The organism is Rhodanobacter terrae (genome assembly GCF_042657005.1).
Taxonomy (GTDB): Bacteria; Pseudomonadota; Gammaproteobacteria; order Xanthomonadales; family Rhodanobacteraceae; genus Rhodanobacter; species Rhodanobacter terrae.
The window spans coordinates 224,629-277,481 of record NZ_JBHSNG010000002.1 but is presented as its reverse complement, the minus strand read 5'-3'; the positions used below and the strand labels follow the sequence as shown (position 1 = coordinate 277,481).

The 52,853-nt window shown below is 65.0% G+C and carries 60 protein-coding genes (2 of these 60 only partly in view); 23 read left to right on the top strand and 37 right to left on the bottom strand.

What is annotated here, in order from left to right; all coding sequences use genetic code 11:
• A protein-coding gene (gene surE, locus ACFPPB_RS03245; protein WP_377324348.1) for a 5'/3'-nucleotidase SurE crosses the window boundary here: on the bottom strand, positions 1–530 show its 5' portion. 283 nt of this gene lie to the left of the window's left edge; only the first 530 of its 813 coding nucleotides appear in the window; its start codon is at positions 528–530; its stop codon lies beyond the left edge, outside the window.
• A 141-nt stretch (positions 531–671) separates the two neighbouring features.
• Between surE and ACFPPB_RS03240 the strand changes: the two genes are divergently transcribed.
• Positions 672–1,217, top strand: coding sequence for a Smr/MutS family protein (locus ACFPPB_RS03240; protein WP_377324346.1), 546 nt, complete (start codon positions 672–674; stop codon positions 1,215–1,217).
• Between the two features lie 96 nt (positions 1,218–1,313).
• Here the strand turns inward: ACFPPB_RS03240 and truD are convergent, their stop codons facing one another.
• From truD to ACFPPB_RS03205, 7 genes are all read right to left on the bottom strand, one after another.
• On the bottom strand, positions 1,314–2,345 hold the full coding sequence (truD, locus tag ACFPPB_RS03235) for a tRNA pseudouridine(13) synthase TruD (protein WP_377324344.1): 1,032 nt from the start codon (positions 2,343–2,345) through the stop codon (positions 1,314–1,316).
• A 45-nt stretch (positions 2,346–2,390) separates the two neighbouring features.
• Positions 2,391–2,864, bottom strand: a complete 474-nt coding sequence (ispF, locus tag ACFPPB_RS03230; protein WP_377324500.1) for a 2-C-methyl-D-erythritol 2,4-cyclodiphosphate synthase — start codon at positions 2,862–2,864, stop codon at positions 2,391–2,393.
• On the bottom strand, positions 2,864–3,559 hold the full coding sequence (gene ispD / locus ACFPPB_RS03225; protein WP_377324342.1) for a 2-C-methyl-D-erythritol 4-phosphate cytidylyltransferase: 696 nt from the start codon (positions 3,557–3,559) through the stop codon (positions 2,864–2,866). Before ispD ends, ispF begins: the two co-directional genes overlap by 1 nt.
• A complete protein-coding gene (gene ftsB, locus ACFPPB_RS03220) occupies positions 3,556–3,882 on the bottom strand; it encodes a cell division protein FtsB (RefSeq protein ID WP_377324340.1) in 327 nt (108 codons plus the stop codon). The genes ispD and ftsB overlap by 4 nt, the downstream gene beginning before the upstream one ends.
• Before the next feature lie 18 nt (positions 3,883–3,900).
• Positions 3,901–5,199 (bottom strand): phosphopyruvate hydratase, encoded by a 1,299-nt coding sequence (eno, locus tag ACFPPB_RS03215; RefSeq protein WP_377324338.1) that lies wholly within the window; start codon positions 5,197–5,199, stop codon positions 3,901–3,903.
• A gap of 120 nt (positions 5,200–5,319) precedes the next feature.
• Positions 5,320–6,159: a 3-deoxy-8-phosphooctulonate synthase gene (gene kdsA, locus ACFPPB_RS03210; RefSeq protein ID WP_377324336.1), complete on the bottom strand. Its 840-nt coding sequence runs from the start codon at positions 6,157–6,159 to the stop codon at positions 5,320–5,322.
• Entirely contained in the window at positions 6,156–7,829 is a 1,674-nt protein-coding gene (locus ACFPPB_RS03205) for a CTP synthase (protein ID WP_377324335.1), read from the bottom strand. Before ACFPPB_RS03205 ends, kdsA begins: the two co-directional genes overlap by 4 nt.
• A 146-nt stretch (positions 7,830–7,975) precedes the next feature.
• Between ACFPPB_RS03205 and ACFPPB_RS03200 the strand changes: the two genes are divergently transcribed.
• Positions 7,976–9,775, top strand: a complete 1,800-nt coding sequence (locus ACFPPB_RS03200; RefSeq protein ID WP_377324333.1) for an aminopeptidase P family N-terminal domain-containing protein — start codon at positions 7,976–7,978, stop codon at positions 9,773–9,775.
• A 41-nt stretch (positions 9,776–9,816) separates the two neighbouring features.
• Here ACFPPB_RS03200 and ACFPPB_RS03195 read toward each other — a convergent pair whose 3' ends face one another.
• The 3 genes from ACFPPB_RS03195 to ACFPPB_RS03185 form a co-directional block, all read right to left on the bottom strand.
• Positions 9,817–12,525 carry a putative bifunctional diguanylate cyclase/phosphodiesterase gene (locus tag ACFPPB_RS03195; protein WP_377324331.1) on the bottom strand — a complete coding sequence of 903 codons (2,709 nt, stop codon included), beginning with the start codon at positions 12,523–12,525 and terminating at the stop codon, positions 9,817–9,819.
• A gap of 115 nt (positions 12,526–12,640) precedes the next feature.
• A complete protein-coding gene (locus tag ACFPPB_RS03190) occupies positions 12,641–13,417 on the bottom strand; it encodes a TenA family transcriptional regulator (RefSeq protein ID WP_377324329.1) in 777 nt (258 codons plus the stop codon).
• Between the two features lie 755 nt (positions 13,418–14,172).
• Positions 14,173–14,694 carry a DUF1697 domain-containing protein gene (locus ACFPPB_RS03185; RefSeq protein ID WP_377324327.1) on the bottom strand — a complete coding sequence of 174 codons (522 nt, stop codon included), beginning with the start codon at positions 14,692–14,694 and terminating at the stop codon, positions 14,173–14,175.
• A gap of 139 nt (positions 14,695–14,833) precedes the next feature.
• On the opposite strand from ACFPPB_RS03185, the gene ACFPPB_RS03180 reads away from it, so the two are divergent.
• Together ACFPPB_RS03180 and ACFPPB_RS03175 are read left to right on the top strand one after the other, a co-directional pair.
• The gene (locus tag ACFPPB_RS03180; protein WP_377324325.1) at positions 14,834–15,742 is read left to right on the top strand and encodes an alpha/beta hydrolase; all 909 of its coding nucleotides are present in this window, start codon (positions 14,834–14,836) and stop codon (positions 15,740–15,742) included.
• Between the two features lie 178 nt (positions 15,743–15,920).
• Entirely contained in the window at positions 15,921–18,149 is a 2,229-nt protein-coding gene (locus ACFPPB_RS03175; RefSeq protein ID WP_377324323.1) for a penicillin acylase family protein, read from the top strand.
• Between the two features lie 9 nt (positions 18,150–18,158).
• Here ACFPPB_RS03175 and ACFPPB_RS03170 read toward each other — a convergent pair whose 3' ends face one another.
• The 10 genes from ACFPPB_RS03170 to ACFPPB_RS03125 all read right to left on the bottom strand — a co-directional run bounded on the left by ACFPPB_RS03170 (position 18,159) and on the right by ACFPPB_RS03125 (position 26,088).
• On the bottom strand, positions 18,159–18,815 hold the full coding sequence (locus ACFPPB_RS03170; RefSeq protein WP_465269344.1) for a VIT1/CCC1 transporter family protein: 657 nt from the start codon (positions 18,813–18,815) through the stop codon (positions 18,159–18,161).
• A 102-nt stretch (positions 18,816–18,917) separates the two neighbouring features.
• Positions 18,918–19,460, bottom strand: coding sequence for a cytochrome b (locus tag ACFPPB_RS03165; protein ID WP_377324319.1), 543 nt, complete (start codon positions 19,458–19,460; stop codon positions 18,918–18,920).
• Positions 19,461–19,768: 308 nt separating this feature from the next.
• Entirely contained in the window at positions 19,769–19,945 is a 177-nt protein-coding gene (locus ACFPPB_RS03160) for a hypothetical protein (protein WP_377324317.1), read from the bottom strand.
• 266 nt (positions 19,946–20,211) lie between these two features.
• The gene (locus ACFPPB_RS03155; protein WP_377324315.1) at positions 20,212–20,916 is read right to left on the bottom strand and encodes a glutathione S-transferase N-terminal domain-containing protein; all 705 of its coding nucleotides are present in this window, start codon (positions 20,914–20,916) and stop codon (positions 20,212–20,214) included.
• Between the two features lie 127 nt (positions 20,917–21,043).
• The gene (locus ACFPPB_RS03150) at positions 21,044–21,709 is read right to left on the bottom strand and encodes a CPBP family intramembrane glutamic endopeptidase (protein ID WP_377324313.1); all 666 of its coding nucleotides are present in this window, start codon (positions 21,707–21,709) and stop codon (positions 21,044–21,046) included.
• A gap of 4 nt (positions 21,710–21,713) precedes the next feature.
• The gene (locus tag ACFPPB_RS03145) at positions 21,714–22,316 is read right to left on the bottom strand and encodes a TetR family transcriptional regulator (RefSeq protein WP_377324311.1); all 603 of its coding nucleotides are present in this window, start codon (positions 22,314–22,316) and stop codon (positions 21,714–21,716) included.
• A 63-nt stretch (positions 22,317–22,379) separates the two neighbouring features.
• Positions 22,380–23,147, bottom strand: coding sequence for a bestrophin-like domain (locus ACFPPB_RS03140; RefSeq protein ID WP_377324309.1), 768 nt, complete (start codon positions 23,145–23,147; stop codon positions 22,380–22,382).
• Between the two features lie 137 nt (positions 23,148–23,284).
• Positions 23,285–24,613 carry an amidohydrolase family protein gene (locus tag ACFPPB_RS03135; RefSeq protein WP_377324307.1) on the bottom strand — a complete coding sequence of 443 codons (1,329 nt, stop codon included), beginning with the start codon at positions 24,611–24,613 and terminating at the stop codon, positions 23,285–23,287.
• 506 nt (positions 24,614–25,119) lie between these two features.
• The gene (locus tag ACFPPB_RS03130; protein ID WP_377324305.1) at positions 25,120–25,269 is read right to left on the bottom strand and encodes a hypothetical protein; all 150 of its coding nucleotides are present in this window, start codon (positions 25,267–25,269) and stop codon (positions 25,120–25,122) included.
• A 342-nt stretch (positions 25,270–25,611) separates the two neighbouring features.
• Positions 25,612–26,088, bottom strand: a complete 477-nt coding sequence (locus ACFPPB_RS03125; protein ID WP_377324303.1) for a YybH family protein — start codon at positions 26,086–26,088, stop codon at positions 25,612–25,614.
• Positions 26,089–26,221: 133 nt separating this feature from the next.
• On the opposite strand from ACFPPB_RS03125, the gene ACFPPB_RS03120 reads away from it, so the two are divergent.
• From ACFPPB_RS03120 to ACFPPB_RS03105, 4 genes are all read left to right on the top strand, one after another.
• Entirely contained in the window at positions 26,222–26,692 is a 471-nt protein-coding gene (locus ACFPPB_RS03120) for a VOC family protein (RefSeq protein ID WP_377324301.1), read from the top strand.
• Between the two features lie 220 nt (positions 26,693–26,912).
• Complete coding sequence (locus ACFPPB_RS03115; RefSeq protein ID WP_377324299.1) at positions 26,913–27,371, top strand: SRPBCC family protein; 459 nt, start codon at positions 26,913–26,915, stop codon at positions 27,369–27,371.
• Positions 27,361–27,708, top strand: coding sequence for an ArsR/SmtB family transcription factor (locus ACFPPB_RS03110; protein WP_377324297.1), 348 nt, complete (start codon positions 27,361–27,363; stop codon positions 27,706–27,708). The genes ACFPPB_RS03115 and ACFPPB_RS03110 overlap by 11 nt, the downstream gene beginning before the upstream one ends.
• Before the next feature lie 129 nt (positions 27,709–27,837).
• Entirely contained in the window at positions 27,838–28,362 is a 525-nt protein-coding gene (locus ACFPPB_RS03105; RefSeq protein ID WP_377324295.1) for a gluconokinase, read from the top strand.
• A gap of 90 nt (positions 28,363–28,452) precedes the next feature.
• On the opposite strand, the gene ACFPPB_RS03100 is transcribed toward ACFPPB_RS03105, so the two are convergent.
• Positions 28,453–28,764, bottom strand: coding sequence for an antibiotic biosynthesis monooxygenase family protein (locus ACFPPB_RS03100; protein ID WP_377324293.1), 312 nt, complete (start codon positions 28,762–28,764; stop codon positions 28,453–28,455).
• Here ACFPPB_RS03100 and ACFPPB_RS03095 point away from each other — a divergent pair.
• Positions 28,748–29,236 (top strand): winged helix-turn-helix transcriptional regulator, encoded by a 489-nt coding sequence (locus ACFPPB_RS03095; protein WP_377324291.1) that lies wholly within the window; start codon positions 28,748–28,750, stop codon positions 29,234–29,236. The two genes, ACFPPB_RS03100 and ACFPPB_RS03095, sit on opposite strands and share 17 nt — an antisense overlap.
• Before the next feature lie 55 nt (positions 29,237–29,291).
• On the opposite strand, the gene ACFPPB_RS03090 is transcribed toward ACFPPB_RS03095, so the two are convergent.
• Positions 29,292–32,093 carry a serine/threonine-protein kinase gene (locus tag ACFPPB_RS03090; protein WP_377324289.1) on the bottom strand — a complete coding sequence of 934 codons (2,802 nt, stop codon included), beginning with the start codon at positions 32,091–32,093 and terminating at the stop codon, positions 29,292–29,294.
• 67 nt (positions 32,094–32,160) lie between these two features.
• Positions 32,161–32,697 carry an ECF-type sigma factor gene (locus tag ACFPPB_RS03085; RefSeq protein WP_377324287.1) on the bottom strand — a complete coding sequence of 179 codons (537 nt, stop codon included), beginning with the start codon at positions 32,695–32,697 and terminating at the stop codon, positions 32,161–32,163.
• A 171-nt stretch (positions 32,698–32,868) separates the two neighbouring features.
• On the opposite strand from ACFPPB_RS03085, the gene ACFPPB_RS03080 reads away from it, so the two are divergent.
• The 4 genes from ACFPPB_RS03080 to ACFPPB_RS03065 all read left to right on the top strand — a co-directional run bounded on the left by ACFPPB_RS03080 (position 32,869) and on the right by ACFPPB_RS03065 (position 37,203).
• Positions 32,869–33,855, top strand: a complete 987-nt coding sequence (locus ACFPPB_RS03080; protein ID WP_377324285.1) for a hypothetical protein — start codon at positions 32,869–32,871, stop codon at positions 33,853–33,855.
• Positions 33,856–34,085: 230 nt separating this feature from the next.
• Positions 34,086–35,030: a DUF2268 domain-containing putative Zn-dependent protease gene (locus ACFPPB_RS03075; protein WP_377324283.1), complete on the top strand. Its 945-nt coding sequence runs from the start codon at positions 34,086–34,088 to the stop codon at positions 35,028–35,030.
• Between the two features lie 237 nt (positions 35,031–35,267).
• On the top strand, positions 35,268–36,161 hold the full coding sequence (locus tag ACFPPB_RS03070) for a diguanylate cyclase domain-containing protein (protein WP_377324281.1): 894 nt from the start codon (positions 35,268–35,270) through the stop codon (positions 36,159–36,161).
• A gap of 160 nt (positions 36,162–36,321) precedes the next feature.
• Positions 36,322–37,203: a hypothetical protein gene (locus ACFPPB_RS03065; protein ID WP_377324279.1), complete on the top strand. Its 882-nt coding sequence runs from the start codon at positions 36,322–36,324 to the stop codon at positions 37,201–37,203.
• A 67-nt stretch (positions 37,204–37,270) separates the two neighbouring features.
• Here ACFPPB_RS03065 and ACFPPB_RS03060 read toward each other — a convergent pair whose 3' ends face one another.
• Together ACFPPB_RS03060 and ACFPPB_RS03055 are read right to left on the bottom strand one after the other, a co-directional pair.
• On the bottom strand, positions 37,271–37,822 hold the full coding sequence (locus tag ACFPPB_RS03060) for a hypothetical protein (RefSeq protein WP_377324277.1): 552 nt from the start codon (positions 37,820–37,822) through the stop codon (positions 37,271–37,273).
• 87 nt (positions 37,823–37,909) lie between these two features.
• Positions 37,910–38,269: a helix-turn-helix transcriptional regulator gene (locus ACFPPB_RS03055; protein ID WP_377324498.1), complete on the bottom strand. Its 360-nt coding sequence runs from the start codon at positions 38,267–38,269 to the stop codon at positions 37,910–37,912.
• Between the two features lie 25 nt (positions 38,270–38,294).
• On the opposite strand from ACFPPB_RS03055, the gene ACFPPB_RS03050 reads away from it, so the two are divergent.
• Positions 38,295–38,525 carry a hypothetical protein gene (locus ACFPPB_RS03050; RefSeq protein ID WP_377324506.1) on the top strand — a complete coding sequence of 77 codons (231 nt, stop codon included), beginning with the start codon at positions 38,295–38,297 and terminating at the stop codon, positions 38,523–38,525.
• 68 nt (positions 38,526–38,593) lie between these two features.
• On the opposite strand, the gene ACFPPB_RS03045 is transcribed toward ACFPPB_RS03050, so the two are convergent.
• Positions 38,594–39,064: a winged helix-turn-helix transcriptional regulator gene (locus ACFPPB_RS03045; protein WP_377324275.1), complete on the bottom strand. Its 471-nt coding sequence runs from the start codon at positions 39,062–39,064 to the stop codon at positions 38,594–38,596.
• Between ACFPPB_RS03045 and ACFPPB_RS03040 the strand changes: the two genes are divergently transcribed.
• Complete coding sequence (locus ACFPPB_RS03040; protein ID WP_377324273.1) at positions 39,051–39,695, top strand: hypothetical protein; 645 nt, start codon at positions 39,051–39,053, stop codon at positions 39,693–39,695. The two genes, ACFPPB_RS03045 and ACFPPB_RS03040, sit on opposite strands and share 14 nt — an antisense overlap.
• Here ACFPPB_RS03040 and ACFPPB_RS03035 read toward each other — a convergent pair.
• The 3 genes from ACFPPB_RS03035 to ACFPPB_RS03025 all read right to left on the bottom strand — a co-directional run bounded on the left by ACFPPB_RS03035 (position 39,661) and on the right by ACFPPB_RS03025 (position 42,250).
• Positions 39,661–40,023, bottom strand: a complete 363-nt coding sequence (locus ACFPPB_RS03035) for a hypothetical protein (RefSeq protein WP_377324271.1) — start codon at positions 40,021–40,023, stop codon at positions 39,661–39,663. The two genes, ACFPPB_RS03040 and ACFPPB_RS03035, sit on opposite strands and share 35 nt — an antisense overlap.
• Positions 40,024–40,110: 87 nt before the next feature.
• Complete coding sequence (locus tag ACFPPB_RS03030; RefSeq protein WP_377324269.1) at positions 40,111–40,665, bottom strand: DUF779 domain-containing protein; 555 nt, start codon at positions 40,663–40,665, stop codon at positions 40,111–40,113.
• Between the two features lie 61 nt (positions 40,666–40,726).
• Positions 40,727–42,250, bottom strand: coding sequence for an aldehyde dehydrogenase family protein (locus tag ACFPPB_RS03025; RefSeq protein ID WP_377324267.1), 1,524 nt, complete (start codon positions 42,248–42,250; stop codon positions 40,727–40,729).
• A gap of 292 nt (positions 42,251–42,542) precedes the next feature.
• Here ACFPPB_RS03025 and adhP point away from each other — a divergent pair, with 292 nt between their 5' ends.
• Positions 42,543–43,568 (top strand): alcohol dehydrogenase AdhP, encoded by a 1,026-nt coding sequence (gene adhP, locus ACFPPB_RS03020; RefSeq protein WP_377324265.1) that lies wholly within the window; start codon positions 42,543–42,545, stop codon positions 43,566–43,568.
• 166 nt (positions 43,569–43,734) lie between these two features.
• Positions 43,735–44,091 carry a DUF1428 domain-containing protein gene (locus ACFPPB_RS03015; RefSeq protein ID WP_377324263.1) on the top strand — a complete coding sequence of 119 codons (357 nt, stop codon included), beginning with the start codon at positions 43,735–43,737 and terminating at the stop codon, positions 44,089–44,091.
• Positions 44,092–44,249: 158 nt separating this feature from the next.
• Here ACFPPB_RS03015 and ACFPPB_RS03010 read toward each other — a convergent pair whose 3' ends face one another.
• From ACFPPB_RS03010 to soxR, 3 genes are all read right to left on the bottom strand, one after another.
• Positions 44,250–44,651, bottom strand: coding sequence for a group II intron maturase-specific domain-containing protein (locus tag ACFPPB_RS03010; RefSeq protein WP_377324261.1), 402 nt, complete (start codon positions 44,649–44,651; stop codon positions 44,250–44,252).
• Positions 44,623–44,862: a hypothetical protein gene (locus ACFPPB_RS03005; protein WP_377324259.1), complete on the bottom strand. Its 240-nt coding sequence runs from the start codon at positions 44,860–44,862 to the stop codon at positions 44,623–44,625. The genes ACFPPB_RS03010 and ACFPPB_RS03005 overlap by 29 nt, the downstream gene beginning before the upstream one ends.
• An 800-nt stretch (positions 44,863–45,662) precedes the next feature.
• Positions 45,663–46,148, bottom strand: coding sequence for a redox-sensitive transcriptional activator SoxR (gene soxR / locus ACFPPB_RS03000; RefSeq protein ID WP_377324496.1), 486 nt, complete (start codon positions 46,146–46,148; stop codon positions 45,663–45,665).
• Between the two features lie 40 nt (positions 46,149–46,188).
• Here soxR and ACFPPB_RS02995 point away from each other — a divergent pair, with 40 nt between their 5' ends.
• The 4 genes from ACFPPB_RS02995 (at position 46,189) to ACFPPB_RS02980 (ending at position 48,752) form a co-directional block, all read left to right on the top strand.
• Positions 46,189–47,634: an MFS transporter gene (locus ACFPPB_RS02995; RefSeq protein ID WP_377324257.1), complete on the top strand. Its 1,446-nt coding sequence runs from the start codon at positions 46,189–46,191 to the stop codon at positions 47,632–47,634.
• 62 nt (positions 47,635–47,696) lie between these two features.
• A complete protein-coding gene (locus ACFPPB_RS02990; protein ID WP_377324255.1) occupies positions 47,697–48,083 on the top strand; it encodes a MarR family winged helix-turn-helix transcriptional regulator in 387 nt (128 codons plus the stop codon).
• Positions 48,084–48,136: 53 nt separating this feature from the next.
• Positions 48,137–48,295 (top strand): DUF1428 family protein, encoded by a 159-nt coding sequence (locus ACFPPB_RS02985; protein ID WP_377324494.1) that lies wholly within the window; start codon positions 48,137–48,139, stop codon positions 48,293–48,295.
• Positions 48,288–48,752, top strand: a complete 465-nt coding sequence (locus ACFPPB_RS02980) for an NUDIX hydrolase (protein ID WP_377324253.1) — start codon at positions 48,288–48,290, stop codon at positions 48,750–48,752. Before ACFPPB_RS02985 ends, ACFPPB_RS02980 begins: the two co-directional genes overlap by 8 nt.
• A gap of 76 nt (positions 48,753–48,828) precedes the next feature.
• Here ACFPPB_RS02980 and ACFPPB_RS02975 read toward each other — a convergent pair whose 3' ends face one another.
• Positions 48,829–49,089: a helix-turn-helix domain-containing protein gene (locus tag ACFPPB_RS02975; RefSeq protein ID WP_377324251.1), complete on the bottom strand. Its 261-nt coding sequence runs from the start codon at positions 49,087–49,089 to the stop codon at positions 48,829–48,831.
• A gap of 159 nt (positions 49,090–49,248) precedes the next feature.
• A complete protein-coding gene (locus tag ACFPPB_RS02970; protein WP_377324249.1) occupies positions 49,249–49,929 on the bottom strand; it encodes a hypothetical protein in 681 nt (226 codons plus the stop codon).
• Positions 49,930–50,347: 418 nt separating this feature from the next.
• Here ACFPPB_RS02970 and ACFPPB_RS02965 point away from each other — a divergent pair, with 418 nt between their 5' ends.
• Together ACFPPB_RS02965 and ACFPPB_RS02960 are read left to right on the top strand one after the other, a co-directional pair.
• Complete coding sequence (locus ACFPPB_RS02965; protein ID WP_377324247.1) at positions 50,348–50,827, top strand: VOC family protein; 480 nt, start codon at positions 50,348–50,350, stop codon at positions 50,825–50,827.
• A gap of 175 nt (positions 50,828–51,002) precedes the next feature.
• Positions 51,003–51,656, top strand: coding sequence for a glutathione S-transferase family protein (locus ACFPPB_RS02960; RefSeq protein WP_377324245.1), 654 nt, complete (start codon positions 51,003–51,005; stop codon positions 51,654–51,656).
• A 162-nt stretch (positions 51,657–51,818) separates the two neighbouring features.
• Here ACFPPB_RS02960 and ACFPPB_RS02955 read toward each other — a convergent pair whose 3' ends face one another.
• Both ACFPPB_RS02955 and ACFPPB_RS02950 read right to left on the bottom strand, forming a co-directional pair.
• Positions 51,819–52,583, bottom strand: a complete 765-nt coding sequence (locus ACFPPB_RS02955) for a DoxX family membrane protein (RefSeq protein WP_377324243.1) — start codon at positions 52,581–52,583, stop codon at positions 51,819–51,821.
• Between the two features lie 164 nt (positions 52,584–52,747).
• On the bottom strand, positions 52,748–52,853 hold the 3' portion of the coding sequence (locus ACFPPB_RS02950) for a glutathione S-transferase family protein (protein WP_377324241.1). The gene runs 779 nt beyond the window's last position; only the last 106 of its 885 coding nucleotides appear in the window; the start codon falls outside the window, past its right edge; it ends in the stop codon at positions 52,748–52,750.

The following is a 52,853-nucleotide window of genomic DNA, read 5'->3' as shown; positions in this document are numbered from 1 at the left end:
GTCACCTCGAAACCCCCGATCTCCGCCCACGGCCGATCCGGCACGTTGACGTTGAGAATGGTGTCGGCCGGCAGCGGATCGACCAGCAGCCGCTGCATCAGCAGCAATACCGCCTGGGCAGCGGAGTCGTAGTGAATGCCCTTGTGGTCTAGCGTGACCAGCGACACCGCGATCGCCGGCAATCCGAGAAAACGCCCTTCCATCGCCGCCGAGACCGTGCCGGAATAAATCACGTCGTCGCCTAGATTCGCCGAGTTGTTGATGCCGGACACCACCATGTCGGGCTCTTCGTCCAGCATTCCAGCCAGTGCCAGATGCACGCAATCGGTCGGCGTGCCGGCCACCCGGTAATAACCGCCACCCATCGGCAACACGCGCAATGGCGCGTCGAGGGTGAGCGAATTGCTGGCGCCGGAGCGATCGCGATCGGGCGCCACCACGGTTACCTGAGCCACCGCGCCGAGGCGCTCGGCAAGCACGCGGATGCCCGGTGCATCCACGCCATCGTCGTTACTTACCAGAACTCGCATGATGCTCCGCCGAAAGCTGACCGCGGGCGCGCCGCCGATCACCTCGACGGCGCGCGCCTCATTCTCCGAAGTCTACCGGAGCATGCCGCCGGTTTCACACGAATCGGCCCCCGATTGCGCGGCGTTGGTTAGCATGTACGGATGAAGCGCCGCGCGCCCACCCCGATCCACGATGACGACAGCCGCCTGTTTCGCGAGTCGATCGGCGACGTGCGCCCGCTGGCCCCGGTGCCACCGCCACCGGCGACCGTCAAACCCGCACCGCATCCGCACATGCTGGAAGCGGACGAGGCCGCCGTGCCGGGCGAATTGCTGGACATGGCGTTCGATCCGGCCTTGCTCGAAGTCGGCGAGGAGCTGAGCTACCTGCGCGACGGCTATCCGCCGAAGCTGCTGCGCCAGCTCAAGCGTGGCCAGTTCAGCGTGCAGGACGATATCGACCTGCACCAGATGAATGCGGCCGCCGCGCAGGCCAGCATCGCGATGTTTCTGGCCGAGGCGAAACAGCTCGGCCTGCGCTGCGTGCGCATCGTGCACGGCAAGGGCCTGCGCTCGCGTTCCGCCGGACCGGTGCTGAAAGTTCTCACCGACCGCATGCTGCGCCGGCGCGACGACGTGATCGCCTTCGCCTCGGCGCGGCCCGCCATGGGCGGTACCGGCGCGGTGGTGGTGTTGCTGAAAAGCTGACTATCTCCGCTGTAGGAGCCCGCGTGCGGGCGATGCTGTTGCTTTGATGGTTGGGTAGGAAAAATCAAAACAAAAGCATCGCCCGCACGCGGGCTCCTACGACGACGATGCCAGTTCGCGTACCACCACGGTGGCGTAGGCGCCGGCCGGCAGCTCGAATGACAGTTCCAGCGCCGCGTCGTCCAGCCAGCGCCACTTCAGGTCCTTCGGCATCAACCGCAGCGGGCGGCGTTCCTGGTCCATCCGTGCCGACGCCAGCCCAGCGGCCAGGTCGCCGTTGGCTGCGCCGATCTCGCGCTCCAGGGCGCCGGCATCGCCCTGGGTGGGCGGCTCGCCCTGGCCCCACAACGGGCCGGACGGGTGGATGTCGGCGCGCGCCAGCCGTTCGGCCAGCGCCTCGCTGAACGGTTCGGGGCCGAACCACGAACGCGAGCCGGCCAGCGACCATACCTCGCCGTCCAGCGGCGAGTCCCAGACCGCCCGCTCGACCCGTACCGCCAGCACGCTGTTGAAGATCTGCGAACGCGCCGCCGACAGCAGGAACGAACGCTTGTCGCGCTCGACCCGGCGTCCGGCGAACATCGCCCGCGCCTGCGCCACGTTGCCGCCCTCACGGCCGAAGCGCTGTTCGCCGTAATAGTTCGGCACGCCGCGTGCGGCGATCTGCGCCAGCACCCGCTCGGCCGCCTCGCGATCGCCCTTCACCTCGCGCAACACCAGCACGAAGCGGTTGCCGCGCAGCGCGCCGCGCTTGAGCTTGCGCGAATGCCGCGTCGCCGCCAGCACTTTCACCTCCGCATGCGGAAACGCCGACCAGTCCGGATCGGGCTTGCCGGCCAACTGCACCGAGAACGTCTGCAGGGTCACCGCGTGGCGATCCTTCATGCCGGCGTAGCCGACCGCCACCTGCGACACGCCGGCGAATTTGGCCAGCTCGCGCGCGACCCAGTCGGTATTCGCGCCGCGTTTTTCCACCCACAGCAAGGCATGCTCGCCGGCACCTTCAGCGTCGTAGCCGAGGACCTCCTCGACCACGAAATCTTCCGGCGCGCTGCGCAATCGCGCCTCGAGCGGCGGTATGCCGTAGGCCCACGGCAACGGCGCCTGGGCAAGTTCGGATTCGGACATGGCACTCCGCCGGTCGTACCGGCATTCAGATCGAAACGGGGGCGCTCAGCGCCGTTGCAGCAACACGCAGGCCTGCGCCGCGATACCTTCGCCACGGCCGCAGAAGCCGAGCTTCTCGGTCGTCGTGGCCTTGACGCTGATGCGGCCGATCTCGCTGTCCAGGTCGGTCGCGAGGTTTTCGCGCATCGCCGACGCGTGCGGACCGACCTTCGGCAGCTCGCAGATCACGGTGATGTCGGCATTGCCCAGCGCATAACCATGCTGCGCCATCAGCATCGCCGCATGGCGCAGGAACCGGCGGCTGTCGGCATCGCGCCAGCGTTCGTCCGATGGCGGAAAGTGCTGGCCGATATCGCCCAGCGCCAGCGCGCCGAAGATCGCGTCGCACAGCGCATGGATCACCACGTCGCCGTCGGAGTGCGCCACCACGCCGCTGCGGTGCGGTACGCAAACGCCGCCGAGCGTGACGTGGTCGCCTTCGCCGAACGCGTGTACATCGAAACCCTGGCCTATGCGTATCATGCCGTCCTCGCGAGCAGGAACTCGGCCAGCGCGAAATCCGCCGCCGTGGTCACCTTGATATTGTCTTCGGCGCCTTCGACCAGCAGCGGCGCGAAGCCGGCCTGCTCCATCGCCATCGCCTCGTCGCTGACGTCCACGCCACGCCGCGCCGCTTCGCGCAGCGCCCTCGACAGTTGAGCACGCCGGAACATCTGTGGCGTGAAGGCGCGCCAGCGGTGGTCGCGCGGCTCGGTCAGTTCGCTGCGGCCGGCGGCGTCCGCACGCTTCAACGTATCGCGCAAAGGCGCGCCCATTAGGCCGCCATCGGCGGCGCCGGCCAGCTCGATCAGCTTGCCGATATCAGCCAGGCGGACACACGGACGCGCGGCATCGTGCACCAGCACGAAATCATCCGCGCCCACTACCTCGGGCAACGCATCGATTCCGGCCAGCACCGAATCGCTGCGTTGCGCGCCGCCGACAGCCGTGAGTACCTGCTTGCCATGAAGCATGCCGATCCCGGACCAGTGCGTATCCGCCGCCCCCAGCACCACCAGCAGACCGGCAATCCGCGGATGCGCGGCGAGCCGCTCCAGCGTGTGCTCGATCAACGGCCGTCCGGCCAGCGGCAAATACTGCTTGGGGCAGTCGCCGCCCACCCGCGTGCCGCGCCCTGCCGCCGGCACCACGCACCACATCCTCGGCGAATTCATGGCGAACCGGCGGATGAGGCTGGCGGCGGCGCGCTGCCGGCATGCGCCGGCTGCTCGACCACCTGGTAGAAAACCTCACCGGGCTTGATCAGTCCCAGTTCGGTGCGTGCCCGCGCCTCGACCGCCTGGTCGCCATGCTTGAGGTCGAGCACATCCGCGCCGACGGCCTGATTGCGCTGCTGCAGCCTGGCGTTGTCGTCGGTCTGCTTCTTTACCGAAACGCGCAGCGCATCCACTTCGCGCATGCCGCCGTTGCCGGACCACAGTTTCAGCTGCAGTCCGATCAGGAGCAGGATCAGTACCAGGGCGATCCAGCGCAACATGGGCGGCCGACTACCCGCTCAGCCAGGCAGGCGGGTCAGATTGGGGAACGCGTTGCGGCCGGCATAGCGCGCGGCGCTGCCGAGCTGCTCCTCGATGCGCAGCAGCTGGTTGTACTTCGCCACGCGGTCGCTGCGGCACAGCGAACCGGTCTTGATCTGGGTCGCCGTGGTGGCTACGGCGATATCGGCGATCGTGGTGTCCTCGGTCTCGCCGGAACGATGCGAGATCACCGCCGAATACTTCGCCGCATCCGCCATCGCGATCGCTTCCAGCGTCTCGGACAGCGTACCGATCTGGTTCACCTTGATCAGGATCGAGTTGGCGATCTTCTTCTCGATGCCCTCGCGGAAGATGGCCGGATTGGTCACGAACAAGTCGTCGCCAACCACCTGGATGCGATCGCCGATCGCGTCGGTGAGCAGCTTCCAGCCGTCCCAGTCGCCTTCGGCCATGCCGTCCTCGATGCTGATGATCGGATACTGCTTCGCCCAGCTGGCCAGCAGGTCGACGAACTCGACCGAACTGTACTGCTTGCCTTCGCCGGCCAGGTCGTACTTGCCGTTCTTGTAGAACTCCGAGCTGGCCGCATCCAGGCCGAGCAGGATCTCGCCGCCGATCTTGTAGCCGGTCTTGTTGATCGCCTCGAGAATGGTGTCGAGCGCTTCGATATTGGAGCGAAGGTTGGGCGCGAAGCCGCCTTCGTCTCCCACCGAGGTGCTCAGGCCACGGCCTTTGAGTACGCTTTTCAGCGCGTGGAAGATTTCGGCACCGGCGCGAAGCGCCTCGGAAAAGCTCGGCATGCCCACTGGCAGCACCATGAATTCCTGCACGTCGATATTGTTGTCGGCGTGTTCGCCGCCGTTGATGATGTTCATCATCGGCACCGGCAAAGCGCCCGGCTTGCCATTCGACAGGTACTGCCACAGCGGCTCGCCACGCGAGGCAGCGACGGCGTGAGCCGCCGCCATCGAGACACCGAGCAGCGCGTTCGCACCCAGCTTGCCCTTGTTCGGCGTGCCGTCCAGCGCGATGAGCCTGGCGTCCAGACCTTTCTGGTCGGCCGCGTCGAAACCCTTCAACGCGTCGGCAATCGTGGTATTGACGTTCACCACCGCGTTCTTCACACCCTTGCCGCCATAGCGCGACTTGTCACCGTCACGCAGCTCGACCGCCTCGCGCGAACCGGTGGAGGCGCCGCTGGGCACCGCGGCCCTGCCGAAGCCGCCATCGGCCAGGCTGACTTCGGCTTCCAGGGTGGGATTGCCGCGCGAATCGAGGATTTCACGGGCGTGGATGCGGGTGATCGATGTGGTCATGGTCGTCCGTCAGTCGAGTGTTGTCGTTCTTGTAGGAGCCCGCTGGCGGGCAATGCTTTTGTCTTGATGGTTGGTTGGATAGGGAGATTCAGGGCAGGAGCATCGCCCGCAAGCGGGCTCCTACAGCGGCAGATCCTGTTCGAGGAAGCCATGGCGCTTGGTCACGACGTCCAGCTCCATCAGCGTTTCCAGCAGCGCTTCCATCTTGTCCAGCGGCCACGCGTTCGGGCCGTCGGAAAGCGCCTTGCTCGGATCCGGATGCGTCTCGGCGAACAGGCCGGCCACGCCGACCGCGACCGCCGCCCGTGCCAATACCGGCACGAACTCGCGCTGCCCACCCGAAGTGGCGCCCTGGCCGCCCGGCAGCTGCACCGAATGGGTGGCGTCGAACACCACCGGGCAATTCGTATCGCGCATCACGCTGAGCGAGCGCATGTCCGAAACGAGATTGTTATAGCCGAAACTCGCGCCGCGTTCGCACACCATGATGTCGTCGTTGCCGACGGCCCTGGCCTTGGCGACCACGTGCTTCATGTCCCAGGGCGCCAGGAACTGGCCCTTCTTGATGTTCACCGGCTTGCCGGCGCGCGCGACCTTCTGGATGAAATCGGTCTGCCGGCACAGGAACGCCGGCGTCTGCAGCACGTCGATCACAGACGCCACCTCGTCCATCGGCGTGTATTCGTGCACGTCGGTGAGCAGCGGCACGCCGACCTGGCGCTTCACTTCGGCGAGGATGCGCAGCCCCTCCTCCATCCCCGGCCCGCGGAAGCTGTCGCCCGACGAGCGGTTCGCCTTGTCGAAGCTGGACTTGAAGATGAAGTGGATGCCGAGCCGATCGGTGATTTCCTTCAACGTGCCGGCAGTGTCGACCTGCAGCTGCTGCGACTCGACCACGCAGGGGCCGGCAATCAGGAACAGCGGCTGGTTCAGCCCGATCTCGAATCCACAGAGTTTCATGCAACCGACTCCGCGGCGGCGAGCCGCTGGCCATCGCGCACGGCCTTGTATTCGCGCGCCGCACGGATGAAGCCGCTGAACAGCGGATGCCCGTCGCGCGGCGTCGAGGTGAACTCCGGATGGGCCTGGCAGGCGAGGAACCACGGGTGCTTTTGCTGCGGCAGCTCGATCATTTCCACCAGCAGGTCGTCCATCGACTTGCCGGAGATCACCAGGCCCAGATCCTCGAACGACTGCCGGTAGCGGTTGTTGAATTCGTAGCGATGGCGATGACGCTCGCGCACCACGTCCTGGCCGTACAGCTCGCGCGCCAGCGTGCCGGCTTTCAGGCGGCATTCCTGCGCGCCCAGGCGCATGGTGCCGCCCATGTCCGAGCGATCGCTGCGCTGTTCGATCTCGCCGCTGGCGGTGGTCCATTCGGTGATCAGGCCGATCACCGGATCCGGCGTGTTGCGGTCGTTCTCGCTGGAGTCGGCGTCGGCCAGACCGGCGATGTGGCGGGCGAAGTCGATCACGGCCGCGTGCATGCCGTAGCAGATGCCGAAATACGGCACCCCGTGTTCACGCGCATATTTGGCGGCCAGAATCTTTCCTTCGAAACCGCGCTTGCCGAAACCGCCCGGCACCAGGATCGCGTCGACCTGCCCCAATACATTGGCGGCGCCGTCGGCCTCGACCTGTTCGGAATCGATCCAGTTGAGATTGACCCGCGCCTGCTGCTTGATGCCGCCGTGGCGCAGCGCCTCGGCCAGCGACTTGTAGGCATCCTTGTGCTCGACGTACTTGCCGACGATGGCCACGTTGACCTCGTCCTTCGGATGTTCCATCGCCTCGACCGTGCGCACCCAGCTGGACAGGTCGGCCGGACCGGCGTCGAGACCGAGGCGCTTGACCACGATCTCATCCAGCCCCTGCTGGTGCAGCCACAACGGCTGCTTGTAGATGACGTCGACATCGACGGCACTGATCACCGCCTGCTCCGGCACGTTGGTGAACAGCGCGATCTTGCGCCGCTCGCCCTCGGGCAGAGCCTGCTCGCAGCGGCACAGAAGAATGTCCGGCTGAATACCGATCGAGCGAAGTTCCTTCACCGAGTGCTGGGTCGGCTTGGTCTTCAGTTCGCCGGCGGCCTTGATGAACGGCACCAGGGTCAGGTGCATGAACACCACCTTCTCTGGGCCGTGCTCGATGCGCAGCTGACGGATCGCCTCCAGGAACGGCAGCGATTCGATATCGCCGACGGTACCGCCGATCTCCACCAGCGCCACGTCGAAGCCGCGGGTGGCCTCGTGGATGCAGTGCTTGATCTCGTCGGTGATGTGCGGGATCACCTGCACCGTCGCACCCAGGTAATCGCCGCGGCGTTCCTTGCGGATCACGCTTTCGTAGATCTTGCCGGTGGTGATCGAGTTCTTGCCGGTCAGGCGGGTATGGACGAAGCGTTCGTAATGTCCGAGGTCGAGGTCGGTCTCCGCGCCGTCGTCGGTCACATAGACCTCGCCGTGCTGGAAGGGACTCATCGTGCCCGGATCCACATTGATATAGGGATCGAGCTTCATCATGGTGACAGAGAGCCCGCGCGCTTCGAGAATGGAAGCGAGCGACGCCGCAGCAATGCCCTTGCCAAGCGAGGACACCACACCGCCGGTGACGAAAATCAGGGGGGTCATGGAAAGCAGCCGTGCTGGAAATTAGGCATTTTAGCTGCAGAAGCGTCCCGCTGCGAGATGGCAACGGAGAATTCTCTGGTTTTGGTTCATTTCCGATGTTGCCGCGATGGATGAAACGGCGGCGGGGCGCCTGATAGCATGCCTGAATGAACAACCCCATCCCCGCCCGTCTCGCTGCCCTGCGCGCAGCCATGCAGCTGCATGGCGTCGCCGCCGTCATGGTCCCCAGTGCCGATCCGCACCTGTCCGAATACCTTCCCGAGCACTGGCAGGCACGGGCCTGGCTGTCCGGCTTCACCGGCTCGGCCGGCACTTTGATCGTCAGCCGCGAGCACGCCGGGCTGTGGACCGATTCGCGCTATTTCTCGCAGGCCGAGCAGCAGCTGGCCGGCAGCGGCGTCACCTTGATGAAGCAGCGCGTCGCGCATGCGGCCGAGCATCTGGAATGGCTGCTGCAGCACCTGCACGAAGGCGACGTGCTGGCCGTGGCCGGCGACAGCCTGGCGCTGACCACCCAGCGGCAGATCGAGCGCAGACTCGCCGAGACCGGCGCCAGCCTGCGTACCGATCTCGACTTGCCCGGCGCCGTCTGGGCTGACCGTCCCGCGCTGCCGCAGGCCCCGGTGGTCGCCCACGATCCCGCCTATGCCGGCGTCTCGCGCGCCGACAAGTTCGCCCGCCTGCGCAAGGCGATGCACAAGCTCGGCGCCACTCATCATCTGCTGTCCAGCCTCGACGACATTGCCTGGCTGACCAACTTGCGCGGCAGCGATGTCGAGTGCAATCCGGTATTTCTCGCCCATCTGCTGGTGCAGGCGGACGGTCGCGCCATCTTGTTCGTCAACCGGGCCAAGCTCAGCGACGCACTGGTCGCGTCGCTGGCCACCGACGGCATCGGCATCGCCGACTACGCCTCGGTCACCTCGACCCTGCACGAACTCGGCGCCGCCGACCGCCTGCTGCTGGACAGCGGGCGGGTGGTCAGCGCTATCGCCGCGGCGATCGCTCCGGCAGTCCACCGGATAGAGGCGGCCAACCCGAGTACCGCGTTCAAGGCGATCAAGAACGCGGCCGAGCTTGCTCATATCCGCGAGGTGATGCGCCGCGACGGCGCCGCACTGGTGCGCGGATTCCGCCGGCTGGAACAGCGTCTCGCCGCCGGCATGACGTTGACGGAACTGGATGTCGATACCTTGCTGTACGAGGAACGCTCGGCCCAGCCCGGCTACGTCGGCGAGAGTTTCGCCACCATCGCCGGCTACCAGGCGAACGGCGCGCTGCCGCATTACCGCGCCACGCCGGAATCCCACAGCGCCTTGCAGGCCAGGGGACTGCTGCTGATCGATTCGGGCGGCCAGTATCAGGGCGGTACCACCGACATCACCCGCGTGCTGGCGCTGGGCGAGACCACGTCGGAGCAGCGCCGCGACGCGACGCTGGTGATGAAAGGCATGATCGCGCTGTCCCGCGCTCGCTTTCCCAAAGGGGCCAGCGGTCCGCAACTGGATGCGCTGGCGCGCGCGCCGCTATGGGCTTCGGGCATGGATTACGGCCACGGCACCGGACATGGCGTGGGCTATTTCCTCAATGTGCACGAAGGCCCGCACGGCATCCGGCCGCCGGTCGCCGGGGGTGCCCTGGTGGCGCTGGAGCCGGGCATGATCAGCTCGATCGAGCCGGGCCTGTACAAACCCGGCCGGCATGGCATCCGCCACGAGAACCTGGCGGTGGTGGTCGAGGCCGAGCAGACCGAGTTCGGGGAGTTCCATGCGTTCGAGACCCTCACGTTGTGTCCGTTCGATCGCCGCGCGCTGGAGCCCAGCCTGCTCAATCCGGAAGAGCGTGCCTGGCTCGACGACTACCACGCCGGCGTGCGCGCCGCGCTCAGCCCGTTGCTTGAAGATGCCGACCTGGAATGGCTGAACCGCCACTGCGCACCGCTCTGAGCGAAGGCTCCCGCAGCCGCGGAAATTACAGGTGCGCCTGATCAGTTGCGCCTGGGTGGCACCAGTCTCAGCCTGGCCGGAGCCAACGGCTGGTTCGGGCACAAGAGATGCTGGATCTCGTTGGCCTTGAGCGGGTACGAGTACAGATAGCCCTGCCCTTCGACGCAACCGGCGCGCAGCAGGAACTCGTGCTGCGCCTCGGTTTCGATGCCCTCGGCAATCGTGATCAGGCCCAGGCTCTTCGACATCGCCAGCATCGCCTCGGTGATGGCGGCGTCGTTCGCATTGCCCGGCAGGCCGGTGACAAAGGAACGGTCGATCTTCAGATAGGCCACCGCCGGCAGCTTGAGGTAGGACATCGAGGAGTAGCCGGTACCGAAATCGTCGATCGCCACGTCGATGCCCAGCGTGTGCAGGGTCCGCATGGTGCGTTCGGTGTCGTCGCCAAGCCGCAGCATGGCGCTTTCGGTGATCTCCAGCAGCAGGCGTTGCGCGGACAACTGGCGGGACTGCAGGGCCCGACTGACGCCTTCGACGAAAGCCGGGTGGCTGAACCAGCGCGCCGAAACGTTGACCGCCACCCGGATCGGCGGTACCCCGGCCAGATTCCACGCCTCGATCTGCGCGCAGGTCGCCTGCATCACCCACTCGTCGATGCGCCGGATCAGGCCCAGACTTTCCGCCACCGGAATGAACTCCCCCGGCAACACCTCGCCGCGCTCGGGATGCTGCCAGCGCAACAGCGCCTCCACTGCCACGATGCGTCCGGAGCGCAGCTCGACGCTGGGCTGGAACACCAACTGGAACTCGTTGCGCGCCAGAGCCTGGCGCAGCTCGGTCGCCAGTTGCATGCGCCGGCGGGTATCGGCATGCATGATCGGCGTGTAGAAGCGGAACGTGTTGCGCTCCTCGGTTTTCGCCGTATACATGGCCGCATCGGCGTTCGCGATCAGCGCTGCGGCGCTGTCGCCGTCCAGCGGATAGCCGGCCACGCCGATGCTGGCGCTGAGCACAATCTCGTAGTCGTCCACCAGTACCGGGTCGGCAAGTGCGGTCAGCAGGCGGCTGACGATCATCCTGGCGTCCTCGCGCAGGCCCAGACGCGGGATCAACACGGTGAATTCGTCGCCACCGATGCGTCCGGCCACGTCGCCATCGGACAGCTGGCGGCGAATGCGTTCGCCCACCTTGACCAGCAGGCGATCGCCGATCGCGTGGCTGTAGCTGTCGTTGACGATCTTGAACGCGTCCAGGTCGATGAACAGCACCACCGCCGCCAGCCGTTCGCGCTCGGCCACCGCGATGGCTTCGCTGCAGCACCGCTCGAACTCGGCCCGGTTGACCAGCCCGGTCAGCGGATCGTGCCGCGCCAGATGCTCCAGCCGGCGCTGGTTGGCTTTCGCTTCATGCACGTCGGTGAATACCGCGACGTAATAGAGCACCTGGTTGTCCGCATTGCGGATCGTGCTGATGCTCAGGTGTTCGGGGTAGCTGCTGCCGTCGTTGCGGGTGGTCTGCACCTCGCCGAGCCAATTGTGACCGGCGGCCACGCCTTCCCAGATCGACTGCGGCAAAGGCTTGCCGTCGGGCATGCGGCGATTGTCGTCCAGGCGCTTGCCCAGCAGCGACTGGCTGGTGAAACCGGTGAGGTCGACGTGGGCGGCATTGGTCGAAATCACGCGGCGATCGGCATCGGCGATGATCACGCCCTCGGCGATGCTTGCCAGCGCCTCGGCCGCCACGCGGCGCTCCTGTTCCATCGCCAGCCGCTCGGAAATATCGCGAATGATCGCCTGGCGCACCGGCCGGCTGCCCCAATTGGCAAGACTGCTCTGGGTCTCGATCGGCCGTTTGCTGCCATCGGCGCCCAGCAACGCGTTGGTGGCGGCCCGCCCGGCCTGCTGTCCGGAAAGCGATTGCGCGAACAGGTGCACGAAACGGTCGCCGATTAGTTCATCCGCCGGCCGCCCCGTCCATACCGATGCCGTCTGGTTGACATCCAGGATCCGTCCGCTGGTTTCATCGACCATGACGATCGCATCGGCAGCACTGTCGAACAGCAGGCGATAGCGTTCCTCGGTGCCGCGCACGCTGGCAAGAATCCGGCGCGCCATGCCCAGCCACAACAAGGCGGCGAAGGCGGCCGCCGCCAGTACGCAACCGAAAAGCACTTGACCGATCCAGGCGGCGCCGTCGGCTACCGCCCGTGAAAACAATTTGCTGCGCGGTTCGATATAGCTGTTGATGGCGCCGATGCGCTCACGCTGCAGGGCGATCTCCGCGTCGCTGATTTTGCCTGTGGCGTAGCCGGCCTCCAGCGAGGAGGCTATGACATCGAGTTCCGCGATGGAACTGTCGGTGGAGCGCCAGGCCTGCAAGGCATCGCGCATATAGGGCGCGTCCGCGAAATGACGCAGGATGAAGATCACGCCGGGGATCGCCACCGTGACCGTCTTGCTCCGCCGCAGGGCGCCCACCACCGCGTCGTAATCGTAATTCGCCAAGGCAGTCTGATCACGCGCCCAACGGTCAGCCATCAGGACGCCGTAGTTAAGCCTGTAGTTGGCCAGGTCGGCGACATTGCCCTTGCCGGCATAGGCATCCAGAGCGATCACGCTCTGCTTCTGTGCCTTGGACCAGATGCTCTCGCCGTTGAGAAACCCGGCGAGAGCGATTTGAACCTGCAATGCTCCCCAAGTCAGTGCCAGGATCAGCCCGACCATCCCCACCAGCGCATATGCCAGAGGCATCAAGCGCCGGGACAACGGCCGTTGCAAAGTGATCGTGGAAGTGCGCATTGCGTCCCTTGTTTCGCGATGGGCGAATCAACGTCTGGGCATTGCATTAAACGCGCAACCAGTTACCTCAGGCGGCTGCGCTGTTCAGCACCTCCGGCAAACGGTGCGGCTCGACGCAGCGATCAGCAAGAATCCGCATGCTGGCATAGCTGCGCTTTATGCACTCACCGATATGTGCCACTTCATCGGCTGCAGGTTCCATACCCATTATTGTACAGACTATCTCCAAAGCCTCCCACGGATGTGTGTCATCGTACGCAGCGTGAAGCTGAAGCCAGCGCAGGGTTCCCACCCGGGTCTTGAGCGGGAAACTTTCCGCGTAGCTCTTGCTCTCGAACAACAGTTGCGACCATTCGCCGGTCGCCCCCTCGACCGCGTAATTGGTAGCGGCGATGCTTGCGGCAAGTGTGTCGCGGCCGCTGACATCTTCGCACCAGTTCGCCAGCACCTCGGTGCCGTGCGGGGAAACCCCCTCCAGCAATTCTTCGCGAGGAACCCCCGCCCCCTCTGCCCAGTTGAGCCAGTACTCCGCATGATTCTGCTCCACACGAATGTTGCGCACCAGCCAGCGACGCGCAAGGTTGTCGCCGGGGCTGCGGCCGAAGCGTGTTTTCAGCAGGCTCTTGGCCATATATGCAGGAAAGCGCTCGATCACCGGCCATATCCCCACCATGAAATTGGCGGTACCAAACCTGCCGAGTGTCCCGTCACTCATCTTCCCCCATAGAGGATGCGTGACCACGCTCCGCTTGGTGCTTTCGCAATCGGCGACCATGTCCTGCGCCCATTGTGGGTAGCTGGTCAGTTCGGTCAGCGGACCGGTGCGTTCGAAATGGGTGTTCATAGCTTTCTCCTCAGAGTTGCACAGTTGGTTGGTGTTTCAATTTGCCGGCCCAGGAGAAGCCTGAGCCGGCCCTACTCCGGCATCGCCGTGATGCCGAAAACCCTGAACTGCCGCCCGCCGACACGTCGCCTGCCACCCCTGCGCGTGCTGTGTGGACGATCCCGGTGGGCTTCACCGCGCTCGCCATGGTTGGCCAAACCTCTGTTCGTTTCCGATGCAGCGTACCCCCGCCACGGCAACCGGACGAACGGCCGACCCAGGTTCCCTGGTCCGGCCTGCAGCCCGTTGTCGGCCACCGTGCGCATCGGTCGCTCCGCCTCGCTCACGGCAAAGCCCGGCAGCACATCGCCGCGCGTGCCGAGGCAGGCAATATCCGGTGCAAGCATGCGGCGCTGGAATACGTCGAACGCATCCTCGGCGACGGAACGCCAGACAGACTCACCCGGTTCCTGCAGGTCGAACGAAAGGATGGCGAAGTCGGAGTGTCTTCGAGGATGACCTACGCTTCGCGCAGGGACCACGATTGCATCAACGAACCGGCGATCGTCGACTCCGCCTCACCGCCTTGTTGGGCAAGAAGTCGTGCCGTTCGACGGCGAGCCGATGTTCTTGGCGGCTTCAAGACACTCGTCGCGTTGTAGTGCGGGCCTCATCCCGACATCGACGGCTCATCGCCCGGGCGCAACAAGTGCCAGCCAGGCCGGCACCGCGGATCGTGACCATCCTTGGTCCCAGCGCCTGGCGGATGTCCAGGATCACCTCGTCTTGTGGCCGGCGGCCATATCGGCCAGCCTGGCTATGGTGTTCATGTTGCGTGCCGTGCCCGATTTCGCAACCGGAATCTTCAACCGCGAGTCGGCCATGCCGTCGCCGTAGTGCACGTAGATCTCGCGCCGGCCCAGTGCAAGCCGTTCATGCTTCGCACCGCTGACATCGTGCAGAGCCGTCGCCGGCGGCGGCGTGTCCAGGAAAATCGCCACCGTGCGGTTGGCCGGCGCTTCGGCAAACGGGTTGGCCGCCAGCACCGCGGCCATTTCGGCCGCGCTGCGCACCAGCACGCCGACCGGTTTTCCGGCGTAATCCTGCAGCCGCCGCTCGATCTCCCGCTTCACCGCCTTCTCGGCGAGCTTGCTGGAAAACACCACGTTGCCGCTGGCGATGTAGGTGTGCACGGCTTCGAAGCCGGCCGCCTCGCACATCGCCTTGAGTTCACTCATCGGCAGCTTCCCGGTGCCGCCCACGTTGACGGCGCGCAACAGCGCCACATAGCTGGTCATCGCACACTCCTCGCACAGTCATGCGCAGCTGCTGCAGGTGCGCCGCCGCTCCGCCGTCATCCCGCCATGGCGTCGAGCGTTGAAGCACTTCGCGTTCGCGATGACGGATACCCCGCTTCGCGCCCCAACGGAGTTTCTCATGCAAGCATCGACTGCAGCAAAGTGCGTCGCCGCCCTCCTGATGGGGGTGCTAACGGCACTGCCCAGGCATGTGGCCGCCCAGTCCCTGCGCGAGCGGCTCGCTCAGGGTCGCGCCGCCGCAAGCCATGCCACGGCGTTGCCGGAAGGCGCGCGAGTCGAACGCGACATCGCCTACAGGCCCGATCCGGCACAGCGCATGGACGTCTATCTGCCGCCGCATGCCGAGCATGCCCCGGTCATCTTCATGGTCCACGGTGGCGGCTGGATGTTTGGGGACAAGGATTCGAGCGGTGTGGTCGACAACAAGGCAGCGCACTGGCTGCCGGCCGGCTACATCGTGATGTCGATCGACTACCGCCTGTCGCCATCGGCCAATCCGCTCGAACAGGCCGACGACGTCGCCAGGGCGCTGGCCTTTGCCCAGAGCAAGGCCAGCCGCTGGGGCGCGGACCCGGCCCGGTTCGTACTGATCGGGCATTCCGCCGGTGCCCATCTGGTGTCGCTGCTGAGCGCCGATCCCGGCATCGCGACCCATCAGGGGGCCCGGCCGTGGCTGGGGACGGTGTCGCTGGACAGCGCCGCGTACGACGTCGTCGAGCTCATGCAGTCGCATCACCTGCGTCTCTACGACCGCGTGTTCCATGCCGATCGGGATCTGTGGCGCGCAGCCTCGCCGACCCTGCGCTTGAAGCGCGCTTCGATACCGATGCTGCTGGTCTGCTCGAGCCGGCGCAGCGATTCCTGTCCCCAGACCGATGCATTCGCCGCCAAGGCCATCGCGCTGGGTGGCCGGGCCACTGTCCTGCCGGTCGACAAGACGCATAGGGAAATCAACCAGCAGCTAGGCACACCCGGCGGCTACACCGATGCCGTCGATTCGTTTCTGCGCACGATCGGGTTGAAATAGCTGCGAGATGCCTAATCAGGAAGCGCAGGTGCAGCAGAGCAGGCGCTGCCCCTGCTAGTGTTGCCTGATTCGCGCGGTGCCCGACGGACCATTCGTGGCACCCGAGGCTCGTTGCCCGACGCCCCGGCAAGGTGGCTGCAGCGGGTACCTCTGCGGGTACATCTGAAAGGGGAAACCGATGCTGGCACGCGTCACGAAAAACCTGCTCCGACTGACCCACGCCGACAGTGTGGCTCGCCTGCTGCCGACGGCGACGCTGATCGCGCTGTGCCTGGCCGCAGCCGCACAGGCACGCACGCCCGACGAAGCGCGCTGGCAACATGAAGCGCAGGCGGTCACCATCACCCGCGACGACTGGGGCATCGCGCACGTGCACGGCAAGACCGACGCCGATGCAGTGTTCGGCATGGCGTATGCACAGGCCGAGGACGACTTCAACCGCGTCGAGACGAACTACCTCGATTCGATGGGCCGGCTCGCCGAGACGGAAGGCGAACCGGCGATCTGGCAGGATCTGCGGCAGAAACTGTTCATCGATCCGGTCGTACTGAAGTCGCTCTACGCGAAAAGTCCGGCCTGGCTGCAGGCGCTGATGACCAGTTGGGCCGATGGCCTGAACTACTACCTCGCCAAGCATCCCGACGTGCATCCGCGGGTCATCACGCATTTCGAACCGTGGATGGCGCTGAGTTTTTCCGAAGGCAGCATCGGTGGCGATATCGAACGCGTTTCGCTGGATCGGCTCGAAGCGTTCTACGGCCACGATCGCCGGGCGCTCGCCCGCGTCGAGCCGCCGTCGAGCTGGCAGGAGCCGACCGGATCGAACGGCATCGCGATCGCGCCGAAGCTGACCGCCGACGGCCACGCCCTGCTGCTTATCAATCCGCACACGTCGTTCTTTTTCCGCTCGGAACTGCAGATGACCAGCGACGCCGGGCTCGACGCCTACGGTGCGGTTACCTGGGGCCAGTTCTTCATCTACCAGGGCTTCAACCACCATATCGGCTGGATGCACACCTCCACCGGCCTCGATGCCGTCGACGAGTTCGCCGAGACGATCGTGCACAAGGACGGCAAGCTGTTCTATCGCTACGGCAAAGAGCTGCGGCCGGTCGCCACGCGTACCGTCAACGTGTCGTATCGCGCGAAGGACGGCTCGATGGCCTTGCGCAGCTTCACCGTCTATGCCACGCACCACGGCCCGATCGTGCGCGAGAAAGACGGCAAGTGGATCGCGATGGCGCTGATGAACAAGCCGATGGAAGCGCTTGAGCAGAGCTGGCTGCGCACCAAGGCCAGCGATTACGCCAGCTACATGAAGGTCGCCGAGCTGAAGGCGAACTCGTCGAACAACACCTTGTTCGCCGACGACAAGGGCGAGATCGCCTATCTGCATCCGCAGTTCATCCCGAAACGCGACGACCGCTTCGATTACACCAAGCCCGTCGACGGCAGCGACCCGGCTACCGACTGGCAGGGCCTGCTGCCGCTGGACAAGGGCCCGCACCTGCTCAACCCGCCGAACGGCTGGGTCATGAACACCAACGACTGGCCGTATTCCGCCGCCGGCCCGTACAGCCCGAAGCGGGCGGACTACCCGCGCTACATGGACACCTTCGGCGAGAATCCTCGCGGCATCCACGCCACCCGCCTGCTCACCGGCGCGCGCGATGTCAGCATGGCTTCGCTGATCACCATGGCGTTCGATTCGTACCTGCCGGCATTCGCGCGGCAACTGCCGATCCTGATCGCCGACTACGACGCACTGCCCGCCGACGATCCGCTCAGGCCCAGGCTGAAAGGCCAGATCGCGATGCTGCGCGACTGGGACTATCGCTGGGGCATCGCCTCGATGCCGACTTCGCTCGCCGTCTTCTGGGGCGACACGTTGTGGGACGAGGTCGACAAGGCCGATACCGCCGAAGGCCTGTCGATCTACGACGTCATGGCCGAGAAAGCCGGTGCGAAGGCACGCCTGGGTGCACTGGTCGAAGCCTCCGACCGGTTGACCAAGGACTTCGGCAGCTGGGGCGTGCCGTGGGGCGAAATCAATCGCTTCCAGCGCGTCAACGGCGCCATTGTGCAGCCGTTCGACGACGCCAAGCCCAGCATCCCGGTGCCGTTCACCTCGTCACGCTGGGGCTCGCTCGCGTCATTCGGTGCGCACCGCTGGCCGGGTACCAGGCGCTACTACGGCACCAGCGGCAACAGCTTCGTGGCCGTGGTCGAGTTCGGCGACAAGGTGCGCGCCCGCGCGATCACCGCCGGAGGCGAGAGCGGCCACCCGGAATCAAGTCACTTCAACGACGAGGCCGAACGCTACACCACCGGCAACCTGCGCACGGTCTACTTTTGGCCCGAACAGCTCAAGGGACATACCGAGCGGGTCTATCACCCGGGAGAGTGAGTCCAGGCATCACCCGCTCACGCCAAACAGCATGCCCACGCCGGTGGTGATCGCCATCGCCAGCGCGCCCCAGAACGTGATGCGCATGGCGCCGACGCCCATCTTCGCGCCACCGGCCCATGCCGCCACCGCGCCCAGCACGGCGAGAAACACCAGCGAGGTGATGAACACCAGTGGCAACAGCATGGCGGCTGGCGTCAGCGCCACTACCAGCAGCGGTAGTGCGGAGCCCACCGCGAAGCTCAGTGCGGATGCTCCGGCAGCCTGCAGCGGTTGTGCCTTGAATGCCTCGGTGATGCCGAGCTCGTCGCGCGCGTGGGCATCGAGCGCGTCATGCGCCATCAGTTGCTCGGCCACCTGCTTCGCCAGTGCCGGCTCGAGTCCCCGGCCCACGTAGATCGACGCCAGCTCCTTGTGCTCGCCTTCCACATCGGTCTGCAGTTCGTGGTGTTCACGTTCGAGTTCGGCGTGTTCGCTGTCGGCCTGCGAGTGCACCGACACGTACTCGCCGGCGGCCATCGACATCGACCCGGCCACCAGCCCGGCAATGCCTGCGATCAGGATGTTCTGCCCGCTGGCATGCGCAGCCGCCACGCCCAGCACCAGGCTGGCGGTGGAGACGATGCCGTCGTTCGCGCCCAGCACGGATGCGCGCAACCAGCCCATGCGGCCAGTGCGATGTCTTTCGTAATGATGTCGTGGCACGTGGGCGATCCCTGTGAAAGTCAGGACGTCGGGATGGAACGGGAACCGTGTGTCGTGTCGCGTTCAGAGCATCCGCTTCAGCGCGTTGTCACGGCGGCCGAAGTGATGCCACAACGCAGCCAGAATATGCAGCCCGATCACGTAGTAGAAGATCGTACCGATGTCGCCGTGGATATCCTCCAGCCGATGCGACAGCACCCGATCCGGCACGCTGACGAACGAAGGCAGCAAGGTCAGGCCGAACAGGGTTACCGCCTTGCCTTTGAGCTGCAGCGTGATGATGCCGAGGATAGGCTGGATCAGCAGGAACAGGTACAGCGCCACGTGCGTGATATTGCCCAGCAGCTCGGTCCAGCGTGACGGCGGCGGCGCAATCGGCGGGCGTCCGTTGCGCAGTCGCAGCAGCAGACGCGGCAGTATCAGCAGCAGCACCGCCAGCCCGGCGGTGTAGTGCGCAGCCAATACGTTGGCTCGTGTGGCACTGCCCTTGGGAAACAGCTCGAACAGGTTGATGAAGAGATAAGCCAGCACCATCAGCGCAAATATCGTCCAGTGCATCCGGCGGACGGAAGCTGCGTAGTGGGACGTGGGTTCGATCGACGCCATGAAACATCTCCTGCAGGCGGGAATCATCAAGAATCGAGGATAGGCGTGGCAGATCGTGCGATGCCTGCCAGGGTCACAGCGTGCATTGTGTACGGCTCGGCAGACCGAATGCGGAATGCTTCTCGTCCTAATGACTTGCTGGCGTACGCCTGTGATGCACGATGGCACGGCATCCCGGATATCGCTTGGCGATGCCGGGACGACGGACAACATCGGGACGTCGCTAAATCGATGCCGCGTTACGACCTACGGCAGCCAATACGGCATGGCGTTCGTCGGCGCCTGCCCAGACCCGGCGTAGTAAGCAATCACCAGCAGCGGTTTGCGTTGTGGTGGCCAGATAATTGCGATGTCGTTGGTCTCGCGCTGGGCGCCGCTGCCGGTTTTGTGGCCACGGCCAGCAGCTTGAACGTGCCGCACCTCAGGAAGCGCTCATCGGCGCGATGCACGATGCGGCGCCCGTTGCCGATATCGAGCACGGCCACGCCCAGCCGCCCCCGTGCCGGCGTTCCAATGCCGTCAGCCTCACCTGCGCAGCATTGGAACGCCGGCAGCGGGGGAAAACGTGGGCCGAAGGGCGAGTGCCGAGGTGCCGATCAGGGCGCCTTTGAGCAGGTCTCGACGGTTCATGGGATCACCTTTCGGCAAGCGGCGGAGAGTGGGCGCAATGTGCGCTCACCCTACCCGCCAGCAGGAACTTTTCGTGGCAGGCGATGAGGCAATCCCCGGGCAGCCGCGTCAAGCGCCGGGATCAGTCCCGACCGGGAATCTTCAACCCGCGCTGCACCGCCGGACGGGCCAGCCCGCGCTCGAGCCAGGCGACGACGTTGCGGAAACTGTCGTACGCCACGATGTCGCGCGCTTCGTAGAAGGTAATGAGGTTGTTGACCCAGCCGAGCGTGGCGATGTCGGCGATCGAGTAGTCGTCGCCCATGATCCAGTCGCCGCCATCCAGCCGGGTATCCAGCACGCCGAGCAATCGCTTCGATTCGGCGACATAACGCTCCAGCGGGCGCCTGTCCGCGTACTCCTTGCCGGCGAATTTGTTGAAGAAGCCGACCTGGCCGAACATCGGGCCGATCGACGCCATCTGGAAGAACACCCACTGGATGGTTTCCCAGCGCTGCGCCGGATCGGCCGAAAGGAACTTGCCCGACTTATCCGCCAGGTACATCAGGATCGCGCCCGATTCGAACAGGCCGAGCGGCTGGCCTCCCGGGCCGTCCGGATCGATGATCGCGGGAATCTTGCCGTTCGGATTGAGCGACAGGAACTCCGGCGTATGACTCTCGTTCTTCATGATGTCGACAAGATGCGGCTCATACGCAAGCCCCGTCTCCTCCAGCATGATCGATGCCTTCACTCCATTCGGCGTGTTGAGCGAATAGAGCTGGATACGGTCCGGATGCTGCGCAGGCCAGCGCGTTGCGATCGGAAAGCTGGAAAGATCGGGCATGGGTCGCTCCTGATGACGAGATGGTGAGCGGATCAGATTGTGCTTGCGCGCAGCAAGATCAAGTGAAGCATTGCCGATCCGTTCGTTCTCCCGCTTTGCGGCGCCGCGACCGCCCGCAGCAACATGCTCATCCCAGCAGAAAACCCACAGCATCGACCATGAAGTGCGCCAGCATGTTGGCCCACAGATTGCGCCGCCACAGGTAGAGCAGCGTGAGCAGCGCGCCGGCCGCACCCGCGACCAGCAAGTGGTGCCAGCCCCAGTAGCCGAGATGCTCGAGCGTGAAGACGGCCCACGTGAATACACCCGCCACGCTGCGGCTGCCGGTCAGTTCCTGCACACGCTCGAGCGCATAGCCACGGAACAGAATCTCTTCGGAAACCGCAGCACGCACGACCGACAGGAATCTCAGCCAGAACGGTACCGCCGTCAGGGTCTGCAGCTGTTGTGTCTCGTCCCAGTGCAGCGCCGGAAACACGACGAGATAGATCACGGCCAGCACGGCGACCATCAGTACGCCGGTCGCCAGCGCCGCGAGAATGTCCCTGCCGCCCGGTTTCCGCAGCCCGATGGAAACCAGCGGGCGACGCTCGATCAGCAGCACATACAGCAGGATCGCCGCGACCAGGCCCCAGTAGACCAGCTCGTTGGCCGCCATGTGGCCGACGCTGGCCAGTGCGTGATCCCATGTGCCGAACGGCAGGCTGATACCGCCGAATGCCAGCAGCAATCCCGTGACATGGAGCAGCCACGGCTTCCTCTGCCGGGTCATCACCTGTGCAGTAGTCGACATGAACTCAACCTCGCTTCGTGTTCGATGCTTTCGCGGTTTTCTTCCGGACGACCAGGCGCGCATCGCGTGCCTCGTCGACCAGCCGGATGAACTGCTGGACCGCCTGCGTGGTCCGTTTTCTGTCGCCGGTGCTCATCAGTTCCAGAAACAGCCCATCGAACACGGCGCCCAGCAAGGTGACCATGGCCGGGGTCCGCTCCGTCTCGGGCAACGCCGTCGCGATCAGCTCAGACCAGCTCGATGCATTGCGCTGCAGATATTGCCCGTAGGCGGCGGGATTCTGCACGGCGAGGATCTGCAGCTCGTAGAGCAGCTTCAGGTAGGGATAGTTTTCGTCCGCGATGGCCCAGTCCCAGAACAGTTTCAACGGCCGCTCCGACTGCGCTGCTCGCCGCTCGATCATGCCGCCGAGAGACATCCGCAGACGCGTCTGCATACTGTCCAGCACTTCGGTCAGCAAGCCTTCCTTTGATTCGAAGTGATAGATGAGCAGGCGCGCACTGGTACCCAGCGCATCGGCGAGCGGCCTCAACGAGAGATCGGACAGGCCATGCTCCAACAGGTAGCCGACGAGCTCGTCGGTCAGGATTTCTTTTCGTGTCTGCATGTAACGAACGCTACATGTAACGTTCGTTACATGTCAATCGGTCCGGAGCGGATCGCGAATCTCCTACCTTGGTGTGATGCCATGCAACATCTCGACAAGCAGCTGATCGGCCGCATCCACCCGAACCAGTCCGAGGCGCGGGTATTCGAGATCACGGATGACGAACACCGTCACCGTCAGTGCCACCGCAAACACCATCACCTGCAGCCAGGGCACCCGCCCACCCTCCGCCATGCCATAACCGGCCAGCAGAGCCGACATCAGTGCGAGCAGAAAAAGCATCAGGTCGATCACGGCCGGCGGATGGTTGCGCGTGGCCGCCAGTCGCGTGGTGGTGATGTCGAACATCTCGTTGAGCGCAGACGCCACCAGGCTCAACGCGGCATTGCTGCCCGAGGCCTGCGCCGCCGTGGTGGCCTGCGTCCATATCTGCTGCTGCGTGGCTGCGCTGTCGGCCCACGCCCTGGCCGAGGACGCGGAGCCGGGCATGGCCTGGTAGGTATCCAGCCGCTGCTGCATGTATTTGCGCATCGCCTCGCGCAGCGGTGCCTGCGCCGCTGCCGGCAACAGATCGATGCGCAGGTAGGCTGTGCCGATGGCATTGGCCTCCTGCGTAATCAACTCCCGCCGATGCTCGAACCGGCTTGCGGCGCCGGAAAACGAAAACGCCAGCAGCAGCCCCAGCAAGCCGAACACCGCTCCGCTCAACGTGTTGGCCTCGCCCTTGACGCCGTAGCGCCTGCCCAGCACAAAACCGGCCTGCACGCAGATCAGCAGGCCCAGCAGCAAGGCGATGGAGTACAGCCAGGGATCGATCAGGGGTTGGGACATGGTGGCCTGCGCCATGATGGCGACGTGGAACGGGTTGCGGGATCAAATCACATTTTTGAGCGGCAGGCGAAGATGGCGGGCAACGGCGCGCCGAGCCGATGACCGGAACTCGGTATCTCGGCGAAGAGCCGGAGAACCTAGCCACCGTCGGGCCGGTAGGTCCGCCCGTTCTTGAGCACGAACATGATTTTGCCGGTGTTGCGGATATCCCGCGTCGGATCGGCGGTCAGCACGACGAGGTCGGCGCGCTTGCCGGGCGCGAGCGTGCCGCGTTGCGCCGCCTGCCCCATCGCCGCTGCACTGACTTGCGTGGCGGCCTGGATCGCCTCGATCGGCGTGAAGCCACAATGTTCGACCAGCAACGCCATTTCCGCGTGCACCGATGGCAGCGCGTGCAACTCCGGCCCATGCGCATCGGCGGGCAGCCCCGAACTGTCCGTGCCTACGTCGATCAGCACGCCCTGCCGGTGTGCCAGCTTGGTGACGGCATAGCTCCACGGCACAATGCCGGCGCCCACGTTTTTGGAATGGTGTCGCGCTTCATCGGCAAACGGGAGCAGCGTGGCGTCGAGTATCGTGCCGTGCTGTTTCATCGCCTCGAACAGCGCCAGGATCCGCGGCGCGTCCGGCCGGATATGCGCGAAATCGCCCAGGGCGCGCCCGCGGTAATCATCCGGCACCTTAGGTGCCGCTTCCCACACCAGATACGGGCTGTGCGAAATGGTGTCCACGCCAGCGGCTACCGCATCGCCCGGCGTGGCCGGGAAAATCGTCGCATGCGTCCATACGCGCAGACCCTGGCGATGCGCTTCCGCGGTGATCTTCGCGACCAGGCTCGCGGACAGGTTGGCATACAGCTTGAGCGCGGTCGCACCAGAGCCCTTCGCTTCGGCGACGGCGAGCGGGATATCGGTCGTCGGCGTGATCGCCTGCATCCATGGCGCCTTCCCCAGCGGTTCGCCGGCGGAAGCTTCCTGGGCACGTACGTCTTCGGTGAAGAACGTCGGGCCGGCCATCAGCGCCACGTAGAAAATATCCGGCGATGCCAGGGCATCCGAATTCGCCTGCCCCGCGAGATAGGCAATCAGACGGTCGTCGCCGGCCATGTCTCGAATGGCGGTGACGCCGCCGCGCAACATGGCATGCAGATGGGGTAGGTAATGTGCGAAATCCGGCTCGGCACCGGTCAGATGCACGTGCGCGTCGATCAGGCCCGGAATGACATAGCGTCCGCGCAAGTTCTCCACCCGCGCGCCTTTCGGCACCGGAGAGCTTCTATCGGGGTAGATCCCGGCAATGCGTTCGCCGCGGATATCGAGGGTCATGTTTGCCTGCGCCGGAGCGCCGGTGCCGTCGATGATCGTGGCGTGGATCAGCAGCAGAGGCGGCCCGGCGGCAGGCAGCGGCGCGGCCAGCATCGACAACAGCAGCAGCGCGATGCACTGCATGAAGATACGCGTAGGCATTTAGTCTCTTTCCCCGGCAAATGGCACAAGTAAAAACGGCCGACGCCAGGCATCGGATTGCAGGCTCGCAAAAGGCACGAGGCATCGCACTCGAAAACGGCGATCGCCGTCAGGTGCGCTGTTCATTCGATCAGCGCGCAGCATATCGATTGAACTTGATGATTTTCGGGAACCCGCAAGCTCTGGCCCCTGCCTTGTCTTCGCCATGATGCCTCAACGGACCGATATCGCCGTAGATGCTGGTGACACGCAGCTCGTAGATGAGATGCCTCAGTCCACCGCTGCCCACAAACGCGGCCGTAGCAAACGGCACGCACGCCTCGACCGGTGCCACCGTGCCTGCTGCGCAGCGGCCAGCGAAGTCCAGCCGAACAACAGTGCAAACAGCCAGCGGGCACGGTTTCCATCCTTCGACATGTTCATCTCCCTGGCACGCACCGGAACGGTGGCACCTCAGCGTAATTCAGGGCGCACCTCCGAAGCGACTGCCCGGAGATCTGGCCGGATCAGCTGGCCGAGACCGTCGCTGTCGCCGCGGGCGCGTGGCTGGCAGCGACGCTGGCTGCGGGCGAGGTCAGCATGGCTCCAACTACCAGCACGCAGATCAGCAGGCAGGCACCGAACAGGCTTTGCAGCATCAGGGATTCGAATTTCATGGCAGTTCTCCTCGAGTGGGAAATGAAGCTTTCAAGAGTCGTATGGCAAGCGCCGTGCCAACGACTCCGAAGCCCGCAAAACCGCATTGCCAGGGGATTTCCTGCTTTCCACTCGAAGAAGGCCAGTTGTCCGCGGACAATCGCAAGCGTGTCCGGACAGAACTGGGGGCCGCCGCGTGCCTGCGCCATATTTCAGCTGCGAACAAACTTGCCGGCCATGACGCACGACCGGACCGCCCGGAGCCCTACCGCGCCGGTTTTTTTTCTCGGGGGTCGATTCTCCCGTCTCCCGGATTCAACGCCCGACGACCGCGTCGGCGCGTCCGGGAATCGACCGCAACGTCAGCTGGAGTGATCCAGGATGATCTTCCAGCCGTCGGGAGTCTTCTCCCACAGCAGCGAGAACACGCCGTCGTCCTTGCTGGTCTCGCCATGCGCGGTGCGGTCCAGATGGAAGCGCCCGGTCACCGCGGCGTAGCGCACCTCGCCGTCGGTGCCCGGCAACAGGCGAACGTCGAGGGCGGAGAACGTGAGCCGGCCCATCTGCTCCCGGCTGGCGTAATGCTTGCGGTAGCTGTCGAGAATCGCGCGGTAGCCCTTGCGCACGCTGGTGCCGACGAAGGTGGTGTCGGGCGCGTCCTTGTATCCGCGCATGTATTGCGCGACATCGCCCCGATTCCATGCCGACTGCTGCTGATCCATCACCTGGCGGATGGCGGCCGCGTCATCGGCTGTTGCCGGCATGGTCGAAGCGGCGCGGCCGGGGCCGGTCACCGCAAGCAGAAATCCGAGCAGAAGAGAAAACCGTCGTCCAGCCATTGCGTGCTCCGTCGTGAGGCGACCATTTCGTCGACCACGACACTGTATTAGCAATCTGCAAACACTGGATGCATCGCCGGATAACGTCGACGGGCGCAAGCTTTCGATTTCACCACCAACGGAGCACCGGATCATGTCAGTCAAAGCCATTCCCGCCGGTTATCACAGCATCACGCCGTCCGTCGTCGTCGACAACGCCGCCAAGGCGTTGAAGTTCTATCACGATGCGCTAGGCGCCAAGGAAACCTACCGCCTGCCCATCGGCGACAAGATCGGCCATGCCGAAATCCAGATCGGCGATTCGCGCCTGATGTTGTCGGACGAAATGCCGCAATGGGATGCGCTCGGCCCGAAGACCCGCGGCGGCGCGACCGGCAGCTTCATGATCTACGTTCCCGACGTAGACGCCGCCATCGATCGCGCCGTGAAAGCGGGTGCCAAACTCGTGCAGCCGGCCGAAAACCAGTTCTGGGGCGATCGCGTAGGCACCGTCGTCGACCCGTTCGGCCACAAATGGATGCTGGGCACGCACGTCGAGGACGTCAGCGAAGAGGAAATGAAACGGCGCGGAACCGAGTGGGCCAAGTCGCAGAAGATACACTGAGTCGTCTCGCCTTCGTCCGCGCGCGGCGTGGACCGGACTTGAGCGTCAAGGCCCCGGGCGGTGGCGTCACCGCTCCGGGCCTTGAGTGCATCCGGGTCTGATGCACCGCCACGGCCGCCGCGAGGTGGCCGGCGGGTCTGCCATGAACGGCAAAACGCAACCTTGTAGTTGCATTTCGACCGGTCATGGCACATGCTCATAGGCAACCAGGAGGTAGCGTATGAGCGATCGCATCGAAAAACGCATTCAACTGAATGCGCCGGTCTCGCGTGTATGGCGCGCACTGACCGACTACCGCGAATTCGGCGCGTGGTTCTGCGTCAAGCTTGCCGGGCCATTCGTGCGCGGCGGGGAAGCCGTCGGCCAGATCACGTATCCGGGCTATGAGCACGTCACCTGGCGGGCCGTGGTGCAACGGATCGAACCGAAGCGGCTGTTTTCCTTTACCTGGCACCCCTACGCCGTCGAACCGGGCGCGGACTACTCCGCCGAACCGCCGACCCTGGTCGAATTCCGCCTGCAGCCCGGCGGCGACGGCACCTTGCTGACCTTGACCGAATCGGGCTTCGACAGCATCCCGGCCGGCCGACGCGCCGAAGCGTTCCGCATGAACGACAACGGCTGGGCCCAGCAGATGGAAAACATCCGCCGCCATGTCGAGGAAAGCCATGGCAGCTAGCGCGCAGACCCGCCTGGCCCGCCAGTCGCCGAACGCAGCCATGGTATTCGCCGCCCTCGGCGACCCGACCCGGCTGGCGCTGGTGGTCAGGCTTTGCGATGGATCGCGTCGCTCGATAGCCCAGCTCAGCGACGGCCAGCCGCTGACCCGCCAGGCGATCAGCAAGCACCTGCGTGTGCTCGAGGACGCCCGTGTCGTCCGCAGCGAGCGCGCCGGCCGCGAAAACCTGTACGTCCTCGATCCGAAACCGATCGAGGGCCTTCGCAGCTACATCGAGCTGGTATCCCGTCAATGGGATACCGCGCTGGCACGACTCAAGTCTTTCGTGGAGGAGTGACATGCGCCAGCCGGGTTCCAACGTGCGAGCCCCCACACCTGTACCTTGCCGGTGGCAGATGACAACCCGCCATGCAGTAAGGTCGACATCCCGCATGCACATTCCGCGCGCGAACGGGCGAAGCGACTCATGATGAAGCCAGCAGTGATCGTGGTGATGGGCGTGTCGGGCAGCGGCAAATCCACGTTCGGGCGGGCGCTGGCTGACGCACTCGGCTGGGATTTCCTCGAAGGCGACGACATGCACCCGCCCCCGAACATCGAAAAAATGCATGCGGGCATCGCGCTCGACGACGATGATCGCCGCCCATGGCTGGATCACATCGCCGCCTGGATCGGCAGCGAAGAAAGCCGGGGGCGCCACGGTGTGGTGACCTGCTCCGCCCTCAAGCGCGCTTATCGCGACCGGTTGCGGCAGTCCGGCATGGCAGTGTGCTTCGTCTATCTCCGCGTGGAACCCAGCGAGCTGGAACAGCGCATGCGGCAGCGCAGCCATTTCATGCCGGCGGCGCTGCTCGACAGCCAGCTGCAGGCGCTGGAAGAACCTTTCCCGGATGAAGCGTCACTGACGTTGCCGGGAAACCGCACCATGGACGAGATGATGGCGGAGGTGCGCCACTGGTTGCAGCGTGGCGATGCCCGATCCACCGGCTAACCCGGTGCGAAAATGCCGCGTATCCAACGGCAGCCGGTACGGGATGCGTCTGGGCTGCCGCAGCCTGGTTCGACGGCACGCTCCAGGTCATTATGGCGCCTTCGTCTTGCCGGTGGCGATCCGTTCGTAATGCCGCATCTCCAGGATGCGGCTCACCCAGGGCTTGATGGCGGAGAAAAACTGCTGAAATTCCCCGCTCCGCCGAAAACCCTGCATGTGTCCTTCCACCGAATCCCACTCGATGCGCAGGATGTAGCAGGATGCCTCGTCCAGACAGCGCGACAATTCGTAGCCCATGCAGTGGGGCGACGCATCGAGGTTTAGCCCCGCCTTGGCGTAACCGGCCTCGAACGCATCGGCGTCCTGCGCGGGGATGTCGTATCGGATGTATTCCACGATCATGGGCTGTCTCCTGAGCAAGATACATAACTGGGCAAGATGCATACTTGCCGCCGTTGTAGTGCACTTCGCCGGCGCAAGCTACGCACCTCCAGGTAACCCGGAGCCGACCATGGATGCAGAGACCATCGCTCGTCGCCACACGTCGTTCGCGTGCCCGGTGGATGTCGCGCTGAGCATGATCAACGGCAAGTGGAAACCGTTGATCCTGTGGCAGCTGGCCACTCGACCGCGTCGCTTCGGCGATCTGCAAACGGCGATGCCCGACGTGTCGCACAAGGTGTTCACCCAGCAACTGCGTCAGCTGGAGGCCGATGGCGTGATTGAGCGCATCATCCGCGACCAGCCATCGGCCACCAGCGGATACCGGCTGACGGAATTCGGGTATACCTTGCGCCCCGCACTCGATGCGCTCGCTGCCTGGGGTAAAACCCACCACCGAGCGATCGGCGCCGACTACCCTGACAGGGAATGACGGATCGGTGCGAGCAGTAAGCACGCAGCCGTTTGGCGCCATGCCGCCCAGACTCCTAGAGATTTGCGAGCAGGCGCATCGTTGCATCGCGCTCGGTGTTCGGCCCTGCCTCGATTTTGGCAAGCGATGCCTTGGCCTCTGCGCGAAGCCTGTCCGCGGCAGCGCCGTCGCCGAGCGAGGCGTCGACGCGCGCAACGTCGGCCTCGGCGTGAGCAACGAGCGCGGCCGTATTCGGCGTGGTCGCCCTGGCCGCCACGAGGGCGCCTTCGAGTTGCGGCCTCGCTTCGCCGCTGCGACCGAGAGCCTGCAGGATCTCGCCGAACAACAGACGTGCCCTGATCGCCTTTTCAGAGCCTTGATCCGCCAGCGCGGCGTACACCCCGACAGCCTTGCCGGCAAAAGAGGCGGCGCGCTCGCGGGCGCCGCTCGCAGCCATGAGTTCGGCCTCGACGGCAAGCGCGAAAGCGACATCCGGATGGGCCTCCGGATAGTGCTTTCGCGCCTCAGCCAGTGCGTCATCGGCAATCGTTCGGGCTTCGCCGAAACGACCAAGCGCGATGAGTACTTCAGCCAGACTCGCGCGGTCGTAGCTGCGGCCGTTGTCGCCATAGTCGGCGCCGAGCAGCCGCTGTTTGCGGTCGATCGCGTCGCGCAAGCCCGCCGCGGAGTCGGCGTAAGCACCTTGCCTGAACCGGACCCGCGCCAGATTGCCCAGGCTCACCGCCTCGTTGAGCGCGGCCGCAGGCGCCGGCGCAAGCGCCCGATCGACCGCAATCGACTTCGCGTAGAACGCACTTGCTTCGTCTAGCCTGTCTTCGTGTGCCAGCACGACGGCGAGATCGTTGAGATGCCAGGACACCCGAGGATTGGGGCGCGGGTAGGCGCCGGCGTCGATGTCCACTACGTCGCGCATGAGCTGCTCGCCCTCGCCGTAGCGACCGAGTCGGATCAAGGCCGAGGTCAGGATCGTCATCGCGTCGGCCACCTCGGCGTGTCGGCTGCCGAGCCGGCTGCGCTTGCGCGCCAGTGCCTCGCGCAACAGCGGCTCCGCTTCGCCGGGGTGGCCGGCATCCATCAGTATCCAGCCGAGGTTCATCACCGCCTCGGTCAGCGCATCGCTGTCGCCCGGAAGCACGCGGCGCGCGAGCGCGAGCGCCTTGTTGCCGATGTCGATGGCCTTCGCCGATTCGCCGATACGTTCGTCGAGGCCGGCGAGCCACGCGAGGGCCTGCACTTCTTCCGGCGATTCGCGGTTCGGGCCCGCCTCGAACGCGTCGGTGGCGTTCTGAAGCCGCAACGCCGCCTCGCGAAACCGGCCCAGTTCGTCGGCCTCCTTCGCCAGCAGGTATTCGACGTGGAGCGTTCGCCTGTCCGTGACGCCGAACTGCGTCTTCGCCAGCGTCGCGGCTTCTTCGAGCGGCTGCCACGCACGGTCCGGATGGCCGCTGCGTCGCTCGAGATCACCGAGCAGCGCGAGAATCTCGACGCGCAGTGCAGGCTGCATCGCGAAATCGCGATCGGCCCGCTCGCGACCATGCGCAAGCAGCTCCTCGGCGGTTTCGTTCGCATCCGTTCCGTCCGGCCCGCTGTCGAACAGGCCTTCGAGAAACGATTTGAGCGCGTCCGCGCGCTGTGCCTCGCCTTCAGCGGCGAGCGCGTGCGTGTGCGCCTCCTGCGCGGCGCGGCGCGCAAGGCGCGCCTCGTGCAGGCCGACCGCTGTCGCGCCGGCGAGCACTGTTGCGACCGCGATACTGGCCGAGACAGCCAACGCATGCCGTTTTGCGAGCGTGAAAGCGCGATACGCGAACGTATCCGCCCGGGCCTGCAACGGCCGGCCGTCGAGGTAGCGTTCGACGTCGTCGCGCAACGCCGCAGCGCTCGCATAGCGGCGGTTCGGATCCAGCCGTGTCGCCATCTGCACGATCGCATGGAGGTCGACGCCAAGTTTTCGCCGCAGCGCCTCGTCGTCGAACCCCGACGCGTTCGCATCGGCGTGCTTGTCGGTACGGCGTGGCTGCAGACCACAGAGCACCTCGGCCAGCAGCACGCCGAGTGCATACACGTCGATCGCGGTCGTTGCGATGCCGCCGGCGAACTGTTCGGGAGCCGCGTACGAGCGAGTCAGCCGCTGCACCTCGGTGCGCGTCTGCTCGTCCTCGCCGGTCAGCAGCTTGGCGATGCCGAAATCGACGAGCTTGACGCATCCATCCGCACCGACGAGCACGTTGCTAGGCTTCAGGTCGCGATGCACGATCAGGCTGCGATGCGCGTGCTCGACCGCCGCAGACACGTCGATGAACAACGCGAGGCGCTCGCGCACGGCCAGGCCGCGCTGTTCGCAATGCGTGACGAGGTTGTCGCCGGCGACGAATTCGAGAGCCAGAAACGGCGTACCCGTCGGCGAGAACCCCGCATCCAGCAGCTGCGCGATGTGCGGATGCTGCAGTCGCGCGAGGATGCGCTGCTCGCGCAGAAAGCGCCGGCGTTCATCGGCGGCATGGACATCGAAGCGCAGCAGCTTGAGGGCGACCGTCTGCGGACCGCCGGGCAGTTCGCGCTCGGCCTCGAACACGCTGGCCATGCCGCCGGCGCCGACAAAACGAAGTACGCGATAGCCCGAGATGGCCGGCAGCGCGTCGGGGGGGCTGTCGGCGAGCGCCGGCAACCATTGCACCAGGCCGCGCTCGAGCGCCTCGATGCCGGGTGCATTGTCGAGCGCCTGCGCAACGAGCGCGCGCAATGTCGCGTCTTCGCAGTGTTTGAACAGCCAATCGGGCCGCCGGGCGGCGGGCACGTCGAACAGCCGATCGATCAGCGGTTCGATCTCGTGCCATCGTTGGGTAAAGTCGAAAATCATCGGCAGCTGGAATTTCCGTTCTGACATGTCCCTATAGCGCAATCACGCCGCAACTACCGACATCGCCTCATGCATCCGGCATCAGGCAAGTGGACAGGAACGTGCGCGCTTTCAGCCAGTCGCGCTCGACCGTGCGCGCATTGACGCCGATGATCTCGGCGATATCCGGGCTCGAAAGGTCGGCAAACAGCCGCAACTCGGCCACCCGGGCAAGGCGCTGGTCCAGGGCCGCGAGCCGGCTCAGCGCCTCGTCGATCGCCAGCACGTCGATGATTTCCGATCCCGCCTCGCCCGCCATCATCTCGGGCGCCTGACGTTTCTGTGCCTTCTTCCGCCGCGCGTGGTCGATCAGGATGTGGCGCATCACCTGGCTCATGTACGCATACAAGTGCGCGCGATCGGCAAACCTGACGTCGCTCTGATTGACCAGCTTCAGATAGGCCTCGTGGACCAGCGCCGTCGTCTCGATCGTATGCGCCGCCTCATGCGCCCGCTGGCGGCGCGCCAGATGGCGCAGCGTTGCGTAGATCTTCGGAATCAGCGCGTCGATCGCCGCGGGGTCGCTGCGCGCAAGCGTTTCCGTGATTTGGGGCTCTGCAGTCATGCGCGCCGAGGTCCCGGCAACCACGATCGGCAACGACGTTGTGCAGGCAGCGGTCCCGACCGTGTCGGTACAGGCGGCCTTTTTGCGCTGTAAGGAGAGATGGCACCGCTAGGGATGGCTGCAAGCCTTCGGAATGCCATCGCCCGTCTCATCCAAATGAGGATTGAAGTCATGTCAAATCATCGCCCTTCGTATGGCCCGCTCACAAGAGCCGCCACCCTTTTCGCCCTCGTCTTGGCGGGTTCCCTCGGTACCGCCGTCGCCGATGCGGGAACCGGCGCTACGCCATCGGCGGCCGCCGCGGCACAATCCGACTCCGCTGACGTCCCGCAAACCTACACCTATCAGACGGTCGACTATCCCGGTTCCTCGCTGACGATCTTCTGGGGAATCAACGATTTCGGCGAAATGGCCGGTCAGTACAGCATCAATGGCGGCACGTCGCACGCCATGGTTTATCGCCACGGCCGGTTCGAGCCGCTCGCTCCGGGCAGCCTAATGGGCACCTACTTCAGCGCCGCCGGCGGCCCCAACGATGTCGGCAGGATGTACGGTGGCTATGCCGATGCCTCGGAGCTGCAGCACGGCTTCGTAACCCGCGGGAGCCGCATCGAAACGGTCGACTTTCCAGGCCACCTCAACTCGAACGCGGACGGCATCAACCTGTTCGGCGCGATAGCCGGCGTGTACTGGGATGCCGACGGGGTCTACCACGGGGTATTGCGCCGGGGCTACGGGCTCGATACGCCGATCGACGTGCCTGGCGCGCGCGATACCTACCCACTCGGCATCAACGACAACGGCGAGGTTGTGGGCTATTGGGATATCAAACCGCCTCTGCAGCATGGTTTCCATCGCAGCGCAGACGGACAGCTCACGATGATCGACGTACCGAATGCGAACCACACGGCCGCTTTCGCGATCAATGACCTCGGCCAAATCGCCGGCTATTACGAAGACCAGTCCAAAGCCTTCCACGGCTTCGTGAAGACGCAGGGCCAATTCGTGAATGTCGACATGCCTGGTGCGGTGGGGACGGTCGTGACCGCGATCAACAATCTCGGCGCGGTCGCCGGCGAATACTTCGACGCCACCGGCAAGCAGCACGGATTCACCGCAACCCCCGCAGGCGCGGCGCTGTGGAACCGATCGAAGTAACGGCTCCACGGGGACGCCAGGCTTTCGTCAAACCCTGTTGAAAGCGTCAGAGAGACGGAGGCAGTCGAGTCGATCGACTGCCTCCGTACCTGGGGTTTTCCGGCCTGCTCCGACGTCTATGCCATCGATCCAGCCTCGTCGGGTGGGGCTTCTTATGCCGGTTTCCTCAACCCGATGGCGGGTTTGCCGGGTTCGGGTATCCTGAGCCCCCGTTTTGCCCGAGAGAGTGGATGATGAAGTGGACGAGTATCGCACTGGCCGTCGGCGCTCTGGCAGGCATGGCTGCTTCGCCGTCATGGGCTGCATCGTCCTCGGCGGCTCCCGAGGCGGGGCCGGCCATCCACGTCGAGGATGTTTACCGCTTCTACAAGATCTACGACGCTGCCCAGGGGCGGCCCTCGGACAGCCAGCTTCAGCGCGACTATCTCGACCCCGGTTCGGCGGGACTGCACCATCTGGCGACGTTACGAAATGTCACCGGTGCGTCGATCGCCAAGAACATGGAGGCGCACCCGGAAAACTATGCGGATGCCAAGCGCTGCATGGCCGTTCTGCCCCGCGTGCGCGAACGGCTGGGCGTCGCGCTGCGCCGGCTGGGGCAGCTTTACCCGCCCACGACATTCGCGCCGGCGACCATCGCCGTCGGTCGCGGCAAGCCGGTGGGCGTGACCGATGCGTCCGGCGTCATCATCGGTCTTGAAGCCCTTTGTGCAGTCAACTACCTCGATGCCAATGTCGAAGACCGGTTCGTGCATGTGCTCGTGCACGAATACGCCCACGTCCAGCAGGCGCTGCGGGCGCCGGCCTTCTACGACAATCCGAAACCCACGGTGCTCGAAGAGTCCTTGATCGAAGGCGCCGCCGAATTCACGGCCGAACTGGCTTCCGGCAGCGTCGCGTACACCGATCTGAAAGCAATGACGAAAGGGCACGAAAAGACCATCGAAGATGCTTTCGTCACCGATGAAGACAAGACCGATCTTTCCGCGTGGCTCTACAACGGCACGCTGACGAAGCCGGGGGATCTCGGCTACTGGGTCGGCTATCGCATCGCCAAGTCCTATTACCAGCATGCCGCCGACAAACGGCAAGCCATTCGCGACATTCTGGAAATGACCGATGCCAGGGCATTTCTGGCCAGAAGCCGATGGCATCCGGGTATTCGGTTGCAGTAGAGCGGCCAGTTGCCCGGCCGGCGTCAGCCCCGCCCCGGCCTGACATCAGGGTTTATTCTTGCGTAGCCCCATTTTCTTGCGCCACGAGGAACCCTCCATGCGCGGTTCTGACCCGGTTGGCTCTTCGCCAAGACCGGCGACGCGTGACCCTCGTCTCCTTTCACTCCCCCAAGCGCTACCATGCTGGCACTACACCCGCACAGCACCATCCCCGGGCGTCACCAACCCGGCAATGTCATGATCCCGAAGCTGCCTCCCCTTGCCGAAGTGCTCGACCTGGTCCCCGACGCGGTCTGCGTCGTCGATGCCGAGGGCCACTTCCTGTACGTCAATGGGTGCTTCGAGGAGATCTTCGGCTACGCACCCGGCGAAGTGCTTGGGCAGCGGATATTCGACCTGATCCATCCCGACGACCGCGCCGCGACCATGCAGCAGGCGCAACAGGTGATGGACGGCACGCCGCAGCGCCACTTCCGCAATCGCTACGTCCACAAGGACGGTCACAGCGTGGACATCCAGTGGTCGGCGCGCTGGCTGCCCGACTACGGTGTGCGCATTGGGGTGGCCCACGAGGTGACCGAACTGCGCCGCACCGAGCGCGAGCTCGAGCACCGCGCCAGCCACGATCCGCTGACCGGATTGTCCAACCGCCACCAGTTGCAGTGCGAGCTGCAATACGCCATCGCGCACGCGGCGCAGACCGGCGACGGCCTGGCGGTGCTTTACTTGGACCTCGACGATTTCAAGGAGGTCAACGACCGCGGCGGGCATGACGCCGGCGACCGCCTGCTGTGCGAGGTCGCACAGCGCCTGCAGCAAGGCCTTCGGCAGGGCGACCTGGTGGCCCGCGTCGGTGGCGACGAGTTTGTCGCGCTGCTGTCCGGCTGCCGCGATATCGAGGCAGCCCGCACAGTCGCCGATGGCCTGCGCGCCCGCCTGAGCCTGCCCTACATCCTGCCTGACGGCTTGTTCCAGCTGGATGCCAGCGTCGGAATCGCCTGTTTTCCCACCGACGGAAGCAACCCAGGCACCTTGCTGGCATACGCCGACCGCGCGATGTACGTGGACAAGCGCCAGCGGCCGCGACGCGGTGACGCCGACCTGAAGCGAGACATCGCCTCGGACGCCTGATCCCCCGTTATGGCGGGGCTGTCGCGGATTCCGGTTCGGCCTATCCTTCACACATTGCTCATTGCCAATCTCCGTCATGTGAGTAAGCTGCGACCCGCAGCATGGCGGCGAGCGTCGACCACAGGCCGATCGCGCAGCGGGATCGTCGTGCTGCCATGCCATGACCGCAGCGGCTCCCAGCTCAGCGCACCGCATCTCGCGCGTTTGGCGCAAAGTCATCCTGCTGCTTGCGACAACGGTGCTGGCCACCGCTTCAGCACGAGCCTCCGACAACTCCTGGCAGCTGATGGCCACGGGCGAGACAGGCGTTCCCGGCGGCTGGGTCCAGGTGCGCGAAAACGCCATCCAGGGCACCCGGCTGCACTTCTCCGACAACCTCAACGTGAACCGCATGCAGACATTCAGGCTGCAAGCGTGGAAGCCGCTTTCCGACGTGAGCGAGTTGCACATCGGCTTTTCCACCAGCCAGCTGGACGGCCACGCGTCGACCGCCGTACCGGTGTACTTCAACGGCGCCATCCTAGCGCCGGGGCGGCTCGCCACCATCACCCACTTCCAGGACTTTCTCGCCTTCGACGCCTCGTACTGGCATCGGCTGGTCGACTTCGGCAACGGCGGCCGCCTGTGGGGCAGCGTGGGCGCCACCTACGTCATGCTCAACTTCAAGCTGGGCGGCACCATCGCCGCCGACAGTGTCGGCAGCGAACTGAAGGAAGACTTCTACGTCCAGGAGCTGCCCGTTCCGATGCTGGGCCTGCATTTGCGCTATCCCCTCACCGACGCCCTGAAGTTGACCGCCGATATCGAGGTGGGCCGCCTGCCGTGGGTCGACAGCCTGCGTACCGAAGGCGGCGAGGTGCGTCTTGCGCAGACCGACGAAGAAGAAACTCTTGGCCTCGAGTATCGCTTCACCGCGCACTGGCAGGCGGTGGCGTACGCCTTCCACCGATACTTCGGCCAGAACGAGCGCAGCCGCGAAGACGGCAATGTCATCCGCCTGAGGTCGAGCGGCATCGGCCTTGGCGTCGGCTATCGGTTTTGAGGTTCGCGCGAATGCCGCCTCAGGGAAACGCATGCTCGCATCCCTGTTTTCGAGGCGCGAGCCATCCTCAAAGCCGCCGTGCGAAGAACTCCGCTTCCAGCGTCCACCTGTGGCCGTGGTCGTGCGAGCGTTCGCCGTACCAGCGGAAGCTGTCCGTGCGGATATCCGTCAATACCCAACGCATCGGATTGCCCTGGGCATCCCGGCCGGCCTGCACGATGCCCTTGCCGATACGCTGCGCGACAAACTCTTCGTGCGCGCCGGTGACCGGATTGATCCAGATGACTTTCCATGTCCTGTCGTTCGGGTCGAAGCTGCGCAAGGCAGTGCCGTAACGATTGTTCTTGCGCGACATGTCGGGCTTGCGTTGCGGGCGCGGCGGATCGATCCATACGTCCTGGATCGCGCGGCCATCCAGCACCCAGGCGAAATGCCACTCGCCGCGTGACTCGACAAGGCTGCCGTCTTCCGCGTAATCCACGACGCGCACGTCCCAGCTTCCGATCAGCCAGTCGTAAAGCGACGCAGCGTCGCCCAGTTCCGGATTCGCCTTTGCCGAGAGCAAGGCGGATACGAAACCCGAGTGGGTTTCGTGGGCCAAAGCAGGACGGGGCGACATGACGATCACTCCAAGCCCGATCAACCACGCGCAGACGATTCGACGCATGACGGGGGTGCTCCGCGGAAGAATTCCACGATCGTCAGGTTAGATCCGATCGAGCATGTCCGCTGTCGAAATCCTGCGCAGTTCGTGTGCCGTCGCGGTGCGGACGTTGCGCCGAAGGTCCGATGGCGTGATGCCATAGCGTGCGCGAAACGCAGCGGTGCAATGGCTGGGCGTGGCGAATCCGGCCTCCAGCGCGACCGCCGTCAGCGCGCCGTCGCTGTCGAGCACGGCAACGGGCGCATGCGCGAGGCGCATCTGCAGATATTGATGAATGGATGAGCCCAGTTCGCCATGGAAGACGCGGGCGAGATGGAATGGCGACCCATGCACCCGCCCAGGCGAGTTCCGCCAGCGTCCAGCGATACCCGGGCTCGGCCAGCTCCAGCACAAAACAATCATCGCCGCCGTGCGGATGGCTGACCCGATGGATTTCGCCGACGTTGAAGAACACGGCCTGCCCTGGATGCGCAACCACCTCTCGACCATCGTCGAGATGTTTGACGAACACGCCACGCAAGGGGAATGCCACGGTGTTGGCGGCCGCGGCTTCTGCGAACCTGCAAACATGATTGTGCGGACGGCATTGCACGTGGCGCGCACGTATCAGCTCGTCCGTGTGCCAAAGTCGGCTGCTCAGGCTCATGGCTCAGAATAATCCCGCGGCGGACGCTTCTTGAAGTACCTCCACCGCCGGCCTGAAGCAGCGGCGAAAGGACTGGTGGCTCAGCTATCTCCGACTCCGCGCCTGCGGGTTCCACCGCCTTTTTCCCCACCCGTCGCGAGCGCCTCCGCACAGCCCAGCGCAGTCGCTGCCGGCGTCATCTCCGTGCCGCGGATGCGCTGCAGATGCGCCAGGCCCCAGACCCGGGCGTGCTCCACCAGCGGCAGGACCGTGCTGCCGTAGTCGCTGAGGCGGTACTGCACCGGCGCGGGCACCGGTCCCGTCGAAAGGCGCTCGACCAGTCCGTCGGCCTCCAGTTCCCGCAGCTGCTCGGTCAACACCTTGTGTGAGATCGGCGCGACGCGGCGTAGCAGCGCGGAGAAATGATGGGTCTCGTGGGCGAGCCAATAGAGGATCGTGAGTTTCCATCGGCCGCCGACTGCGACGAAGGCCGCGTGCAGCGGACACTCGGCGAGCGGATGGGGCTTCGCAAACAGATACGCACCTCGACGTGCCGTCTTGTCGCTGGACATGGATGCCTCTAGCGTTCGGTCAACGATGACGTTGGAGGATGCCATGCCGGGCCATTGTCGTGCACTGTTGTTCTGGGTGGCCGTCATGGGGTTGCCCTGTCTGCCGGTCGCGCACGTCCGCGCGCAGCCGGTGCAAGGCGGCCATCGCGGGGCGACGACGCCGCGCGATGGCCAGCATGATTTCGATTTCGAGATCGGCACATGGGAAACACGCCTGAAGCGGCTCGTACACCCCTTGTCGGGATCGAACGAATGGGCGCAATACAAGGGCGTCACCACCGTGCGCAAGATCTGGGACGGGCGCGCCAACCTGGTCGAGCTGACGGCCGACGGCCCGACCGGCCATTTCGAAGGCCTGAACCTGCGCCTCTACAACCCCCGGTCGCATCAATGGAGCCTCAACTTCGCCAATAGCCGCGGCGGAACGCTGGGACAACCGACGATCGGCCGATTCACCGACGGCCGCGGCGAGTTCTACGACCAGGAAGACTTCGATGGACGCGCGGTATTCGTCCGTTTCGTGATCACGCCGCTCGACGCCGACACCATCCGCTTCGAGCAGGCGTTCTCCGACGATGGCGGCAAGACCTGGGAGGTCAACTGGGTGGCGACGGACAGGCGGCTGAAGTAGCACGCGCCCATGTCGGATCGAACTCGAACAGAGCCGTTCGGCGGGGAGCGTCCGGCATCAGGTCGATGCGAACGCCGCCGGTGGCGACATCGAACGACGGCCGTGCCCGAAGACCGAACGCAGCCGCCGCCTGCACGATGCTCTCGCTGGCGCAGCCCAGGCTGACGAAGAGGTGATGATCGTCGGGATCGACGGCGTCGCAGCGTCGCCGCAGATCGGCCAGCACGACGATGCCGCCCTCGTCGAACCGGAACTGCCATGGCTGCGTGTTGTGGCTGCGGGCCGCCAGCGTGGCGTACCGAACGAGCTCCCTTTGCGCTTCCGGCAACGGCGGATCGGTGTGGTCGCTGTGCCGCCAGGTGGCGCGGACAGCCTGTTCGTACGCAGAGCTTCCACGGGCGTTCGCGGGAGCAAGCTACCCCCGCCGACGGCAACGGTCGCCCCGCCGGTGGCGGCCACGATCAGAAACCGGCGGCGTCCTTGATGGATCTCGGGCACCGCTGCCGAATCTGCGGCGGCGCCATCGTTTCGTTCCATCTCGATCGGCTCCGGTCGAAGCAAGGTCGCAGCGGAAATCCTTGGCGGGAGGGCGGACGGGAGGCGGCTCCGCGGCGGCGAGCGCCGCGGCTTGCGCATCGTCGAACAGGCGCGAGCGCGCGATGAAGCGCACGCCGTCCACCGCCTCCAGCGAGAAGCTGTCGCCGCCGCCATCGACGACGTCGATGCACAGCTGGCAACGCGCCACGTACCGGAAATGCGCCGCGGCGACATAGAACGGACAGCCGTCTATCACGCCCAGCAGCACGTCCTGCTGGCCGACGCGGAAATCCGCTGCGCGGAAGCACATCGGCGCGCTGCCCTCGCAACAGCCGCCGGAGAGGTGAAAGATCAACTCGCCATGTTGCGCACGCAATTGCCGCAGCAAGTCCAGCGCTCTGTCGGTGAAGACGACCCGGTCGGGCAGCATCATGTTCTCCAGGAAGTTCCGGCCCGGCCATCGAGACCGGACCGGTATGCGAGCGGTGAGGCTCTCAGAACAGCCCGGCAGCGTGGGTGTCGTAGCTGACCAGCAGGTTCTTGGTCTGCTGGTAGTGATCGAGGATCATCTTGTGCGTCTCGCGGCCGAAGCCCGACAGCTTGTAGCCGCCAAAGGCGGCATGCGCCGGATACTGGTGATAGCAGTTGGTCCACACGCGGCCGGCTTCGATGGCGCGGCCGACGCGATAGGTGTTGTGGACGCTGCGCGACCACACGCCGGCGCCGAGGCCATACACGGTGTCGTTGCCGATCGCGATGGCATCGTCCAGATCCTTGAAGCGGGTCACCGAGAGCACCGGCCCGAAGATTTCCTCCTGGAAAATGCGCATGCCGTTGTCGCCGGAAAACACCGTCGGCTGCATGAAGAAGCCCTTGTCGAACCGGCCGCCGAGCTGCGCCCGTGCGCCGCCGGTGAGGCACTTGGCGCCTTCCTGCCGGCCGATGTCGACGTAGCCGAGGATCTTCTCCAGCTGACCGGCCGAGCACTGCGGTCCCATCTGCGTGGTCGGGTCCAGCGGATCGCCGACCTTGATCTTCGCCACGCGGGCCACGGCGCGGTCGACGAACTCCTCGAAGATCGAATCCTGCACCAGCGCGCGCGAGGGGCAGGTGCACACCTCGCCCTTGTTGAAGGCGAACAGCGCAAAGCCTTCCAGCGCCTTGTCGAGGAAGTCGTCTTCATGCTCCATGACGTCGGCGAAGAAGATGTTCGGCGACTTGCCGCCCAGCTCCATGGTCTGCGGGATGATGGTCTCTGCGGCGTATTGCATGATCTGCCGGCCGGTGGTGGTTTCGCCGGTGAAGGAGATCTTGGCGATGCGGGGGCTGCGCGCCAGCGGCGTGCCGACCTCCGAACCGTGCCCGAACACGACGTTGAGCACGCCCGCCGGCAACAGATCGCCGATCAGATCCATCAGCACGGCCAGGCTCATCGGCGTATCCGATGCCGGCTTGATCACGACACAATTGCCGGCCGCCAGCGCCGGCGCCATTTTCCAGGCCGCCATCAGCAGCGGGAAGTTCCACGGAATGATCTGTCCCACCACGCCCATCGGTTCCTTGAAGTGGTAGGCGATGGTGTCGTGGTCGATTTCCCCGATGCTGCCCTCCTCCGCGCGGATGCAGCCGGCGAAGTAGCGGAAGTGGTCGGCCGCCAGCGGGATGTCGGCGTTGAGCGTTTCGCGGATGGGCTTGCCGTTGTCGCGGGTTTCGACCCGCGCCAGCAACACCACGCTGGCCGTGATGCGGTCGGCGATGCGATTGAGGATGGCGGCGCGGTCGGCGGGCGAAGTGCGTGCCCAGCCTTTCCGCGCGGCGTGCGCGGCGTCCAGCGCAAGCTCGACATCGTCCGCGTCCGAGCGCGCGATCTCGCACAGCACGCTGCCGTCGATGGGGCTGATGTCGGTGAAGTAGCGTCCCTTCGCCGGCGCCTTCCACTCGCCGCCGATGAAATTGTCGTAACGGGTCCGCAGGTGGCTCTCGTCGGCTGCGGGCTGCTTCAGCGCTTCGTATGCCATGGTCGTGCTCCGAATCGGTCGGGGGAAAGACGGGCTGCGGCCTGAGGGAGCTCACGCGATCGGGATCGCGTCCTCAGCCTCTCTCGCAGGTTCCGAGCGTGCGACGGGTCGGCGGGCCGGACATTGATCAGGATCAAGTTCGGAGGCGCATCGATTCGGCCAGCGCAGACGCTTCGGCAGGGATCATGTCAGTGGTGTTACGACGAGCCGGTAGTTGACCCAAATCATCTTGCATCGCCACCCCGCCGCATAACCTCGTGCACGACATCCTGTCTGCAACGAGGAACGTTCCATGGCAAAGACGATGAAAGCGGCAGTCGTGAGGGAATTCGGCAAACCCCTGAGCATCGAGGAAGTGGCTGTTCCGATACCCGGGCCCGGCGAGGTGCTGGTCAAGATCGTGGCCACCGGGGTGTGCCATACCGATCTGCACGCGGCCGACGGCGACTGGCCGGTGAAACCGACGGTGCCGTTCATTCCCGGGCACGAAGGCGCCGGCATCGTCGCGGCGGTAGGCCCCGGCGTGACCCATCTCAAGCAAGGCGACGCGGTAGGCATTGCGTGGCTGCACGATGCCTGCGGCGGCTGCGAGTACTGCGTCACCGGCTGGGAAACGCTGTGCGAAAGCCAGCACGACAGCGGCTACAGCGTGAACGGCAGCTTCGCCGAATACGCCATAGGCGCAGCCGACTACGTGGCCAGGCTGCCCCACGATGTCGACTTCGCGCAGATGGCGCCGATCCTGTGCGCCGGCGTCACCACGTACAAGGGCATCAAGGAGACCGAGGCCCGTCCCGGCGAATGGATCGCGATTTCCGGCATCGGCGGCCTCGGCCATGTCGCCATCCAGTACGCCAAGGCCATGGGCCTGCATGTGGTGGCCCTGGACGTGAGCCAGCAGAAGCTCGATCTGGCACGGCAGCTGGGCGCCGACGCGGCCTTCAACGCCCGCGACAGCGATGTCGCCGGCCAGGTCATCGAGGCCACCGGCGGCGGCGCACATGGCGTACTGGTGACAGCCGTCTCCCCGCCGGCCTTCTCGCAGGCACTGCGCCTGGTCAGACGCAAGGGAACGGTAGCCCTGGTGGGCCTGCCGCCGGGCGACTTCGCCACACCGATTTTCGACGTGGTACTCAAACGCATCACCTTGCGCGGCTCCATCGTCGGCACCCGCAAAGACCTGGCCGAGGCCGTCGCGTTCGCCGCCGAAGGCAAGGTGCGCGCGCACATCCACCACGCCCGCCTGGAAGACATCAACACCGTGTTCGCCAACCTCAAGGCCGGCACGGTCGACGGGCGCATCGTGGTCACGCTCTGAAACTTTCGGCATGCCCGGTGGACGGGCATGCCGAAGCCCGATGCAGAGAAGGCCATCCCGCTGGCCCGGTCAGGCGGCGGTCCCGTCCGTGTCGATTCCGCTCGCCTCCGTTCGTCGCATACAGGAACGCGACCATCCCGGCCGCCCACCCGCCAAGGAGACAGCCATGTCCTATATCGACGGTTTCGTGATCGCCGTGCCCAACGCCAACCGCGAGCAGTTCATCGGGCACGCCAGGACTTTTGACGCCATTTTCCTGGAATACGGCGCCACCCGCGTGACGGAGTGCTGGGGCGACAACGTGCCCGAAGGCAAGCTCACCGACTTCCGCCGCGCCGTGCAGGCAAAGGAAGACGAGTCCGTGGTGTTTTCCTGGATCGAATGGCCCGACAAGGCCACCCACGACGCCGGCATGGAGAAATTCATGAAGGATCCCCGCATGGCAGCCGCCAGCGACATGCCCTTCGACGGCAAGCGCATGATATTCGGCAGCTTCGCGCCGGTGATCAGCCTGGGGGCGTAGCCGGACCGGCGGCGACGCCATACCTGTCCGCCACGCCACGATCGCCGGTGACCTACCGCATGCAGCCGGCAGAAGGGAAGACTGGTCGATCGGGTAGGGAGCCGGAATCCTCCGGCCCCCTCCCACACCACCGTACGTGCGGTTCCGCATACGGCGGTTCACGAGTGACACTGAAGATATCGGCTGGTATCAAACATCGAGACCAACAGCAGCCGGTCGAAGAAGGCTTTCGGGAAGGCGTGATTCATATGGCTGGCACCGCTGTTCCACCACCGGCCTCGCCCGTTGTGCCCCGAGTGCCAAGCCCGTGCCTCCGACAGCCCTTGCTTGCGCAGCATCGCGGTACGCCGCTGACGCGTCTTGGCCTGCCGCCATAGCAGGCAGCGCAGCCGACGCCGCAACCATCCGTCGAGGTCCTTCCATGCCGTCTTGCTCTCGCTGAGCTGGAAGTACCCGGTCCATCCACGAAGCACCGGATTCAGTGTCTCGATGGTATGGGTCAGGCTTCGCCCGCGCCCCCGACGCAACAGCTCACGCACTCGGTCGGTCAGACGCGTCACGCTTGGGAATGTCCACCGCGCGCACCACCGTCGGCAGGTAGCTGCCGACCAGCAAGGCTGCTCTGACGCGGGGCCAGTGCCTCTTCAACCAGTCCTTGAACGATCCCACCGTCAGGCCATCGACCCCCGGTGCGCCACCGTTGCGAACCACTTTCTGATACGCCGCCCACACGTTGCTGCGTTCGATCACGGCTTCCATCAGCCGTGACACCTCCGCTTTCGTTTGCCCGGCTGCCGCCGTGATCGACTCGGCACCACACGGCCTACCCACGGGATACTGTCCCGCCTCTTGGCCCTTGGCCCCGGCTTCCCGGGCTTCTGCCTTGCCATCGTTCATCGAGGTTCCACCGTCCTAATCGCGGTCTCTCATGTTCGGCCCTTCGGTCGTACCGCACCTACTATGGCCTCGGCTGACTTCTCGCTCCGCCTTGCGGCGTCGCCCTTTCAGGCATGAGGCGAGATCTCCCCGGGTATGACGCACCTGCCTTCCCGCTTATGCCTGTCGGATCTACGCCACGTCGTCTGTGCAAGTACCGGGCTTTGACCTTTATGGCTGCCTCACCCCAACGTGTCGCCTCGTATCCGCTTCCTGTTCGTCAGGCCAACGTTTTGCTTCCGGCTTCCTTCAGACGCCCGATCGCCCGAAGCGCCCTTGCCTTCCGCTAATCCTTCCCCTTGCCGGGTGGATAGAGGACTTTCACCTCCAAGCAGGTGCGCCCTGCCGGGCGCACCATAAAAAAGGCGCCCTTTCGGGCGCCTCCGGCTCAGGGGCGTGAGCTCACCATCACCCGTCCTTGTTATTCCCACCGAACCTCCGATGTCTGCACCGCTGACATCCTGTCGGCTCGTTATGGCTGTGGGCAATGAAAAGATACGTAATGGGCCCCAAACCCGACACTGGCATTTCCTACAGTAGCCGTCTGCTACGGCATCGTGCCTTCGGTACCAGCGTGGCCATGAAGCGTCACCAAACCCGGGCCGGGTCACTCGACTCCGGTTTCCCGCAGGTACTCACTCGGCGGATCGGCGACCGACCCACAGGCGTTGGGCCCCCGCCCCGTGCCCGGCGAGCTTGTCGCAGGGATTGCGCAGCCGGCAGCGATCGACCGACAGACAGCCGCAGCCAATGCAGTCATCGAGGGTGTCGCGCAACTTCTTGAGCTGTGCCATGCGCTCGTCCAGATCGGCACGCCATGCGGCGGACAATCGTGCCCAGTCGGCGCGGGTCGGCGCGGCGGTGGCAGGCAACGTCGCCAGCGCCGCAGCGATGTCGGTCGATGCGATGCCTACCCGCTGGGCCACGCGGATGAACGCCACGTGCCTCAGCACGGCTCGCGCATAACGTCGCTGGTTGCCCTGCGTGCGGTCGCTGCTGATCAGCCCCCTGGCTTCGTAGAAATGCAGGGCCGATACCGAAACGCCGGCGCGCCGCCTGACGATCGCACGCCTCAGCGCAGAAGATCCATTTTCGGTCGGCGCAGGCGCCTCGGCGCAAATGATTGTTGACGCACAATCATTGTATTAATACAATTATTTCATGAAAACGACCCATGTGCCCACAAGGCAGATCGAGCCGCGCCCAAGCCTGATCCTGGCGATTTGCTGCCTCAGCCTGCTGATGGTCGCGATGGATGTCACCATCGTCAACGTCGCGCTCCCCTCGATTCACCGCGACCTGAGCGCATCGATTTCCGGACTGCAGTGGGTGATCGATGCCTACACGATGGTGGTGGCCAGCTTGTTGATGATGGCCGGCTCGATGGCGGACCGCTTCGGGCGCCGGCGCGTATTCCTGATCGGCCTGGCCGTCTTCATGCTCGGTTCGCTGCTGTGCAGTCTGGCTACGAACATCCACGGCCTGATCGCCTTCCGCGTATTGCAGGCATTGGGCGCCACCATGCTGAATCCGGTGGCGATGTCCATCATCGTCAATACCTTTCATGAACCCAAGGCACGCGCCCGCGCGATCGGCATATGGGGTGCCGTGGCCGGCGTGTCGATGGCATTGGGGCCGCTGATCGGCGGTGTCCTCACGCAAAGCATCGGCTGGCGTTCGATCTTCTGGGTCAACCTGCCGATCGGCATGGCGGCGATGGTGCTGGCGACGCTCTACATACCCGAGTCGAAGGCGGCGCAGCCGCGACAGGTGGATCCGGTCGGACAGACGTTGGTCTTTGTCGCACTCGCCCTGCTGACTTACGCCGTTATCGAAGGGCCGCACATCGGCTGGAATACGCCGGTCATCGCAGGTGCGTTCACTTCGGTCGCGCTCGCCATCGTGGCCTTGCTGGTCTACGAGCCACGACGGAAAGAGCCGCTGATCGACCTGCGCTTCTTCCGCAGCGCCCCCTTCAGCAGCGCCACCGTGATCGCTATCTGCAGCTTCTCGGCTTTCTCCGGCTTTCTGTTCCTCAATACCATCTACTTGCAGGAGGTTCGTGGCTACTCCGCATTCCAGACCGGCTTGTGCACGCTGCCGATGGCTCTCGCAACCATCGTTTGCTCACCTCTCTCCGGCAGGCTGGTCGCTACCCGCGGTACGCAGCCGTCGCTGCTGATCTCCGGTACGGCGACCACCATCAGCGCGTTGATGCTCACGCAATTGTCCGCAGCGACGCCGCTGGCTCTGCTGCTGGTGAGCTACGTGATCTTCGGTATCGGCTTTGGCATGGTGAACGCCCCCATCACCAACACCGCCGTTTCAGGCATGCCGAAGGCGCAAGCCGGGCTGGCCGCCGCGGTGGCGTCCACCAGCCGGCAAGTCGGCGTATCCCTCGGCGTGGCGATTGCCGGTACCATTGCCGGAGCCAGGGGCGTGCTGCGCAACTTCCCTCAAACAACGCATCCGTTCTGGTGGCTGGTCGGCGGCGGCGGCGCGGCCGTCGTTTTTCTGGGCTGGCTTTCCAGCACGGCATGGGCCCACGGCACCCGGCGCCACGCTGCGCATTTGCTGGAAGAGGTGCCCACGGGAGCAGCGGTGTGAACAAGGCAGTACCGAAAGCGAGTGATACCGACTTCATCTGGCAAACCCTGGTCGCATGGGTAATGGACAGCCGCGGCGACTGGCGGCGCAAGGTCACCGACGCCACCGGATTGCCGTTCAGCCGGATACGCGCACTCAAGCGGCTCGGTGCCGGCCCGATGACGCTCAAGGATCTCGCGGACGCCATGTCCACCGACGCACCGGCTGCGACCGTCGCCATCAACGATCTGGAAAACCGCGGCCTGGTCGAACGCTACCCTCATCCTGAAAACCGGCGCGCGAAGCTGGTATCGATCACGGCCGCGGGCCGCAGCGTCATGGCCGCTACGCGCCGGGTCGTCGAAACAACGCCGCCTGCCCTGCAGGGTTTGTCAGCCACGGACATCAAGACCTTGCGAAGCATTCTGGACAAGATCGTGGCCCATCAGGAATCACGAGCCGAAGACTGACCGAAGTTCGAAAAACCCGGTCGGTGCGGGCTGGCCGGGATTTGACGGCATTGATGGAGTGCCGGGGCGACGACGTGCCCGACGGCAAGCTCACCGCCTTCCGCCGCGCCGTGCGGGCAATGGACGACGAGTCCGTGATGGTTCTCGCCACTCGCCTGGCTTGGTGCTATGGCTGTCGCACCCTCTTCGCTATCGGGAAAAGAGATGCCTGACCTTCCCCTGCGCTGCTCCATGGTTTCCGTGGTGGTCGTCCGGGGTACCGGCGAGGACGCCCGTACCCTGCTCGTGCACCGCGCCGGTGCGCACCTGCATGGGCTGTGGACCTACGTGGCCGGACACATCGAGCCGGGCGAAAAAGCCTGGCAGACCGCCTTGCGCGAACCGCACGAGGAAACCAGCCTGCACGCCGCCGCCCTGTATTCGGCCGATCGCTGCGAAACCTTCTACGACGTGCGCGACGAGTGCATCGCCATCGTGCCGGCTTTCGGCGCCTTCGTGGATGCCGACGCCGAGGTCCACCTGAACCACGAACACGACGACCACGCATGGGTGACGTTCGCCGAAGCCATCGCCCGGCTTCCCTTCAGCGGGCAACGCGATATGTACGCCGATGTCCAGCGCGAGTTCGTACTGCGGACACCGCCGGACGCACTGCGCATGCCCTGCTGACGACGAGCCCGGCAGCTTTGTCTCGACGGAAATTGTCCCTGAGGGCTCGCTTCACTCCAGAATGCACGCGACAGTCTCAAGCCGCCGCCAGCACCTTGCGCACCGTCTTCGGCGCCGTCACCTCCAGCAACGCTTTCGCCGCCCCACTCGGCTCGTGCCGACCCTGCTCCCAGTCCTGCAGCGTGCGCACCGATACGCCAGGCATCGCCGCGAAATCGGCCGGCGACAGACCCCGCTTGAGCTGCGCCTCGGTGGCCAGAGTGACTTCGACATGGAAAACACGGCCGGCATTTATGTCTCGAATCGCCTGCAGAACCTCTTCGCCGATATGGCGCATGCTGTCGCGCTTGATCAGCTGCGCCTAAGTCATCTTCGCCATGGACAAACTCCTCTTTTCAAGCCTTGAGAAGGTACGCAGGGATGTTCTCCATTGCGTCCTTGCCATAATTGGTAATCGCGTCACGATTCCGGAATGACGAACAAAATCGGTGCGTCCCTAGTTGTCATGCGCCGCATGCATGCGACGGATGCGCACCGTGCTGCCGCCTTCATAAGTCACTACGTAGGTGGAGCCTTCATGCGTCTGCTGCGCCACGTGCACGGGGTCGGCCTGGATGGCTTTCTGCAGAGCGTCCTGGTGAAACGCCGCCAGATCGCCTTCCGGAATCAGCATGAGGGGCGGGCTGATCTGCTGGAAGCTGGTGAAGTGGCCGCCGCATTTGGTCGTTGAGGCGTCGAACTTGAGCCAGCCTTGGCCGCAGCTCACGCCAGATACCTCCGGCAGGCGCTTGAGCCAGATGAAATACTTGTTCTCGTGAGTGATCCAGACCCGGTTGTGTCGAGCATCGTTACCGCCGACATCGTCCGACTTCCAGAAGCGGACCAGCGAAGCCTCATGGCAATCGGCCGATGCGCATTCCTGCAGCACCAGATATTCGTTGTCCTGCAGATGGATGGGCTCGATGCTGAGGATGTCGTCCTTCACCAGCGCCTGTGCCGGGAACACCACCGAAGGCATGCGCGGATCGACCTTGAAGTCGCCGGAGATCAGATAGCCGCCGTGTTGCGACGAGTACGCCGGCGCAGTGACCTTCACCGCGGGCAGAGTGGTTTGCGCCGAGGCGACGAGACTCGCCAAGGCCAGGCTACCTAGCCATAGGGTGCGTGCGGATTTCATCGGGCCTCCTAGCCATGGACGAAACGGCCGCCGCTAAGGCGCATGGCGGCGAATCGTGTTGCCATCGTAGCAAACACCTATAGGACCAGGTCCAATGAGCGGAACGCGTGGTCGCCGAGAACAGCCATTCGAAATTGCCGTCCGCAACTTCATTCATCCGCGCTCCGTGGGGACGCTCTGATTTTTCTCGTCATCCCGGAATCGCGAAGCGACATCCGGGACCCAGCGCCCTTGTGCATCACCGCGTGACGCGAAAGGCACGGGATGACCAGCCCTTCGGCTGTCGAGAGCTACGCCTTCGCGGGAATGACGAAAACGGAGGTTGATCAGAGTTTCTTCAGGAGTGTCGATCTGCGCCCCCATCGTTCGTCGAAAAGAAGAAGAGCATCCTTAATCGCCCTGAACCCGGAGAACCCCCATGGTCAGCAAGAACACGATTTGCCTTTGGTACGACGGCACCGCGCTGGACGCTGCAACGTTCTACGCCAAGACGTTCCCGGATAGCGCCGTGGGTGCCGTCCATCGTGCGCCGGGTGACTATCCCGCGGGCAAGCAGAGCGATGTGCTGATGGTGGAGTTCACGGTCATGGGCATCCGGTGCCTGGGCCTGAACGGCGGGCCCAGGGTGCCGCACACCGATGCGTTCTCGTTCCAGGTGGCGACCGACGACCAGGCCGAAACCGACCGCTTGTGGAACTCGATCGTCGGCAACGGCGGCCAGGCCAGCGCCTGTGGCTGGTGCAAGGATCGGTGGGGCCTGTCGTGGCAGATCACCCCGCGCGCCCTGATTGCTGCGGTCACCGATCCCGATCCCGCCGCAGCCAAGCGCGCGTTCGACATTATGATGAAGATGACGAAGATCGACATCGCCGTGATCGAGGCTGCCCGTCGCGGCTGAGGAAACCGAAGGACATAACGATGATGGCTTGGCCACGCCAGTCGGCGCTTCGACTCCACCCGCCCGCGGCGTCAGACTACGTTCAGCGCGAACGGTGAGAGAGCCGTATTGCCCAAGCCGGTGCCATTCCACCCCCTTTTTTTCATGACGTCATGCCATCCCCTGGAGCCCTCCCATGATCCCCACCATCACCGCCTTCGAACGGTCGCCCGATCGCGGCAAGGGGCTCGCGCGCGACATGCGCGTTCGCTGGGCACTCGAAGAAGCGGGCCAGCCTTACGAGGTTCGTCTTGTTTCGTTCAGTGCGATGAAGGAACCCGCGCATCGGGCGCTTCATCCTTTCGGGCAGATACCCACTTACGAAGAAGGCAATCTCGCCCTGTTCGAGTCCGGGGCCATCGTGTTGCATATCGCGGAGCACCATGCGGGCCTGCTGCCGGACGAGGCGAATGCCCGGGCGCGTGCGATCGCATGGATGTTTGCTGCGGTCAATACGGTAGAGCCGCCCATCCTCGAGCTCCAGACCGCCAAGTTGCTGGAGGGCGACAAGCCCTGGACCGAGCAGCGCCTGCCTCTGGTCCTGGATCGCATCCGTCACCGGCTGGGCGAGCTTTCCGTCCGCCTCGGCGATGCCGACTGGCTCGACGGTGCGTTCAGCGTGGGCGACCTCATGATGATCGGCGTGCTGCTCAGGTTGAGAGCATCGGGCCTGCTGGACGAATACCCGAACCTCGCCGCCTATGTCGCCCGCGGCGAAGCACGGCCCGCGTACAAGCGCGCCTTCGCCTCGCAATGGGCAGTGTTCGCCGGCTCCAGGCTTCCTACCTGATGTTCTTCAACGTCGAGCGGCGAACGACACCAGGCCGCGGCGTCCGGCGCGGCATTCACGTAGGGGTGGATCGTGCATTCCGCCTCCCGCGGTTCGTCCCCGGTAACGGCATTCCTCAACCTGGTGGCCGCCAATGGAGAACACCGGGCGTGCCGTCAACCGTCAGCGTCTCGTCAGCGCCAGTGAGTCCGCCACGAGCCAGGCAACCCCGATCAAGGCGATATTCACGGCGTTCTCGCTCCAGATCCAATGGCTGGAGGGATTGGCCAGCAGCATCGGCCCGTGCACCAGCAGGGTGAAGGACGCGTACATCGCGGTCAGCAGGATCGCGGCGAGGCGGGCGCGCACTCCCGTCAGGATCGCAACGCCTGCCGCGATATGGCCAAGCCCGGTCGCACAAGCCCAGAACTCCTGCGAAGGCGGCAGCCATTTCGGGACCAGCGGGGCGGTCAGGTTCATATAGACAAAATGCGCCCCACCGAATATCAGCGCACAAACGCCGAACATCAGTTGAGCCACGCGTGTCAGGCGTGCGGCCAGGGCTGCATCGATCCTGGCGTTGGCGGCGTAGACGAGCAGCCCGCCCGCCGTGATCGCGAGCTGCTCGGCGATGCCTTCGTACGTACCGTATTGGGTGTAATGGGCGAGCAGTACGCGGCCATTCAGCAGGATGACGACAACGACCGCGTAGTAGACGCTGAGCGCCGCGGCCCCCCAGGCCACTGTCCGACGCCACTCGACGGCCGCGCCTGCAGCGAGCATGAACACCGCGACGGCATAGGCCAGCGCGGTACGGTCGGGGAAGTTCCTGGGCACCGGCTGCCCGGTGTCGAAGGTTCCCCACGCCAGACAGAGTGCGCCCAACGCCATCACACCCAGGCCGTAGAGGCGCCAGCCGAAGGCCATCGTGGTTTTTTCCGCAGTCATCGCTCTTCCCCTTCAGTGGCGAACGCGCAGCCGTCGCGAAAACCAAGTGTCGGACACCATGCAGGGCGATGAACAGTGTCTCCAACGCTCTTGTTTGTGCCCGAACCTTGGTCACGACTTCGGAACAGTCGCGCCTTCGCCACCTTCCGGCCACCTCCTCGAACTCAGGCGGCGATCGGTGCGTTGCGCGCGTAGTCGGCTATCTGGCCGCGCAAGGCGGCCTGGAATGCCGGCCGCGCCTCGCAGCGCTTGACGTAGGCATCGAGCGTC

What these genes read in the sequence shown, in the direction of transcription:
- ACFPPB_RS03240 (WP_377324346.1), top strand. Translation starts at nt 672, where the DNA reads ATGAAGCGCCGCGCGCCCACCCCGATCCACGATGACGACAGCCGCCTG.
- truD (WP_377324344.1), bottom strand. Translation starts at nt 2,345, where the DNA reads ATGTCCGAATCCGAACTTGCCCAGGCGCCGTTGCCGTGGGCCTACGGC.
- ispD (WP_377324342.1), bottom strand. Translation starts at nt 3,559, where the DNA reads ATGAATTCGCCGAGGATGTGGTGCGTGGTGCCGGCGGCAGGGCGCGGC.
- ftsB (WP_377324340.1), bottom strand. Translation starts at nt 3,882, where the DNA reads ATGTTGCGCTGGATCGCCCTGGTACTGATCCTGCTCCTGATCGGACTG.
- eno (WP_377324338.1), bottom strand. Translation starts at nt 5,199, where the DNA reads ATGACCACATCGATCACCCGCATCCACGCCCGTGAAATCCTCGATTCG.
- kdsA (WP_377324336.1), bottom strand. Translation starts at nt 6,159, where the DNA reads ATGAAACTCTGTGGATTCGAGATCGGGCTGAACCAGCCGCTGTTCCTG.
- ACFPPB_RS03205 (WP_377324335.1), bottom strand. Translation starts at nt 7,829, where the DNA reads ATGACCCCCCTGATTTTCGTCACCGGCGGTGTGGTGTCCTCGCTTGGC.
- ACFPPB_RS03200 (WP_377324333.1), top strand. Translation starts at nt 7,976, where the DNA reads ATGAACAACCCCATCCCCGCCCGTCTCGCTGCCCTGCGCGCAGCCATG.
- ACFPPB_RS03195 (WP_377324331.1), bottom strand. Translation starts at nt 12,525, where the DNA reads ATGCCTCTGGCATATGCGCTGGTGGGGATGGTCGGGCTGATCCTGGCA.
- ACFPPB_RS03190 (WP_377324329.1), bottom strand. Translation starts at nt 13,417, where the DNA reads ATGAACACCCATTTCGAACGCACCGGTCCGCTGACCGAACTGACCAGC.
- ACFPPB_RS03185 (WP_377324327.1), bottom strand. Translation starts at nt 14,694, where the DNA reads ATGACCAGCTATGTGGCGCTGTTGCGCGCCGTCAACGTGGGCGGCACC.
- ACFPPB_RS03180 (WP_377324325.1), top strand. Translation starts at nt 14,834, where the DNA reads ATGCAAGCATCGACTGCAGCAAAGTGCGTCGCCGCCCTCCTGATGGGG.
- ACFPPB_RS03175 (WP_377324323.1), top strand. Translation starts at nt 15,921, where the DNA reads ATGCTGGCACGCGTCACGAAAAACCTGCTCCGACTGACCCACGCCGAC.
- ACFPPB_RS03170 (WP_465269344.1), bottom strand. Translation starts at nt 18,815, where the DNA reads ATGGGCTGGTTGCGCGCATCCGTGCTGGGCGCGAACGACGGCATCGTC.
- ACFPPB_RS03165 (WP_377324319.1), bottom strand. Translation starts at nt 19,460, where the DNA reads ATGGCGTCGATCGAACCCACGTCCCACTACGCAGCTTCCGTCCGCCGG.
- ACFPPB_RS03155 (WP_377324315.1), bottom strand. Translation starts at nt 20,916, where the DNA reads ATGCCCGATCTTTCCAGCTTTCCGATCGCAACGCGCTGGCCTGCGCAG.
- ACFPPB_RS03150 (WP_377324313.1), bottom strand. Translation starts at nt 21,709, where the DNA reads ATGTCGACTACTGCACAGGTGATGACCCGGCAGAGGAAGCCGTGGCTG.
- ACFPPB_RS03145 (WP_377324311.1), bottom strand. Translation starts at nt 22,316, where the DNA reads ATGCAGACACGAAAAGAAATCCTGACCGACGAGCTCGTCGGCTACCTG.
- ACFPPB_RS03140 (WP_377324309.1), bottom strand. Translation starts at nt 23,147, where the DNA reads ATGTCCCAACCCCTGATCGATCCCTGGCTGTACTCCATCGCCTTGCTG.
- ACFPPB_RS03135 (WP_377324307.1), bottom strand. Translation starts at nt 24,613, where the DNA reads ATGCCTACGCGTATCTTCATGCAGTGCATCGCGCTGCTGCTGTTGTCG.
- ACFPPB_RS03130 (WP_377324305.1), bottom strand. Translation starts at nt 25,269, where the DNA reads ATGAAATTCGAATCCCTGATGCTGCAAAGCCTGTTCGGTGCCTGCCTG.
- ACFPPB_RS03125 (WP_377324303.1), bottom strand. Translation starts at nt 26,088, where the DNA reads ATGGCTGGACGACGGTTTTCTCTTCTGCTCGGATTTCTGCTTGCGGTG.
- ACFPPB_RS03120 (WP_377324301.1), top strand. Translation starts at nt 26,222, where the DNA reads ATGTCAGTCAAAGCCATTCCCGCCGGTTATCACAGCATCACGCCGTCC.
- ACFPPB_RS03115 (WP_377324299.1), top strand. Translation starts at nt 26,913, where the DNA reads ATGAGCGATCGCATCGAAAAACGCATTCAACTGAATGCGCCGGTCTCG.
- ACFPPB_RS03110 (WP_377324297.1), top strand. Translation starts at nt 27,361, where the DNA reads ATGGCAGCTAGCGCGCAGACCCGCCTGGCCCGCCAGTCGCCGAACGCA.
- ACFPPB_RS03105 (WP_377324295.1), top strand. Translation starts at nt 27,838, where the DNA reads ATGATGAAGCCAGCAGTGATCGTGGTGATGGGCGTGTCGGGCAGCGGC.
- ACFPPB_RS03095 (WP_377324291.1), top strand. Translation starts at nt 28,748, where the DNA reads ATGTATTCCACGATCATGGGCTGTCTCCTGAGCAAGATACATAACTGG.
- ACFPPB_RS03100 (WP_377324293.1), bottom strand. Translation starts at nt 28,764, where the DNA reads ATGATCGTGGAATACATCCGATACGACATCCCCGCGCAGGACGCCGAT.
- ACFPPB_RS03090 (WP_377324289.1), bottom strand. Translation starts at nt 32,093, where the DNA reads ATGATTTTCGACTTTACCCAACGATGGCACGAGATCGAACCGCTGATC.
- ACFPPB_RS03085 (WP_377324287.1), bottom strand. Translation starts at nt 32,697, where the DNA reads ATGACTGCAGAGCCCCAAATCACGGAAACGCTTGCGCGCAGCGACCCC.
- ACFPPB_RS03080 (WP_377324285.1), top strand. Translation starts at nt 32,869, where the DNA reads ATGTCAAATCATCGCCCTTCGTATGGCCCGCTCACAAGAGCCGCCACC.
- ACFPPB_RS03075 (WP_377324283.1), top strand. Translation starts at nt 34,086, where the DNA reads ATGATGAAGTGGACGAGTATCGCACTGGCCGTCGGCGCTCTGGCAGGC.
- ACFPPB_RS03070 (WP_377324281.1), top strand. Translation starts at nt 35,268, where the DNA reads ATGATCCCGAAGCTGCCTCCCCTTGCCGAAGTGCTCGACCTGGTCCCC.
- ACFPPB_RS03065 (WP_377324279.1), top strand. Translation starts at nt 36,322, where the DNA reads ATGACCGCAGCGGCTCCCAGCTCAGCGCACCGCATCTCGCGCGTTTGG.
- ACFPPB_RS03060 (WP_377324277.1), bottom strand. Translation starts at nt 37,822, where the DNA reads ATGTCGCCCCGTCCTGCTTTGGCCCACGAAACCCACTCGGGTTTCGTA.
- ACFPPB_RS03055 (WP_377324498.1), bottom strand. Translation starts at nt 38,269, where the DNA reads ATGATTGTTTTGTGCTGGAGCTGGCCGAGCCCGGGTATCGCTGGACGC.
- ACFPPB_RS03050 (WP_377324506.1), top strand. Translation starts at nt 38,295, where the DNA reads ATGGATTTCGCCGACGTTGAAGAACACGGCCTGCCCTGGATGCGCAAC.
- ACFPPB_RS03045 (WP_377324275.1), bottom strand. Translation starts at nt 39,064, where the DNA reads ATGTCCAGCGACAAGACGGCACGTCGAGGTGCGTATCTGTTTGCGAAG.
- ACFPPB_RS03030 (WP_377324269.1), bottom strand. Translation starts at nt 40,665, where the DNA reads ATGATGCTGCCCGACCGGGTCGTCTTCACCGACAGAGCGCTGGACTTG.
- ACFPPB_RS03025 (WP_377324267.1), bottom strand. Translation starts at nt 42,250, where the DNA reads ATGGCATACGAAGCGCTGAAGCAGCCCGCAGCCGACGAGAGCCACCTG.
- adhP (WP_377324265.1), top strand. Translation starts at nt 42,543, where the DNA reads ATGGCAAAGACGATGAAAGCGGCAGTCGTGAGGGAATTCGGCAAACCC.
- ACFPPB_RS03015 (WP_377324263.1), top strand. Translation starts at nt 43,735, where the DNA reads ATGTCCTATATCGACGGTTTCGTGATCGCCGTGCCCAACGCCAACCGC.
- ACFPPB_RS02995 (WP_377324257.1), top strand. Translation starts at nt 46,189, where the DNA reads ATGAAAACGACCCATGTGCCCACAAGGCAGATCGAGCCGCGCCCAAGC.
- ACFPPB_RS02990 (WP_377324255.1), top strand. Translation starts at nt 47,697, where the DNA reads ATGGACAGCCGCGGCGACTGGCGGCGCAAGGTCACCGACGCCACCGGA.
- ACFPPB_RS02985 (WP_377324494.1), top strand. Translation starts at nt 48,137, where the DNA reads ATGGAGTGCCGGGGCGACGACGTGCCCGACGGCAAGCTCACCGCCTTC.
- ACFPPB_RS02980 (WP_377324253.1), top strand. Translation starts at nt 48,288, where the DNA reads ATGCCTGACCTTCCCCTGCGCTGCTCCATGGTTTCCGTGGTGGTCGTC.
- ACFPPB_RS02975 (WP_377324251.1), bottom strand. Translation starts at nt 49,089, where the DNA reads ATGCGCCATATCGGCGAAGAGGTTCTGCAGGCGATTCGAGACATAAAT.
- ACFPPB_RS02970 (WP_377324249.1), bottom strand. Translation starts at nt 49,929, where the DNA reads ATGAAATCCGCACGCACCCTATGGCTAGGTAGCCTGGCCTTGGCGAGT.
- ACFPPB_RS02965 (WP_377324247.1), top strand. Translation starts at nt 50,348, where the DNA reads ATGGTCAGCAAGAACACGATTTGCCTTTGGTACGACGGCACCGCGCTG.
- ACFPPB_RS02960 (WP_377324245.1), top strand. Translation starts at nt 51,003, where the DNA reads ATGATCCCCACCATCACCGCCTTCGAACGGTCGCCCGATCGCGGCAAG.
- ACFPPB_RS02955 (WP_377324243.1), bottom strand. Translation starts at nt 52,583, where the DNA reads ATGACTGCGGAAAAAACCACGATGGCCTTCGGCTGGCGCCTCTACGGC.